The sequence below is a fragment of the Bartonella sp. AC158YNML genome (assembly GCF_042196725.1).
In the GTDB taxonomy this organism is placed as follows: Bacteria; Pseudomonadota; Alphaproteobacteria; order Rhizobiales; family Rhizobiaceae; genus Bartonella.
Window position 1 is genome coordinate 67,849 of sequence record NZ_JBHIQU010000005.1, and the last position, 41,057, is coordinate 108,905.

The 41,057-nt window shown below is 41.0% G+C and carries 43 protein-coding genes, 1 tRNA gene, 1 other RNA gene and 1 pseudogene; 30 read left to right on the plus strand and 16 right to left on the minus strand.

The window, feature by feature from the left end; all coding sequences use genetic code 11:
* Positions 1 to 2,179 precede the first annotated feature (2,179 nt).
* Positions 2,180 to 2,749, minus strand: coding sequence for a hypothetical protein (locus ACFIM1_RS04205; protein WP_375609327.1), 570 nt, complete (start codon positions 2,747 to 2,749; stop codon positions 2,180 to 2,182).
* A 141-nt stretch (positions 2,750 to 2,890) separates the two neighbouring features.
* On the opposite strand from ACFIM1_RS04205, the gene ACFIM1_RS04210 reads away from it, so the two are divergent.
* The 6 genes from ACFIM1_RS04210 (at position 2,891) to ACFIM1_RS04235 (ending at position 5,911) form a co-directional block, all read left to right on the plus strand.
* Positions 2,891 to 3,118 carry a hypothetical protein gene (locus ACFIM1_RS04210; RefSeq protein WP_375609328.1) on the plus strand — a complete coding sequence of 76 codons (228 nt, stop codon included), beginning with the start codon at positions 2,891 to 2,893 and terminating at the stop codon, positions 3,116 to 3,118.
* Positions 3,119 to 3,177: 59 nt separating this feature from the next.
* The gene (locus tag ACFIM1_RS04215; RefSeq protein ID WP_375607069.1) at positions 3,178 to 3,339 is read left to right on the plus strand and encodes a hypothetical protein; all 162 of its coding nucleotides are present in this window, start codon (positions 3,178 to 3,180) and stop codon (positions 3,337 to 3,339) included.
* A 99-nt stretch (positions 3,340 to 3,438) separates the two neighbouring features.
* Complete coding sequence (locus ACFIM1_RS04220) at positions 3,439 to 3,843, plus strand: hypothetical protein (protein ID WP_375609329.1); 405 nt, start codon at positions 3,439 to 3,441, stop codon at positions 3,841 to 3,843.
* Between the two features lie 161 nt (positions 3,844 to 4,004).
* A complete protein-coding gene (locus ACFIM1_RS04225; RefSeq protein ID WP_375609330.1) occupies positions 4,005 to 4,559 on the plus strand; it encodes a hypothetical protein in 555 nt (184 codons plus the stop codon).
* A 24-nt stretch (positions 4,560 to 4,583) separates the two neighbouring features.
* Complete coding sequence (locus tag ACFIM1_RS04230; protein WP_375609331.1) at positions 4,584 to 5,285, plus strand: hypothetical protein; 702 nt, start codon at positions 4,584 to 4,586, stop codon at positions 5,283 to 5,285.
* A gap of 164 nt (positions 5,286 to 5,449) precedes the next feature.
* Complete coding sequence (locus ACFIM1_RS04235) at positions 5,450 to 5,911, plus strand: hypothetical protein (RefSeq protein ID WP_375609332.1); 462 nt, start codon at positions 5,450 to 5,452, stop codon at positions 5,909 to 5,911.
* Here ACFIM1_RS04235 and ACFIM1_RS04240 read toward each other — a convergent pair.
* On the minus strand, positions 5,888 to 8,155 hold the full coding sequence (locus ACFIM1_RS04240; RefSeq protein ID WP_375694486.1) for a toprim domain-containing protein: 2,268 nt from the start codon (positions 8,153 to 8,155) through the stop codon (positions 5,888 to 5,890). The genes ACFIM1_RS04235 and ACFIM1_RS04240 overlap by 24 nt on opposite strands.
* On the opposite strand from ACFIM1_RS04240, the gene ACFIM1_RS04245 reads away from it, so the two are divergent.
* Entirely contained in the window at positions 8,154 to 8,633 is a 480-nt protein-coding gene (locus ACFIM1_RS04245) for a hypothetical protein (protein ID WP_375609334.1), read from the plus strand. The genes ACFIM1_RS04240 and ACFIM1_RS04245 overlap by 2 nt on opposite strands.
* Before the next feature lie 49 nt (positions 8,634 to 8,682).
* Here ACFIM1_RS04245 and ACFIM1_RS04250 read toward each other — a convergent pair whose 3' ends face one another.
* Positions 8,683 to 9,753, minus strand: a complete 1,071-nt coding sequence (locus ACFIM1_RS04250) for a YdaU family protein (RefSeq protein ID WP_375609335.1) — start codon at positions 9,751 to 9,753, stop codon at positions 8,683 to 8,685.
* A gap of 413 nt (positions 9,754 to 10,166) precedes the next feature.
* Between ACFIM1_RS04250 and ACFIM1_RS04255 the strand changes: the two genes are divergently transcribed.
* From ACFIM1_RS04255 to ACFIM1_RS04270, 4 genes are all read left to right on the plus strand, one after another.
* Entirely contained in the window at positions 10,167 to 10,484 is a 318-nt protein-coding gene (locus ACFIM1_RS04255) for an XRE family transcriptional regulator (protein WP_375607060.1), read from the plus strand.
* Positions 10,485 to 10,796: 312 nt separating this feature from the next.
* Positions 10,797 to 11,186 carry a hypothetical protein gene (locus tag ACFIM1_RS04260; protein WP_375607059.1) on the plus strand — a complete coding sequence of 130 codons (390 nt, stop codon included), beginning with the start codon at positions 10,797 to 10,799 and terminating at the stop codon, positions 11,184 to 11,186.
* 2 nt (positions 11,187 to 11,188) lie between these two features.
* Complete coding sequence (locus tag ACFIM1_RS04265) at positions 11,189 to 11,377, plus strand: hypothetical protein (RefSeq protein ID WP_375609336.1); 189 nt, start codon at positions 11,189 to 11,191, stop codon at positions 11,375 to 11,377.
* A 313-nt stretch (positions 11,378 to 11,690) separates the two neighbouring features.
* Positions 11,691 to 12,461, plus strand: a complete 771-nt coding sequence (locus ACFIM1_RS04270; RefSeq protein ID WP_375607057.1) for a lambda exonuclease family protein — start codon at positions 11,691 to 11,693, stop codon at positions 12,459 to 12,461.
* Between the two features lie 1,840 nt (positions 12,462 to 14,301).
* On the opposite strand, the gene ACFIM1_RS04275 is transcribed toward ACFIM1_RS04270, so the two are convergent.
* Positions 14,302 to 14,376 (minus strand) — tRNA-Thr (locus ACFIM1_RS04275).
* Positions 14,377 to 14,552: 176 nt separating this feature from the next.
* On the opposite strand from ACFIM1_RS04275, the gene ACFIM1_RS04280 reads away from it, so the two are divergent.
* From ACFIM1_RS04280 to ACFIM1_RS04290, 3 genes and pseudogenes are all read left to right on the plus strand, one after another.
* Entirely contained in the window at positions 14,553 to 14,705 is a 153-nt protein-coding gene (locus ACFIM1_RS04280; RefSeq protein ID WP_375608168.1) for a hypothetical protein, read from the plus strand.
* A 159-nt stretch (positions 14,706 to 14,864) separates the two neighbouring features.
* Entirely contained in the window at positions 14,865 to 16,160 is a 1,296-nt protein-coding gene (gene murA / locus ACFIM1_RS04285) for a UDP-N-acetylglucosamine 1-carboxyvinyltransferase (RefSeq protein WP_375608169.1), read from the plus strand.
* 303 nt (positions 16,161 to 16,463) lie between these two features.
* A pseudogene (locus tag ACFIM1_RS04290) lies at positions 16,464 to 16,748 on the plus strand (UDP-N-acetylglucosamine 1-carboxyvinyltransferase); the annotation flags it as partial.
* 172 nt (positions 16,749 to 16,920) lie between these two features.
* Here ACFIM1_RS04290 and ACFIM1_RS04295 read toward each other — a convergent pair.
* The 3 genes from ACFIM1_RS04295 to ssrS all read right to left on the minus strand — a co-directional run bounded on the left by ACFIM1_RS04295 (position 16,921) and on the right by ssrS (position 18,814).
* Positions 16,921 to 17,742, minus strand: a complete 822-nt coding sequence (locus tag ACFIM1_RS04295) for a TIGR00282 family metallophosphoesterase (RefSeq protein ID WP_375608170.1) — start codon at positions 17,740 to 17,742, stop codon at positions 16,921 to 16,923.
* A gap of 18 nt (positions 17,743 to 17,760) precedes the next feature.
* Positions 17,761 to 18,366, minus strand: coding sequence for a 5-formyltetrahydrofolate cyclo-ligase (locus ACFIM1_RS04300; protein WP_375608207.1), 606 nt, complete (start codon positions 18,364 to 18,366; stop codon positions 17,761 to 17,763).
* Positions 18,367 to 18,653: 287 nt separating this feature from the next.
* A non-coding RNA gene (gene ssrS, locus ACFIM1_RS04305) (6S RNA) lies at positions 18,654 to 18,814 on the minus strand.
* 197 nt (positions 18,815 to 19,011) lie between these two features.
* Here ssrS and ACFIM1_RS04310 point away from each other — a divergent pair.
* Positions 19,012 to 19,587 (plus strand): hypothetical protein, encoded by a 576-nt coding sequence (locus ACFIM1_RS04310; RefSeq protein ID WP_375609337.1) that lies wholly within the window; start codon positions 19,012 to 19,014, stop codon positions 19,585 to 19,587.
* 6 nt (positions 19,588 to 19,593) lie between these two features.
* Here ACFIM1_RS04310 and ACFIM1_RS04315 read toward each other — a convergent pair whose 3' ends face one another.
* The 6 genes from ACFIM1_RS04315 to purE form a co-directional block, all read right to left on the minus strand.
* Entirely contained in the window at positions 19,594 to 20,373 is a 780-nt protein-coding gene (locus ACFIM1_RS04315; protein WP_375608172.1) for a tetratricopeptide repeat protein, read from the minus strand.
* Between the two features lie 130 nt (positions 20,374 to 20,503).
* Positions 20,504 to 20,629, minus strand: coding sequence for a type B 50S ribosomal protein L36 (ykgO, locus tag ACFIM1_RS04320; protein WP_013545486.1), 126 nt, complete (start codon positions 20,627 to 20,629; stop codon positions 20,504 to 20,506).
* 755 nt (positions 20,630 to 21,384) lie between these two features.
* The gene (locus ACFIM1_RS04325; RefSeq protein WP_375608173.1) at positions 21,385 to 21,558 is read right to left on the minus strand and encodes a hypothetical protein; all 174 of its coding nucleotides are present in this window, start codon (positions 21,556 to 21,558) and stop codon (positions 21,385 to 21,387) included.
* Positions 21,555 to 21,926: a hypothetical protein gene (locus ACFIM1_RS04330; RefSeq protein WP_375608174.1), complete on the minus strand. Its 372-nt coding sequence runs from the start codon at positions 21,924 to 21,926 to the stop codon at positions 21,555 to 21,557. Before ACFIM1_RS04330 ends, ACFIM1_RS04325 begins: the two co-directional genes overlap by 4 nt.
* Before the next feature lie 1,016 nt (positions 21,927 to 22,942).
* A complete protein-coding gene (locus ACFIM1_RS04335) occupies positions 22,943 to 24,127 on the minus strand; it encodes a 5-(carboxyamino)imidazole ribonucleotide synthase (RefSeq protein WP_375609338.1) in 1,185 nt (394 codons plus the stop codon).
* Between the two features lies 1 nt (position 24,128).
* Positions 24,129 to 24,626, minus strand: coding sequence for a 5-(carboxyamino)imidazole ribonucleotide mutase (gene purE / locus ACFIM1_RS04340; protein WP_375608176.1), 498 nt, complete (start codon positions 24,624 to 24,626; stop codon positions 24,129 to 24,131).
* A gap of 759 nt (positions 24,627 to 25,385) precedes the next feature.
* Between purE and ACFIM1_RS04345 the strand changes: the two genes are divergently transcribed.
* The 12 genes from ACFIM1_RS04345 (at position 25,386) to ACFIM1_RS04400 (ending at position 32,831) form a co-directional block, all read left to right on the plus strand.
* Positions 25,386 to 25,538 carry a DUF5993 family protein gene (locus tag ACFIM1_RS04345; RefSeq protein WP_166428907.1) on the plus strand — a complete coding sequence of 51 codons (153 nt, stop codon included), beginning with the start codon at positions 25,386 to 25,388 and terminating at the stop codon, positions 25,536 to 25,538.
* Between the two features lie 10 nt (positions 25,539 to 25,548).
* Positions 25,549 to 26,130, plus strand: a complete 582-nt coding sequence (locus ACFIM1_RS04350; protein WP_375608177.1) for a disulfide bond formation protein B — start codon at positions 25,549 to 25,551, stop codon at positions 26,128 to 26,130.
* 2,410 nt (positions 26,131 to 28,540) lie between these two features.
* Positions 28,541 to 28,759: a translation initiation factor IF-1 gene (gene infA / locus ACFIM1_RS04355; protein ID WP_007346335.1), complete on the plus strand. Its 219-nt coding sequence runs from the start codon at positions 28,541 to 28,543 to the stop codon at positions 28,757 to 28,759.
* Positions 28,760 to 28,959: 200 nt separating this feature from the next.
* On the plus strand, positions 28,960 to 29,673 hold the full coding sequence (locus ACFIM1_RS04360; RefSeq protein WP_375608179.1) for a Maf family nucleotide pyrophosphatase: 714 nt from the start codon (positions 28,960 to 28,962) through the stop codon (positions 29,671 to 29,673).
* Between the two features lie 21 nt (positions 29,674 to 29,694).
* A complete protein-coding gene (yacG, locus tag ACFIM1_RS04365) occupies positions 29,695 to 29,979 on the plus strand; it encodes a DNA gyrase inhibitor YacG (RefSeq protein WP_375608180.1) in 285 nt (94 codons plus the stop codon).
* Between the two features lie 249 nt (positions 29,980 to 30,228).
* On the plus strand, positions 30,229 to 30,585 hold the full coding sequence (locus ACFIM1_RS04370; protein ID WP_375608181.1) for a hypothetical protein: 357 nt from the start codon (positions 30,229 to 30,231) through the stop codon (positions 30,583 to 30,585).
* 5 nt (positions 30,586 to 30,590) lie between these two features.
* A complete protein-coding gene (locus ACFIM1_RS04375) occupies positions 30,591 to 30,911 on the plus strand; it encodes an MFS transporter (RefSeq protein ID WP_375608208.1) in 321 nt (106 codons plus the stop codon).
* Between the two features lie 38 nt (positions 30,912 to 30,949).
* Positions 30,950 to 31,393: a hypothetical protein gene (locus ACFIM1_RS04380; protein WP_375609339.1), complete on the plus strand. Its 444-nt coding sequence runs from the start codon at positions 30,950 to 30,952 to the stop codon at positions 31,391 to 31,393.
* Complete coding sequence (locus ACFIM1_RS04385) at positions 31,384 to 31,557, plus strand: hypothetical protein (RefSeq protein WP_375608183.1); 174 nt, start codon at positions 31,384 to 31,386, stop codon at positions 31,555 to 31,557. Before ACFIM1_RS04380 ends, ACFIM1_RS04385 begins: the two co-directional genes overlap by 10 nt.
* A 271-nt stretch (positions 31,558 to 31,828) precedes the next feature.
* Positions 31,829 to 32,116 carry a helix-turn-helix domain-containing protein gene (locus tag ACFIM1_RS04390; RefSeq protein ID WP_375608184.1) on the plus strand — a complete coding sequence of 96 codons (288 nt, stop codon included), beginning with the start codon at positions 31,829 to 31,831 and terminating at the stop codon, positions 32,114 to 32,116.
* 368 nt (positions 32,117 to 32,484) lie between these two features.
* Entirely contained in the window at positions 32,485 to 32,661 is a 177-nt protein-coding gene (locus ACFIM1_RS04395; RefSeq protein WP_375608185.1) for a hypothetical protein, read from the plus strand.
* A gap of 35 nt (positions 32,662 to 32,696) precedes the next feature.
* On the plus strand, positions 32,697 to 32,831 hold the full coding sequence (locus tag ACFIM1_RS04400; protein ID WP_375608186.1) for a hypothetical protein: 135 nt from the start codon (positions 32,697 to 32,699) through the stop codon (positions 32,829 to 32,831).
* Positions 32,832 to 33,060: 229 nt separating this feature from the next.
* Here the strand turns inward: ACFIM1_RS04400 and ACFIM1_RS04405 are convergent, their stop codons facing one another.
* Positions 33,061 to 33,432: a helix-turn-helix domain-containing protein gene (locus ACFIM1_RS04405; RefSeq protein WP_375608187.1), complete on the minus strand. Its 372-nt coding sequence runs from the start codon at positions 33,430 to 33,432 to the stop codon at positions 33,061 to 33,063.
* A gap of 1,101 nt (positions 33,433 to 34,533) precedes the next feature.
* Here ACFIM1_RS04405 and ACFIM1_RS04410 point away from each other — a divergent pair.
* On the plus strand, positions 34,534 to 34,677 hold the full coding sequence (locus tag ACFIM1_RS04410; protein ID WP_375609340.1) for a hypothetical protein: 144 nt from the start codon (positions 34,534 to 34,536) through the stop codon (positions 34,675 to 34,677).
* A 144-nt stretch (positions 34,678 to 34,821) separates the two neighbouring features.
* Here ACFIM1_RS04410 and ACFIM1_RS04415 read toward each other — a convergent pair whose 3' ends face one another.
* On the minus strand, positions 34,822 to 35,853 hold the full coding sequence (locus ACFIM1_RS04415) for a DUF3472 domain-containing protein (RefSeq protein WP_375609341.1): 1,032 nt from the start codon (positions 35,851 to 35,853) through the stop codon (positions 34,822 to 34,824).
* Between the two features lie 460 nt (positions 35,854 to 36,313).
* Between ACFIM1_RS04415 and clpB the strand changes: the two genes are divergently transcribed.
* Positions 36,314 to 38,893 carry an ATP-dependent chaperone ClpB gene (clpB, locus tag ACFIM1_RS04420; protein ID WP_375609342.1) on the plus strand — a complete coding sequence of 860 codons (2,580 nt, stop codon included), beginning with the start codon at positions 36,314 to 36,316 and terminating at the stop codon, positions 38,891 to 38,893.
* 759 nt (positions 38,894 to 39,652) lie between these two features.
* Positions 39,653 to 40,045, plus strand: coding sequence for a hypothetical protein (locus tag ACFIM1_RS04425; protein WP_375608189.1), 393 nt, complete (start codon positions 39,653 to 39,655; stop codon positions 40,043 to 40,045).
* 779 nt (positions 40,046 to 40,824) lie between these two features.
* Here ACFIM1_RS04425 and ACFIM1_RS04430 read toward each other — a convergent pair.
* Positions 40,825 to 41,057, minus strand: a 233-nt coding sequence (locus tag ACFIM1_RS04430; protein ID WP_375609343.1) for a hypothetical protein, incomplete at its 5' end; no start/stop codon positions are given.

The window sequence follows — 41,057 nt, forward strand, 5'->3', positions numbered from 1 at the left end:
TATCCCTTGAGGGGAAGGATGCACTCTTTTTGAGGGCTAGAGTGCATCCTCATAGATTGGATGCCTCCTTTGAGGGTTTGGCGGTATCCCTTGAGGGGAAGGATGCACTCTTTTTGAGGGCTAGAGTGCATCCATAGGGGAAGGCATATTCCATAAAGATATAGAGACAGCCAAGAAATTTATTCTCTTATCTTATACTGATCGGTTGTTGCGCTTGCTATGGATATTCCCTTTGATATCCTCAGCATTTGAGACCATTGTATGATAAGACTCGCTCGTCAGTATAATGATAAAAGATACTAACGCTTCTATGATAATTAAGATATTTTTGTGCTTTTTTTTTGATTTTTTTTTGATTTTTTTTCACACGAGATCTGTAAGGTATTTTCCTACAGTTTGTCTTTTTGTTTAACTAATGGCGTTGGAAAAACACTTCAATTATTTTAACTGCTTCAACACTGTCCTCAACGAACAGTGTTTTATGATACAACAGAATAAGCCATATCAACTTTTGGATTCTTTGAGGATGTTAGAAGGGGGGCACTAGAAAGGAAGGATGTTGTATATATTGGGGGTATCTCTAAAAGAAAGAAGATTAATGCCTGTGGGAAGAATTTAAAGGGCTAAGCCTTTCTCCATCTTTCCTGTCTATTTTTTATTTGGTTTGATGGTTAAAGAGCAATATTTGAATGGAAAGTGCGCATTACCTTACATTTTAGGGCTTTTTTAAAATGAGTTTACGCTCTTACCGTAAAACCGAATGTTCCAAACAGAATAGACTTGTGTTGCATATTTACGGACTTCTTTTAAAGAAATATAGAGTGATTTTCATATTACAATAATGTTGGTGAATGAATTAACGGAGAAAGTCCTTATGAAGTGGATAATCTCTTCTATGAAATCTAATAAGAGAGCGGTTCGCACTATCTACTATTTTCGCTCTTAATGGGATGACAGCTCTTGGAACTTGAGAGTGTTTAGAAGAGGTCTTTTGATTTTTTTTATCTTTGAAGTATTTTATTCCATCTGTCTCTCCCGATTGTAACGCGCAAGGAAATGGTGTTGATTGATTCAACATAAATAAGAGAATCTTGCGATATTCTGCTCTCTTAATTTTAATCTGAAGAACAATTGATTGTGATTATACATCAGCCTATTGGTGTGATATGATAAAGAATATCATCAAATATTAGTCATTCTATTATGGTGTAAAACAGCTTATACCGTAAAACACTATCCTTTAAGGTTTGGTGATATGAAGCAAGCTTTTTGGGATATGTTTTAAGTGTTTTTTAGGGGCGTGGTGAATCTTTGAGACAGAGCAATCTTCTGTTGCGCCTTGAGTTTAGCGGAAAACCCTGAATAGAAGCCAAGAGGGAAGTGTATCCAAGCTGTTTGTAAATCAGATTGAGTTAAGAATCTTTGTTCTTTAAGAATGGAACGCAAGTCAATTTGACAAAAGAATGATCTATTTTGCGGGTAGACCTTATAGAGGAATATCACAAAGTTAACAGGAGATTGATTGAAGATAATACAGTTATAAAAAAAGCCTCCTTTGCAATCAGAGGACTTAAAAAACAGGAGAATTTCTAACATTAGGTTGTAGAAAATATCAAAAAAATGAATTTAAAAAACTATTGTGCATTAAAATTTCATGAATACTTTTTTCAACTGAGTGCTTATTCTAAGTTCGACATCCATTGAACTGTTTTTAAAGATGTGTTGATGCATGCAACAATTTTGAACAAAATGTACTCTAAAAAACGAATACATTTAAAAGCCTCTCATGATGATAGACTACTGTAGATTGAGGCTCTTTGTTTTTAAGGGGATGCGTATTTGAGTGTGGGGTTTTAGGGTTTTGTGCAGTTTTGTCTTTTGAGGGTTAGGGCTTGAGGGGATTGAAGCGTTTGCAAGGGGCGCTGTGGCTGGAGTGTTGAGCTTGTGGGATTTAAGAATTCTCTTTGGTTTTTGGTTATGAAGGAGTGTGGCTATCCCATGGGGTGTGTTCTTAAGGGCGATGTTTTTGGTTGTTCCTTATGAAGGAGGGGGCGTATGATGGTTGTGCGGAGCGTGATTTTGAAGGCGGGGGTATTTTGCGGCATTATTGCTGTTTTCCTTTGTTTTGCTTATAGAGGGAGCGGGAAGGATGGGAGGCCGCTTAAAATGGCGAGGGAGATTATTCAAAATGTTTATGGTTTGCATATCCCCAATGAAATGCGAGCAAGTCTAAACAATCTCGTAAATGATCGGCAAGGGAGTTTTGTTTGCGTTTTGAAGAACTTAATTCTTTGATCGCTTGTCCGTGGCCTATAACCCGCTCAAGAAGAGAATAGCCAAGAATACCAAGTTGAACTTTAATGGTTTTTAATTGATTGGAGGCTGCTATTTGACGTTCAATGGGCTGTGTGTACCCTTGGCTACAGGCAACCTTTTCACGGGTGTAGTCAAGGCTCATGTGGAGATCGGCTTGGCTTTGACGCCAGTAAAAATAAAAACGTTCTGCCGCTTTATATTGGGCTTTGCTGAGATGTCCTTTGGCATATAAAAGGGCAATGGGATGGCTTTGTGCATTGGCAATGGCTTTAATCGTGCGCGGGTTACTGGAACTTTCTGGATGATTGGGTTTAAAATAAGGATTACGCGTTTCTACAGGGATTTCTTGCGTCTTTAAATGACCAATGTGCTTTCCTTGATTTTGATGATCAAGCGGGCAGGTTTGCATGTTTTTTTTCTCTTGATGGCTCATAACATCTCCTTAAAAATTTTAATTTTGATTCTTTCATGTTTATGCAAAGAAACGGGATTGTGCTGTTGTATGCTTGTTGAGGAATAGGTTTTTATATCTGCTTGTTGCGTGAGGGGACGTTTTTCAAAAGGGTGTGGGGTGGTGGTTTTCTTTTGCTGCTGTCATTTGTTTGTACGAGAGATTTATACGGGGGCGGGGATTTTGCGGGGGCTGTGCGAGGGATTTTGTGGGAGTGGTGTGTGTTGTTCTCTTTGTGGTTCTGGCTTCTTTAAAGGATGGGCGTTTTGTTGCATGATGGGCATTCTTTCTGATTTTATTGCTGTGGGGGGAGGGTTGATGTCGCAGGATTTGGTTTTTTGCCATGGTTGATGTTTTTCTGCCTCTTGGGAGCTTTATTTCTATTTATGTGGGGAGGTATTTGAGGGATCATGAAAGGCAGAAATTTTTTTAAGAGGATGGGGTTTGGGGGGCGTTATTGGCGGGGATCTCATGTTGTTTATACGGTTGCTGAACGCATGGGGTGGCGCTGGCTTTGGTTCTTAATTCCGTGGGGGTATCCTTTTGGGTTTTGTCATTGGGCTGATTTATAGAGGTGTAAAGCATCTTGTTATGATTTGGCTCTTGAAAAGAGAGGGGTTTTGTCGCATGGTGGATATTTTTCTTGAGTGACTTGATGGGGGAGGTGAGTGATGGCGCGCGGGCTTTTGTCTTTGAAGGGATTGGTGTTTAGCTGTATTGTGGCCTATGTCTCTGTGGCTGTTTATGTGGAAATGAAGGCTCTTGGGATGACGTGGGGCATATTTTTACGAGCTGTGGCGTTTTATGGCATTCCCGGTATTTTCCTTATGTTGGGTTATGAAGTAATGCAGCGGCGTGGTGTAACGAAGGGGTTGTTCCTCAAGATGGTGTTGTTGAGCTTCATTTTGGCTGCTGTCTCTGATTTTGTTTATGCGCAAGCCGAGCATTTGGGTTTGACTCAGGTGTGGTTCTTAAACAAGTGGGTGTTTTATGTCCTTTTGGGCTTTGTCCTTGCTCTTATTTATAGACGGGCAAGGCGTCTTGGGTTTAGGATTTCATTCTTTGAAAAGGATTGATCTTTTGCGGCATTTTGGGCATGATCTTTGGTTTTTATTGATGAAGGAGCGGGGCGTATGGTGGTTGCGCGGGACATATTTTTTAAGGGACTGGCGTTTTGCTGCATTTTTGGCTTGGTTCTTGGCTTTGCTTATGAGGATGCGGGGCGACCGGCTATTCCGTGGGAGGTGTTTTGGCAGGGGGGGTGATTTCTTGCATTGTTGCAACTGTCCTTTGTTTTATTTTGGTGGGAGCAGACCGTAGGACTGTATCGTGGGGTGTGTTTTTGAAGGCGGGGGTGTTTTGCACCATTGCTGCAGTGGTTCTTGGCTTTGCTTATAAGGGAGCGAAGCATTTTGATATATCGTGGGAATTTTTAGTGATGGGAGCGGTATTTGTTGCATTGTTGGCGCTGTCCTTGGTTTTACTTATGAGGGTGCGGGGTAAATGGATATCGCGTGGGGTATTTTTATTGAAGTTTCTGGTGTTTGGCGGCGTTGTTGGCACTGTTGTTGGGTTGGCACATGTGGGAGCCAAGCATATGGGCTGGAGCACGCTTTGGTTCTTGAACGATAGGGGGTTCTTGAACAATGGGGGGTTCTTGAACGATGGGGTGTTTGTGAGCAGTGTTGGATTTGTTCCTTTTTTTGCTCTGGAGGGGGGTATGGTGTGTGCGTGTACTGTTGGGGGGCTTAAAAAAATGAGCATTTTTCTTTTCCACCGGCGTGATTTTTGATGTTCTTTCTGTGAGGGGTATTTGATGTCGAACAATGTGATGTTTTTGCTGTTGCCTTGGTTTTTCTGCTTTTTTGGGTTTTTCTGCTTTTTTGCTGTTGCCTTGATTTTTATTTATAAGATTGCCAAGCGTCGCTCTGTTACAGGGTGGATGTTTTGGAGATGGGTGGTGCTTTATGGCGCTCTTGCCACCTACCTTGGTTTTATTTATGTGGGCGTGGGCCGTCGTGCTGTTGACGGAGAGCTGCTCTTGAAGGGGGCGGTATTTTCTTGCATTTTTGCAACTGTCCTTGGTTTGGTGCATCTGGGCGTCAAGAGTATGCCTGTTGCTTGGCAAGTTTTCTTGAAGGCGGTTATGTTTTGTTGCATGATGGGCTTTATCCTGTGGTTTGCTGCTGTGGGCGTCAGGGATATGGATAGCATAAGGGCGGTATTCTTAAAGGTTTTGCTCTTGTCTGTATTGTTGAAAGTGCTCTTGGGGTTCTTTATACGCGAGCAAAGTGATACGGTTTTACAGAGGTTGTTGCGTGCTTTGAATTTTGTGCTGTTTTTCTGCATTTTGGCACCAATCCTTTGTTTTACCCGTCTGGGAGCAGAGAATCTAGGGTTGAGCTGGCTTTGGTTCTCGGATGAGAGGGTGTTGCCCTTTATTGTTGGATTTTTTTCTCCTTTGATTTATCAGGGTGTAAGGCGTGCGCGTGTTCTAGGGGCTTGGTTCTTAAAGTAGGGGGTGTTTTTCTTCTCCATGGGTGTGATCTTTAATGTGCTTGCTGTGAGGGGTATGTAATGTCGAACGATTTGTTTTTTTTTGCTGTTGTTGGTGTTTTTCTACCTTTTTATTGTTGTCGTTATGTGTACTTATAAGGTTTCCAAGCGCTTCGATATTCCGTGGTGGCGGGTGGCGTTTTATTGTATTTTTGGTCTTTCCCTCCTTTTGAAGGAAGTGCTGTTTTACGGCATTTTAGGAGTCGTCCTTTTTTAGCTCTTGTGGGGATGGAGAATGTGGACATACCATGGGGACTATTGTCCTTGATGGGGCTGGTATTTGCTGCACTGTTGGAGTGGTTTTTGATTTTGCATATGAGGGGGTGGCGAGATGGGGTGGTGACGCGTTGTTTGTGGTTATTGAAGGGGGGGCGCCGTTGTTGGAGCGAGCTTTTTTTGTTTGCATTTGGGAGTAGAGAATCTAGGGTTGAGCTGGCTTTGGTTCGCGAAGGATTGGGTGTTTTTCATCATTTGTGGATTGATCCTTCCTGTTGTTTCTATGGGAGCAGGGCGTGCGCGTGTGAAGGCGGTGGCGTTTTTAAAGAGAGTGGGGTTTGTGGGGTATTACAGATAACGTCGAGGGAATGATTGTTCAAAAGAACAGCGATAGCGGTAGGTTTGGGGATCAAACCAAAGCCCTATTTTGCCTTCAAAATCACCAGAACGTTGTTTGGCAATATTCATAATAACGCCGGGGCGTTTGGCTAAATCTGCTTTTTCTTGTGCGAGAGAGGCGGCAAAGATTTTGTCTTCTAACGGTCGATTGCGCCAAATGGTGATGATGTTAAAGGCATTGGCGCCAATCTCTGAGGCGCCTTTAATGTCTTCTGTGCTGGGGATATCTTTATCCAGACCGCTTTTGCGGGCATGGGCGACAAGGTGAATGTGCACACTGTTTAAAACAGCCCAATCAACCATTTTATAAACGGCTTGTTCTTGTCTTGCATAATCATCAGAGGCAATGCCAAGCCGCATCAAACTGTCGATGATAAATTGATCGCAGCCATAGCGCGCACGGCAATAGTCAAAGACATCAAGCAAGGTGTCAACGCTTGATTTGCCAACATGCTCATAAAGAATAAGCCCTTCATCTAAAAAATGAAGAATCCGTTCAATTGTCTCTTTTGTAGGCTGTTCTAAGCCGCCCGTTTGTTTGGTTAAACGGCGGAGCGATTGTTCTCCTTTCATCTCCAGAGACGCTAAGCAAAGCCGACTGTTTTGCGCAATCCAATGGGGAATACAGTCTGATAACAATTGGCTTTTACCTGCTCCACTGGCACCGCTCCATAGCGTTAATTCTGCTGGGCGGAAATGCACTTTATCCTTCAGTTTAGGATAGGGAACCGTATAACCAAGATGTTTTTCAGGCTCTGGCCAAAACAGTCCGATGACTTTGTCTTTATAGTCTGAGGCGCGCCGTAAACCTTCTGGTGCAAAGCTTTTTGCTGAGGAAAAGGCTGCTTTTATGGTGGCTCTATCAATCCCTGCGGTTAAACAGTCATTGGCATCTTTGAGGGGTAAACGGACACGGTAGCAACGGTGGCGTCCAAGCCTGCTGGCAATCTCACGGGCTGCTTCTTCACCAGGCTTATCCATATCGGTGGCTAAAAAAATTGTTTCAAAAGCTTCTAAATGATCAAATTCATTTTCAATCCAATTGTGCTTTCCTCCACTGCCTCCTCCAAAGGGGACAGAGACCGCCGGATATCCATAGGCGGCTAAGGAAAGTGCATCAATTTCTCCTTCAGTGATGACAATGGTACGGTTTGTTGAAGAAAAAAGGGGAAACGGTGCGCGCTCCATTAAGGGGGACTGCTGAAGCGCGTTTGTGGTGGTGGGGGTTGATGAGGGTGCGTGTTGAGGCGCCTGCGTGGCGGCTGGAGTTGATGAGGGGGCGTGTTGAGGCGCCTGCGTGGTGGCTTGGGTTGATGAGGGTGCGTGTTGAGGCGCCTGCGTGGCGGCTGGGTTGGTTGAGGGTGCGTGTTGAGGCGCCTGCGTGGCGGCTGGGGTTGATGAGGGTGCGTGTGGAGCGGCGGGGTTGGTTGAGGGTGCGTGTTGAGGCGCCTGCGTGGCGGTTGGGTTGGTTGAGGGTGTGTGTTGAGGCGCCTGTGGGGCGGTTGGGGTTGATGAGGGTGCGTGTTGAGGCGCCTGCGGGGCGGCTGGGTTGGTTGAGGGTGCGTGTTGAGGCGCCTGTGGGGCGGCTGGGTTGGTTGAGAGTGCGTGTTGAGGCGCCTGCGGGGCGGTTGGGTTTGAAGGGCAAAGGGCTTGCCAGCCAAACAAAATCGGTTCACAGTGTGCTGCTGTAGGTTTTGTTTTTGCTCCTGCTTGCGCAAGCCGTTCTTTAACTAAAGCAAGGGTGCCATCGGGTTTATAAAAGGGAAAAATGATTTTTTCGCCATCTTCTCCTATGCGGTAACGCTTTATAATCTCTAAAGGAATGTGGCGTTCTTTGTGGAGATAGGTTTTTACAAGATTTTGCGGGGGGCGCCCTGTAGGGACCGGTGGACGGCGATAGGAACGATGGGGTGCCATAAAGGGTTTGGGGCGTGTCAGATTGAGAGCCGCGCGTGCTTCTTCTAAGGCTTGAGAGAGACTAATGCCTTTGACTTCACACCAAAGGTCTAAAAGATCTCCTCCAATGCCTTCTGCAAAATCATACCAAAGCCCTGCTTTGCTGCCGCTTAGGCAAATCGATAAACTTTGACCTGCCTCACCACGTGTGTTGCCTACAATCCAATTGTTGCCTCGTTTGTGCCCTTGGGGAAGAAGCATTTCTGCTATTCTATCTGCTTGTGAGATAAGTTTTTGTTTGATTTCAAAAATTGTGCTCATGGTCATTCGTCTGGTGAATATATTGTTGTTTTTTTCAGATGTGAGAGGTGAGAATTCTGTTTTACTGTTCTCGTTGTTCGATCACATGGTGAAAGGTTTTGTGCTATGCTGTCCTTTTTTGTGCGGGACTTGCTCTATCCTGAAAGTTTTTGAAATGGCTGTGTTGGTATCTGTTTGCCAAGGGTTTAGGAAGGTGGTGCCCTTTGAGAGGGGCGCGTTGGAAGCAGGTAGGGTGGATGATGCAAGAAGGTGGGGGGGGATGTCTGAGAGGGTGGTGCATTTTGGAGTCCTGTTTTGGGATACCTTGTTGGGGCATGTGTTGGGATGCCTGTGTGGGGCTTTTGCATGGGGAAAACGCTTTTGTGATGAGAGAAAAATGGTCGATGTTGACGCGTTTTACGGTGTGAAGAGCTTATTTCATTGTTGTTTTGCCGCCCTTTGTTTTGTGTTATTTTGTCCGATGCTATTGTGGTTTTGAAACGTTTTTATCCCTGCGCGTGCTTGAAAAATACGTTGTTTTTGTGATGTCAAAAATTGTCGCTATAGTTGATCAAACTGCGGTAAAGCGTGTCGTTGTTCTCAGAGGTAAAAGATGAGGAGCTTCCCTGTTTTTGCTGTTCTTGCCGTTCGATCTCACGGCGAAACCAGTTGCGCCATGTGGCTTGCCAGTCTACTTTGAGAGCTTCTTTGCCGCTCTTGGCTTTCCAATAGTCGCGAAATTTTTTGGCTTGCCAAAGAGCTTGGCTTTCACTCAAGCCTTCTGAAACTGCCGCCTTGATGTCTGCTTGCCAATGCTCAGGAAGACGGTACCCTTTGGCAACTGAGGCTGTGGTTTTTTTGTTGGAAGAAGGAGGAATGGAGGAAGGAAGATTGCTGAGGGGAAGAGTGGTGGCGGATTTTGTCTTTTCCCCCGTGACAATTTGCGCGATAGGGGCGGGAGTGAACTCCGCTTGGGGAGCGTTTAAAGGGGAGGCGTTTTTTTGCTCCGCTTCTTCTTGTGGAGGAGAAGGGAGAGGTGAATCAAGAGCCGATAAGGGTGATGGATGATCGCTTTGTTCAAAACTCTCTTCGCAGGAAAAACAAGGTTCTGTCTCATCAAACAAAATTTTCTTTTCTAAAACACCGTAAGGTGTTTCCTTTTCTTCTGCCTTTTGAGCTTTTGAGCTTTGTGCAACATCTTTTGTACTTTCGTTAAGCAGTTGTTGCATCTCTACATTGATTTTCTTGCGTTTTTTTGCCGAAGAACGACCCGCAAAGGATTTTTGTTCAAGCAATTTTTCACGCTCTTGAAAAACATTTTCGCAACGCTTATTCCATAATCCATTGGCTAAATTTAAAATCTTACCCTCTTGGATGAGCATCTCTAAAACATTAACAAAAGTTCGCTTGTCACAACCACAAAGACGCGCTAAACGTTCTTTCGATATTTCTAAAGGTCGGCCACGGGCATACATTTCATTGAGAAGAATCGTATAGATTCCAATTTCGTGTGCGCGCATCCCACGTACACCTCCTAGAAAGTCATTTTGATACCAACAAACATATGGAAGCCTAGACGATTCATAATGAGGAGTTTCTTGTTGATTAGCGTGTTTCATACTGCAATCTACTTTCTTCTTTTTTATACATTTTTATTGATGATAAAAGCTCAAATAAGGATTTAACTTGTGTTGCTTTTGGCTCTGTTCGATGATGACGAGAGGCTTCTTTACGATGCTTATAAATGATTGGCTGTGCTTGAAGCGCATGCAAACTTACGATTTAAGATTGCGGTGATGGAAAAAATAAAGAATACCACACATTCTCAACGTACTTTCTTTTGGGCAGAAGCTTTGGAGGTGGTCTTTTATATCCGGTAGGGTGGTTAAAGTGTTTTTATGAGCTAAAAATAGAAAATTCCCCCTAAAAAGTAAAATTTGTTTCCTTAATTTTATCCTTTTTAGAGGATAATGCAAGCCCGTTTTATAAAAAGGACGTGTTTTTTTAAAAAGACGCGCTATATGGTGAAATTATGAATATCGATGGTTGGCGTCAAAGATTAAAGACCGCTTTGGAAAAAAGTGGGCGGTCAAAAAGATCTATCTCTCTCTCTGCCGGTAAAGGCGCGGGGTACCTTCATTCTATTCTTTCTGAAGGAAAAGAACCAACAATCGAATCTCTCTCGCGAATTTGTCACGAAATTAATATCAGTATGAATTATATTCTTTACGGAAAAGGGGCTAGCCCTGAAGATAAAGAATTTATAGAGCTTATTTCGAAACTCTCTCCGCAAGAGAGACAGGCGATTTTGACTCTTTTGCGGCGGCCAATTGACGAAGCTTCAAAATAACTTCCTTCTGTGCTTTTGTGTCAAGGCGACTCCAGTATTTTATTAATATTATGTCACTCATTTTATCTCTCCTGTGTGTTTATAATTGCAATTTTGTAAGAACAAATAGAGAACAACAAAGGGGCATGAGAGGAACAAAGAATAATAGATTTTTCTTTACATATGTCATTTGAACCCCGTAGATATTTAAAATATATCTTTTATGAAGGATAAAATGATTGACATCTCTCCTATAGAGGATATAAGACTAACGCTATATTTAGTCTTGTCAAGACAAGGCTATGCTTTATCAACTATCTAAAGGGGGAAATCATGAAAAATATTTCATTCGTTAAAGAGGATGAAATCATTGTCGTTTTATGCGAAGAGGAAAATCCTTGTACTTATGAAGGACCAATCGACGAAATCGAAGAGGTGCTCGAACTGATTGAAGAATATGAAACTGTTTATAGAGTTTTACGACTCGATCTGACAACTTCTTATGCTGAAGATGTTACGGAACAAATCGCTGATTTTTATGTCGAAAATCATGAAATAAATGAAGAAAATACACAATTGCAGCCCTTCATTTTGAATAGTGAAGCGTATCATGCTTTTTTAAATGAAAGAGCGGCGTGCGATTATGAAGATAATCTCTATGGCTCTTATGAAAAACAGCATCGTTTACGCCCATGTGATGTCTTGACAGATTATTGGTGGTAAACATGACAAGTTATCTCAAGACTTCTTATCGAGGGATTCCACTTTATTATGCTGGAAATATGCGAAATTTAATCAGACTCGAACCACGAAAACACGACGCTCTTCTTTTTATCTCGCAAGAAGCGGCGCTGTCTATGGCAAAAAAATTGGCGGAAGAATATCTCCGCTATGATTTTTCCGTCGTGCAATAGCAGGGTTGAAAAAAGAAGCCGCAATGATGGGCCAAAGTGCTTTTTCATTGCGGTGACAATGGTGCGCGTTATGCTTTCGTCTAGGGAGGCCGCTGCTTGGGAGGGACTTAGCTGATATGGAAAAGGAGGGGATGAGAAACTTGTGGGGAGGAGGGATGTTGGGGGGGCGTTTCCAACAGCTTTTGTGATTTCAGCAGCACAATATTTAAGGATGCTGTCATTCTTAGTGGGGAATGCATCTTAAAAGATATGAATATTTCAAAGAGAATATGTTGCAAAAAAAAGCACTTTAAAGATTAAGGAGAGAAATACCATGCCAATCATTATCGATTGTATTCAAGGAACAGAGGAATGGCAGCAAGTGCGTAATGGTTTGATTACGGCTTCGTTGTTTGAGATGGTGATGGCACGAACAAAACAAGGGCAAAAAACGTCACGCTATCAGAGTGTGATGATGAAATTGGCGGGAGAAAGAATTACAGGAAAAACCGTTGATGAAGGGACAACACTTTCTCAGCGACGTGGGACTGAATTAGAACCAAGCGCGCGACAGCTTTATGGGAAACTGACACATACAGAACCTAAATGTATTGGCTTTGTTTTGGCTGATGATCGCGGACAAGGATTTTCTCCCGATGCTTTTGTGGGAAAAAATGGATTGTTGGAAATTAAAACAAAAAAACCTGAAATTTTAATTCCTCATTTCATGCAAAAGGGCTTTCCAGCAGAACATAAAGCACAATGTCAAGGAGGGTTATGGATTTCTCAACGCGAATGGGTGGATTTAATGCTCTATTGGCCAAATATGCCACCTTTGATTAAACGGGCTTATCGTGATGAAGCCTATATTTGCAAGCTTGAAAATGAAATTAGCCGTTTTAATGAGGCGTTGGAGAAGATGGTACAGCAAATTAAATCGGTTGAGACAGGTTTTCATATAAGAACAGAAATTGCTTTGAAGGAGGGAGAAAGCGGGGAGCTTGGAGCGCATGCAAGGCGTATGCTGGAGGGCAAAGCAAGAATGAGACGCAAGAGGGGAAGAAAGGGATCTTGTGTAGCGTTGAGGAGAGGCAAAGTTCTATAAAAAAGAAATTCAGAGGGAAAAGAGCAAAGCATATGTTGGAAGAGGGTGCCAAACAAGGGGGCGCAGGGAAGCAGGGAGCACAAAGAGCTTGGCTATGAATGTGAAAGCATATTGGGACAATGGGGGAAGATCTCATATGATATTGGAAATAACGGTGCTGTAAGAAAACAGGTTTGCTCCCTTATAAAAGGGGGCAGGGATGAGGGAACAGATTTCCGCCTCTTTTGTTTTTTTGAATTCATGACAAGTCATGGTTAATATTCTTTAGATTTTTCAAAAAATAATGTGATTGTTCAGAGTTCTGTGAGGATGAGCACTGCGCCAATGAAAAAGATCGTAATTTAAGCAAACATGCCGATGTTTTAAATTTGAAACGCCATAATAAGCTGATTGGAATAGACATTACCGAGATCATTATGAGTACTACCATGGTCAACTCTAATATCTGAACTTTATAAAAATGATTTTTCATACTTGTTCTCGGAAATATGGCGTATAACTCCTTATAGCAGCACCAAAGTCTGAGAACTCTTCCTCTTTTGACATGCTATAGTCATTTTGCAAGTGATTATATGTTTTTACGTAATCATTTCCTTGTTGTTCACTCGTGGCGTGATGAGAAAATAAAAGAGTTCCTTATTATGATAGCGAAGAAAATAAAGCGTTTAAACATGAAATATCTATTTTTTGTTGTTTCTAAATCGTTTTTAGAACCAAGCCATTTTGAATGGATCCCCGTATGTTATTTTTATGGCAAAAATGTGAAGTAAATCACCCTTTAATGCAAAATGTGAGAAGGGGGGATCCTGTCTCTAAATGAGGGTGTGTACAGTCAAAAAAATCGCATATGCAGGGTTTTTATTCCTCGGTAGGGAGCTTTATGGGCAGCAAAAAATATAGAGTAAGCTCTGTAGCCTAAAAAATAGGATACCACTGAGGGGAAATAAGGAAAGGGAGAGGAATAGAGGGAGGGGTACCGGGCAAAATAATGCGTATTGTGAAGGAGGGAGCTGTGCGCTGCGTAGATTGTTGGTCGTGAAATTGGCAATGAGGAATCTTCTTTAAAAAAGTAAGCTAATTGTCTCGCGGCTTATTTGAAGCTTATTGGGTGCTTGTTTTATCGCTGTTTTTTGTTTTCCCTTTGCCAAGGGGTGGGGGAGGTTGACAACGCCATTGAATTGAGAAGACGTGTGAAATTGCTGTTTTTTAATGGATGACAAGGATGACAGATGAAGATTATTTTAAAGCTTCTCTTTCGATTTTTCTAAGAAATGCTTGTGTTGCGTGCTGCTTGGGATGGGTAGAGGGGCTCACAAAATAAGATTATTTGTTTTGCGAGCCGCTTTAAAAGGTTATCAATTGGGTATGTTCAAGAAATTGATTTATAATAATACCATTATTCCTTTAAGTAAAAAACAAGAGCGTGAGAGGTTATCTCAGCCTCTGTTCTATTGATATCAATTAAAAGCATTTTTTATACGATACGGTATAAAGTAAATGTGTAGGCAAAAAATATTCAAAAAATAAAAATGCCTCTTTAATTATGAATCATTTCAAGAGCCAAGAGCTGTCGTAACATTGAGGCTTAGCAAAGTGGAGGATACGGCATATCTTCATGAAGGAAAGATAGTGCACGTAATGGGAGGGACCTATTCTTTGGGCGCACGCGCTCTGCCTCAGTTTTAAATTTGCTCCCAGAGGGCTCTTTTTTAAGGAAATAAAGCGCGCCATTGAAGATATTGAAGCCCATATTTTAAAGGATGGAGGCTTTGATGGAGGCAATTGATGCTTGGTGAAAAGAAAAGAGGGGCAAAAGAAGAAAAATAAAGGAAAAATAAAATGGTGCTGCGAGAGAGGATTGAACTCTCGACCTCTCCCTTACCAAGGGAGTGCTCTACCACTGAGCTACCGCAGCCGTTTTCAATCTTTGCGCTGTCTTGTGCCATATTGTTAGAAAATAGGCAAGAGAACATTTGTATATTCTTGCAAGAAAACGTATCTTATGTCATGACATATATTTCTTATATTCTTAAATATTTAAGATCATGAGTTGCTTGGATAGAAGCTCAACATTGTTCAAAAGGTTGCGCAATGACACAAATGTATCAAAAACAAAAGCACGATGAAATCAATCATCAAGATGAAAAAGAAAAACGTCGTCAAGAAAGATTGGCGCAACAATTGCGTCAGAACCTGAAACGTCGAAAAGAGCAAAGTCGAAAAAGAGCGCAATCAGATCTTTAAAAAGAAAAAAATGTTTTTTTAGTAAATTTTTGCAACCAAACGTCTCAATAATTTGTTTTCATATTTAGAATGCGTTCTAAAACGATTAATAAAGCATAACTTCCCGAAGGGGGACAATCCTTTGGAAGGGCAAGCACAAAGGAAAAGAGGGAAAACACGATGGATTCTATTCAAATTGTTGGGGGAGAAAAACTTAAAGGAACAATTCCTATATCAGGAGCAAAAAATGCTGCATTGCCTCTTATGATTGCAGCGCTGCTTACTGAAGAAACGCTCACTTTAGAAAATATTCCTCATCTTGCCGATGTCGAATTGCTTATTCGTATCCTTAATAATCATGGGGTTGGATATGCTGTTGATGGGCAAGAGTTTAACGATGATTGTGTCAATGCAAGGACAATCCATTTTACTGCGCAAAAAATAATCACAACGCGGGCACCATACGAACTGGTGAAAAAAATGCGTGCAAGCTTTTGGGTTATCGGACCACTGCTTGCACGATGCGCAGAGGCTTATGTATCCCTGCCTGGAGGATGTGCTATCGGGACAAGGCCCGTCGATTTTATCCTTGAGGGACTTAAAACTTTAGGCGCACAGATTGCTATCGAAAATGGATATGTTCATGCAAAAGCGCCAAGGGGGTTAAAAGGTGCTCACTATCGCTTCCCTAAAGTCACTGTTGGTGGAACCCATGTGCTGCTGATGGCGACGACAATGGCAAAGGGAACAACCGTTCTTGAAAATGCGGCTTGTGAACCAGAAGTGACAAACCTTATTCGAACCCTCAATGCTATGGGGGCTCAAATAACCGGTGAAGGAACAACAACACTTACAATTGAAGGGGTTAAAAAACTCAACGGTGCTAGAGTACGCGTTATTGCTGATCGAATCGAAGCGGGAACATATGCAATGGCTGTTGCTATGACGGGAGGAGATGTCTTTCTTAAAAATGCAAATCCTAATCATCTCACAAAAGTGCTTAAGGTGCTCCAAAAAACAGGACTCGAGATTCACATAGAACCTCAAGGAATTCATGTTAAGCGAAATCCAAAGAACACCAAAATTATGCCCGTTGATATTAAAACAGGACCTTATCCTGCTTTTCCAACCGATCTCCAAGCGCAATTCATGGCGCTCATGACACGGGCTGAAGGAATCGCGCATATTACAGAGACAGTTTTCGAAAATCGTTTTATGCATGTTCAAGAACTCAATCGCTTAGGAGCACAGATAAAGCTTGATGGGCAGACGGCAACCGTTTATGGAACAGAGAATTTGCAAGGGGCTCCCGTTATGGCGACGGATTTGCGCGCTTCTGTTTCTCTTGTAATTGCAGCATTGGCGGCAAAGGGAGAAACAATCGTCAATCGTGTTTATCATCTTGATCGTGGATTTGAGAGATTGGAAGAAAAATTAGCTCGTTGTGGTGCCAAAATTCAACGCATTACAGTTTAAATCTGTTAAAGAGAGTCGATATTTAGGGAAGTTTGGAGGAGATTGTTTAGAGGAAGTTGCTTTTGAGTGGCATATTTTACGGTTGCGCTTTGGGGGAGAATAATGCTTAGCTCGAGAGCTCTTTTCAATGGGGCGTTTTCTTTTGTGGAGAATTTGGGGCAGAGAATGACTTTCTAGAGCGCTCTTCAAGTTCCAAGGGCATGGCTTTTGTGGCTGTTTTTTCCTTTTCGGAATGGTTTTTCTTTGTGTAAAGTTTTGCTTCTCTAACTTTTGAGGAGACTTGAGATTATTGTCTAAGTTTCGTTCATGGCGCTTATGATACGGGCTGAAGGAACCGCGCGGATTACAGAGATGATTTTTGAAAATCGTTTTATGTATGTCCAGGGACTTAATCGTTTAGGGGCAGAGATAAAGCTTGATGGGCAGACAGCAACTGTCTATGGAACAGAGCATTTGTAAGGGACTCCCGTCATGGCGATTGATTTGCGCGCTTCTATTTCTCTTGTGATTGCAGCATTGGTGGCAAAGGGAGAAACAATCGTCAATCGTGTTTATCATCTTGATCGTGAATTTGAGAGGTTGGAATAAAAATGAACCCGATATGGCGCCAAAATTCAACAATTAACGGGAAAAAGTTTTGCAAGAGGCGTGAAAAATCATTTTGCTAAAAAGATTTTCCAAAAGAAAATCGTGAAAAGCACCCCTTAAAGGGCGCTTTAGAAAAAGAAGACGACTATTAAAGGGAGCGTTATAAAAAAGGCTACCAAAAATCCGGAACTTCAGGCTTTAAATGAGGACCAATCCGTACTGCCGAGACCTTTTCTGCTAATCCTGTACGATCTGAAATCTCAACCGCTAAACCACAAAGGGTGGCTTCTCCACACGCCGGTTCAAAACGATCTCGCTTATTCTTGTAAAGAAAACGGTATAAGGGTTCTTCTTTTTCCATTCCAAGTGATGAGTTGTAATCTCCACACATGCCTGCATCCGATAAATAAGCGCTTCCACCTTCTAAAATCTGTGCATCAGCAGTGGGAATATGCGTATGGGTGCCAACGATAACACTTACACGACCATCAAGAAAATGTCCAAAACATTGCTTCTCGCTTGTCGTTTCTGCGTGAAAGTCAAAAATAATCGCATCGGCTTGCTCCATCAAGGAACAGGCTAAGAGAATATCTTCCGCTGTTTCAAATGGATCTTCTACTTTGCACGGCATAAAAACACTGCCCAACAGATTCGCAACAAGAACACGGGCATCATTTTTCGCTGTAAAAACACCAACTCCTCTTCCGGGAGTCTCTTGCGAGAAATTGGCAGGACGTAAAAAACGATCACTCTCATGCGCATACTGCAATGCTTCTGTGTGAGAAAAAGCATGATTACCCGTGGTGACAACATCAACTCCGGCCATCAAAAGATCTTGATACGTCTCTTGTGTGAGGCCAAAACCACCAGAGGCATTCTCACCATTCACCACAACAAAATCAAGATGCCATTTCTCAATGAGTTGAGGAAGATGCTCAAAAACAGCTTTACAGCCTGTATTGCCAACAATGTCACCTAAAAATAAAAAACGCATAGGCGTTTTAATCACATTTTAACATTTTAAGAAACCTTTTTCTGTAAAAATTCTCTGCACCTGTAAATCATGTTCTGTTGGAGGAATGGAACAAACCTCCTGACACGAGAAACCCATGCCCCATAATGTCATTGAATGTCCTTGTTTTTTAAGAGATTCAACTGCACGATCATAATATCCTCCTCCATAGCCAAGACGGTGACAGTGACGATCAAACGCAGAAAGCGGAACAATAATAATATTGGGAAAAACAACAGCATTGTCTGCTCCTGGGCCAAAAGTACCAAAACGCATGGGCTTGAGAGTCGTGCTGGGTGAAAATGCACGAAAAATCATGGTGGTGGAATCAAGCACTGCCGGTAAGGCTAGACGTCCACCGCGTGACGCTATAACATCAAGTAAAGGTCGCGGGTCAATTTCCGATTTGATGGGCCAATAGCCTGCTAAAATGAGGCGTGAAAAATCGGTTCCTTTTTTTTCAAGAGACTCAATAACGTGACAACAAGCACGTTGTGAAAAGAGTTCGCGCTCTTGCGTTGAAAGAGCATCACGACGCGATAAACCGCTTTGGCGGTGCTGCGTGCGAAGAGATAAAGTTGTGTCGCAGGGGTTATTGGAGGTCATTTTCTTCGTCAATTTTTTTATCATCTGCTGGTATTTTATCCCTTGTTTGCATTTTGTAAATCGTAGTGAGAACAGAGCCGTGCTGTAAAAAGAGTGCGTGCTTCTTTTGTTGAAAGAGCATCTTGATGCGATAAATCGCTTTGGCGGTGCTTTGTTGCGAAGAGATAAAGTAGGAGGTAGATAAAGCTTACCGTTATCTCTTGAAAAGAGAGTATTGGTCTTCTGGAAAAGGACATCTTCAATTTTTTGGGGAAAAATTTTATTTGTGCAAAAAAGTTATGTAAAAAAGGTGATCCACAACAGCCGATGGAAAAAGCTGACCCCAAGAACCTAAACAAATAGGTGGGCGCCATATGAAAAAGCCCACGAGCTTTATCAGGGACAGCTCCCTTGGAGATCACTAAGGTCTCAGGAATACGTTATTTCCTGTCGAGAAGCGCAGAACACCCCTCTTAATATAAAACAATTTCAGAATTTCTGCTAGAGATAAAATAACTTACCTCTCTTGTTTTTCATAAAGTTTTTTCAAGAGGGTAATGTTGCTGGTGGTTTTGGGAAATGGCTGCATGATGTATGGCGTGCTTATTCAAGGTAAAAAAGAAAAAAACATCAGTGGGAGGAGTGAAGCACCATGGTTTAGTGAGAATGCTTGATTTGATGTTTCGGGAGAATGCTTGGGGGAGGTTTTTGAAGGGGGAATATTTTATGCAAGAAGGTTTGTTAAATCGATGTTGTGTCTTTGAAGCTTTCGCATTTGTGGGTCATATTTCAGTGCTGTTTTTAGTTTTAGGGTGGGGGGAGACGATACGGTATGGGCTGCTGATGGTTGAAGCTCATAAAAATACAGACTTTGACAGTTTATCAGAGGCGCTAAGCGATGTTTGGAGCTTTTTTCAAAAAATATTTTTTGAGGCTCGTATTTTACAAATTGTTTTATCCATGATGAAAGGTATGAAAAGAGGCGGTATGAAAAGAGGCGGCGTGAAGAATTTGTCTACTTCGAGAAAAAATTCTGTAGGCGAAATATGGGGGAAAGTGTTTAGACGTTGTCTTAAATACAAAAAAGAACTAAATTCAAAAAAAGGCACTATAATTGCGCGGCTCAAGCTCAAGAGCATGGTTGAGATCAAGCAGAGCAAGTTTGAAATCGTTCAGTGGGATGTGAATTCAAGCGCGTCTTGTCTAAGCTTGAATGCATCATACGGTCTCGCTCGTGAATGACACCGTTTAAAGAGCTTGGGGCGATTGTTCGTCTAACAGAGCTTGCACGCGCTTTTGAATCCTCCGCATTTGTGGATAATAGTCTAAAGCTGTTTCATAAGCTTTAAGAGCAAGTTTTGGACGCTCTGTCGCTTCCATGGTAACGCCAAGTTCAAAAAAGGCACTATAATTGCGCGGCTCAAGCTCAAGAGCATGGTTGAGATCAAGCAGGGCAAGTTTGAAATCGTTCAGTTGAATGTGAATCCAAGCGCGTCTTGTCCAAGCTTCAGCGTAAGTAGGTAAAAGCGCAAGAACATTATCAATATAATCAAGCGCAAGTCCATAATCGTCGTTGTTAAGTGCATTTTCAGCCCATGACATCAAAAGATCAATCGTTTCACTCCCCGATTGGGACCACAAATGTTGAAGTTGTTGACTGATCTTTTTCGCGTTAGCAACATCCGCACAATATTTCAATTCTTTGAGTAAACGTGAAATTTCTGCTTCTTTGCGTTGCTTAATTCTATCAACAGGCGAAAGTTGATCTGAGTCAAAATCTTCAAGAATAATCGCAGATGAATCAGAGGGCGTGGAGGAAGGCGCAGGAGAATTGGGGATGAGATCTTCTAACGGTAAAAGCGATTGTGGAGAAGGCCGATCTTCAGGAAGAGAAGGAGGGTTTTGCCCATAACAAGAAGAAATAAAACAAAAAATGCCAACAAAAGAAAGCAAAAAAATGCGCTGGAAAATACAGAAAAAAACCAGCTGAAAAAAACAAAAAGCTTTTAAAAAAATAGAAAAATCCATAAAAACAAGCCCCCAAAAGATAAATTACCACACATTATCAAACAATGGACTTGCAACCCCAAAAAATCTCAAGAAAAAATCTTTCATGCCTACAATTAAGGTAGGCATAAAAACATTAGCTCTGAAAGAATTAGCCCTGACGTGCTCTAAAACGCGGGTTCGTTTTATTGAGGATATAAATACGACCTTTACGACGCACCAAACGATTGTTACGGTGGCGCTCCTTTAGTGCTTTAAGCGAATTTTTAATTTTCATCATATTCACCGTTTAAACAGTTTACTTAACACAATACTATAATACAATATTAAAACACGAAAACACAATATTACAACCCCAATAGACTGCTTACTCTATGAGCATTGCATTACGATATCGTACTTGCATCATAATATCACACGATACACTTTTTCACTGTGATCACAAAAAGAAAAGCGCACTCTTAAAGTACGCATTAAAACACTTTATCAGCACAATGAATAAGTGAAAATTGCAAAAAAGTAAGAGAAATCTAACAAGAAGTCTTATTCTTGTCAAGGGTATATTACAAATTCCTTAGGGTGTGTTAATGGTTTCTTTGAAGGTAAAAATATTGAGTAAAAAGCAAAATGAAGTACTAAAAGACAAAGAGTGTAAACAAGCTAAAAACTTTTCGGCTTTGAACAAATAAGCCCTGTCAGGGGTGGGATGTTGAAGGGGGGTGTCTTTGAGGAGAGGCGAGGGGTTCTTCTTAAAATTGCGGGGCTTGTGTGTGTGTCTCGTGAAGCTCTGTTAGGTGCGTGTGCCGGCTGAAATGCTTGAAGTAGGGGAAATCGAGGGAGGGAGCCGTTGGAATTGTTCCTTGTATTTGCTATACGCACATAATATCATGCCTATAGTTTCAAACGCTCCCTTACGAAAAGTCTCATACCCCCAATATGCCCCCTCAATGACTGGTAATCATATTAAATACATCTAAAAATATGAAAACAAGAACTATGGTATTCTTAATACCACGTTTTTCACGATTTTTTTTATTTATTAATTCCTTTATTACATTTTTGATTTGCTAAGTTTAGTCCTGTAAGCGCTTTACGGTACAGTTTTCGATATTTAATGGTAGAATAAACCAACCAAACGGATAATGTTATTATTGCACAACCGACAATGATTCCTAGAATGCGCCCTAATATTATAGCTTCAATCATTTTTCTCTCCTTATTATATTTTGATTAGCAACCGCTTCGTCTAGTTGTTTCATTACTTTTTTCAGTTTCTTCTTTACTATGATCCGTAGCACCAAAGAGATTGGTATCGAACCGTACAGAATTAATCCGCATATCAGCCCGATTAAACTTGCAGCATCCATTTGAGGTTTATCCGCATGGCCTAATATTGAGAGGAAAATGTATAAACAAACGCTTATAAAGATTATGAATATAAATTCTCCCAGTGAAACAACACCAGCCTTTATTGTTTCCTTAACTTCTTTTTGGATATCAAGGACTAAATCCCATTGAGGATATCTATCATTTTGTTCTTTTGACGATGCATTTGATAGGTTTGTTTTTGGCATGTTGATATTCGTTTGTTTCTTGAATGTTTTGTCTTTTGATAAAGTGAATAACTCAGTTTCTCAGATATGAGATGAAAAGAAGATTTCTGTACTTGTTATAATTATAATACGAATGATCTGCTACCTCTGTAGTATATCTTCCCTTTTATTATTATGAAACATGTACAATTCTCCGTGCCGCTGTGTAAACGATTCGTTTTGTGAGTACAATTATGTTTTATGGCTAAACTATAGGCGAAGAGGCATTTAATATGAAGTGTTCATGTCGGCTAGAATTTACTTAAAAAGATCCTGATTGTTGGCAGATTTGAATAATGTAACTTGATAGGGGAAAGAAAGAAGGCGATAGACATACGAAGGTGACAAATATTACAAATGTTAAAGTGAGTGATATTTTAAATGGCTGGTGTTTTTGAGCGTAAGATAAATTTACGGTTTTCTTTCAGTGTGGAGATGTATTTACATCTGCTCTTTTAAGCTTTATCGCGAAATGAAACAAGGAGAGACGCTTCAAGCCCTAGAAAATACGACACAGGTAATATCGTCTTGTGAGAGGAGAGAGGAGGTTTCTATGATGGATGAGCTTAGTACTGTAACTATATCTTTGACGTGGAGGTCAGGAGTGGTGCGGGGTGCGCGCTTGGCACTTTTGTAAAAGAATGAACACCGGAGACTAGAGGCAATGAGAACACATTGTTAGAGTGGTCTCTATAGCTGTAAGAGGAAAGTTCATCCCCTAACGGTCGGAATTAAAGGGGAAGTGAAGAGGACGACCTATGCCCTATAGTATTGGGGGGGAATGAAGCAATGGAAGGTGGAGATGAGTGGGGCTGGTGAATTGCTTTTAGTCGTGAAGAGATAGCTGCGATGGGATGTTTTTGAAAAGAGGAGGAGATGTTGGATTGTTGATGGGGGGATGAAGCTTTTTTGAGGGTGGATTAGATATTCATGTAGGTTAAGCGGTTTGGAAAGGGAGAAGTTGTTTTTTCTGTCTTCACTTGTGTGGAAAAGCATTTTTATATGTGTATGTTAGATTTGCTGGCAGGCCCTGTTAATTGGATGACATGCCCCATTTTGCGGTGGGGATGGGAAGAGCTTTTGCCATATAAATGGATTGATGTATGCTCTTGTGTGAGAAAATATTTTAAATTGCTGAGATTGTTCCCAAGGAGATTTGTCATTTGGCAATCGCTATGGCGGTAGGTGCTGCCCAAAGAAAGTCCGCAAATAGCACGGATATGTTGTTCAAATTGTGAAGTTATGCACGCCTTTTGTGTCCAATGACCAGAATTATGCACACGCGGCGCTAATTCATTCACTAACAGATTACCATCCATTAAGACAAAAAATTCAATGCAAAGAATACCAACATAATTGAGGGCATCCATAACTGTTAAGCTGATTTCTTGTGCTGCTTTTTGCACCTCAGGTGGAATATGTGATGGAACAAAGGATTTATGAAGAATACCATTTTTGTGTTGATTTTCAGGGCAATCATAAAAAATATGTTCCCCTTGTTTTGTACGTGCCGAAAGAACCGAAATTTCCGATAAAAAAGGAACTATTTCTTCCAAAATACAAGGCTGTTCCTGAAAAGTCCTTAAGGCTTCGTCAAGGGTTTGTTCATCTGGGTGATCAAGCTTGATCTGGTTTTTTCCGTCATAACCAAAACGACGCGTCTTTAAAAGACCACGCCCGCCCAATGCATCAAGACCGGAAAGAAGAGAAGAAGAATTGTCAACAGCATGCCATGACGCGGTGCCGATTCCTTGATCATGCAAAAATTGTTTCTCAAAAAGTCGATCTTGCGTGATCTCTAAAGCTTTCGAAGAGGGATAAACAGGCTTGCTCTTCTCTATATATTGAACCGTTTGAAGCGAAAGATTTTCAAATTCATAGCTGACAACATCACACTGAGAAATAAAATGATTTAAGGCTGATATATTATCATAGGAGGAAATAATATGGTTGTTTGCTGTTTGGGCCGCTGGGCAATCTGCTTCGGGGCAAAAAATAACGGTTCGAAATCCTAATTCTGCTGCCGCTATGGCTAACATGCGTGCCAATTGTCCGCCACCGATTAAACCAATAACGCTGTTTGGAGGTAACATGTTGGATGAGTGGGATGTGTTGGATGGGTGGGATGTGTTGGATGAGGGGGGCGTGTTGGATGAGGGGGTAGTATTGGAGAACGCTGCCATTTTAAACCTCTGTTACCGGTGTTTGTGCGACATTGGCTGTTTGTTGTTGACGCCAATCTTGTAATCGTTGTGCGAGATCATGATCGTAAATGGCCATAACGGCTGCGGCTAAAAGAGCTGCATTAATTGCGCCTGCTTTACCAATGGCTAATGTGCCAACGGGTATTCCTGCTGGCATTTGCACGATTGAAAGTAAGGAATCTTGACCCGAAAGAGAGTGTGAGTGCACTGGAACGCCAAAAACAGGAAGGGGAGTGAGTGCTGCTAACATGCCAGGAAGATGGGCTGCTCCCCCTGCACCGGCAATTAAAATTTTAAAACCTGCCGTTTTTGCTTCTTTTGCAAATTGGTAAAGGCGTTCAGGGGTTCGGTGGGCTGAAATAATATGCGAACTATGAGAAATATCAAGATTCGTCAAAATATCGGCGCTATGACACATCGTTTGCCAATCCGATTGGCTCCCCATTAAAATCGCGACATCACATGATTTTTTTGTCATTCTCCATCCTTCTCAAATGTTCAATGCGATTCTTTCTCATCATTTTTTAAGAGTTTTATATTCTTTTTGCAAAGCCAATTGATGACAGAAAATAGTTATTTTTCAAATAAGATTGAAAGATAAAAATTTAAAGAGGATACGAGAGATGAAAAATGAGAATATTAAGACGCATAAAGCACTGTTCTTTGAGATGCGGTGTTCAAAATATTGGACCGTGAAGCTGTTAGGTTGCCGGATTGTCATTTTGTCATTTCCTCAGGAAAGAGGGAAAATACATTGCCAGAAAGCCATTGATGGTAAGGTTTTCAAAAAATATTCTCATTTTTTATTTGCTAAAATAAGTACTGTTTCCATATTATGTAATGTGTCGTGCAATTTAAAATATTGTTTATGATGAAAAAGAGATTTTTATGGCAAAAGTGTGTTACAAATAAGTATATTCTTTTGAGAAAAAAGAGAGATCTTTCTCTCTCAATTTCAAAGGTTGATTATTTTGCTGTTTAGGTAATTCTTTTATGGGAGAAAATATGCTCTATCATTGCTGATGTAAGGGAAACCAATAAGCAACGCTTTGGTTGAGAGGTGTTTTTAGGGGATTATATATTTTATCATTTCTTCATAAAAATGTTATGACAATGAAAGTGAATGATGAATTGTGAATAATAAATTCATTGTCTCTTTTTTGCCCAATTTTGTAATATGGTGAATACTCGGCAATAAGATTAAACCCTCAATGTTAAGAAAGGAGATTTAAAAGCTATGTTTTTTCCGTTTTTAATCGCTCTAGGTACTGCAGTAACCACTGTATATGGCAAAAAAAATATAAGTTATGTGTTGTGGGCCATTTTATTCGTTGTCATTCTTCTCACTTTTAATCATCACGCAACTTCTACTTTAAATCTATCTTTTTGAGAGAATAGCCATGGAACATGTTGAACAAAAAAACCCTCATTTCGTTATATTTATGAATACGCTAGGACTCATCGGATTATCCGTTGTTTTGGTGGTGGCCTTTTATTATCAATTGGTAAAGTTTGAGTTGCCTTGTCCCCTTTGTTTGCTGCAGCGCGTTGGATTGATGCTTGCAGGATGCGGGTTCTTGCTCAATATTCACCATAAGGTGAAAAATACCCATTATGGCATGGTTATCCTCGGTTGTATGGTAACCAGTATCATTGCGGCACGGCAGGTGTTTTTGCATATTACACCAGATGATTTGGGATATGGTTCAACGTTTTTTGGATTACATTTTTATACTTGGGCTTTTATTATTTCTGTTCTTTGTATCTTTGCTGTATCGTTCGTCATGATTTTAAGTGAGTTGGCACACAAGTTTAAAGAATTTTCTCCTTTTCCAATATTGAGTAAAACAGCAAGTTTCTTATTTGTATTTTTAATTGCGGCAAATTTGATTTCTACTATACTGGAATGTGGTGGGGGACAATGCGCTGATGATCCTGTAAGGTATGAATTGTTATCAAATTGGTTTTCTTCAGAGTCTTGAAATTTTTAAATAATCTCTTATCGTAATTTTATTGTTTAAAGAAGCGGAAATGTTCAAAAGTCCGCTTTTTTTGTCTTATTATGCCGTAAACAGCGTTGTTTAGAGCGATGGTATATGGCATGACAAGCTTTACATTAAGTGTTTTTAGATATCGTGATCAAGTCTTCAAGGTAGGGCTTTGTCTATCGCGCCTATGAAGTGAACCGCCTCTACCCCCTCGCTTCTATGTGTGGTCAGTAATAGAAACCCGCCGAGAGAAGCTGGATTTGACGGACCAGTGACTGGTAGAAATTTCCTTCCTTTGAAGTGTGGGGAGGGGGCAATGGAAAGACAGTGCATCAAGATTTTAGATAATCAAAAACGGTCTTTTATGGAGACGCTGGACTTTATAAGCGTTTGCGTTTGATCTTTTTTAAATAAGATTTTCTTGTTGGGTTTTGTGAAGATGCGTCAGTATAGAAGTGTTGAAGGGGTTGATCTTGGGTGCTGTCGAGCAGCCAAATTGTACACAAGTCATGGAGATTTATTTTTTAGGAGAGAATTAACTATAAAAATTTTTTTTCTTGATTTTTTTTTACATTATATTAAATAGATCTTTGTATTCATTTTGGTGCTTCTGAAGTATTTTTAGTGCTTTTAGAGGTGAGATTTTGAAAGTTATTTGAATAATTTTCTATAAAGGTTTGTTTTTAGAGACAAACCTTTTTTTTTATTTCATTTTTAGATGTTTCCTTTCAATTTCAGTGTGAAGCTTTTGTTTTAGAAACAAGCGTTTGGATGATTCTTCTTCTTACGTTTTACTGATGATTCTTTCTTAAAAAAAACATTGACTTATACGGACAATTTATCGTTGTGAATGTTAAATGAGACAATCGAAGAAGTTTTTCGATTGCAAACTTTTTTAGAGTGAATCGATAAAATATACTCTTGTATGCCATAAAAAAATTACCGCATGTGGATAAAAGTTCTTTAAAGAGTCGTAAAACGCTTCTTATGGCCCCTCTTAAGAGCTAAAATTTGTTAAAATTTTATGCTGGTCAATAAAATAACAGGGTGGTTTGTATCTATAATTTAAGTGAAAATACTGGTGTTCGAGATTTTAAAGGTGGTTGTTTAAAATGTCGTCATCGAATGAATTTTGTACAGATTTTCTTATTTCTGTAAAAGTGTAAAACGTGGAACCGTGAAAAAGGAAGCTGCGATTTTATGCGTGGTGTATGCTTTTGTCATGGCATGGAATAGAGGGGAGAAAATGGGGAGTGGGGGGCGGATGAAGAGTCTGGGAATGGAGAGGTTGGGATGAAAAGGCGGCGTGTTGATGGGAGTGTGTGAGAAATGGAGGATGGAGAGAGAGGGGAGAAGAGTTTGCGGATGGAATGGAAAGCCCGAGATGAAGAGGAGGGAAGGCGTTGGCTCGAGAAGAGAGGGAATGGGGGAGAGTATTAACAGGTTAGGATGGTGTGTCCAAGAGGTGGTGGTGGGATGAAGGGATGAAGATGACGTAAGGATGTAGGACTTGCTTATCGTGCCTGATGAAACAGCGTTGTTTGGAGGAGGGATGATCTGAAGTTTGTAAGGGGGATGGGTAAGAAGCTGGGGTGTAGAGCGGTGTTGATAGAGCAGCGTGGAGGGGTGAGCGTTTCATTGGGCTTTGTTCTGTAAAGGCGTAAAGGCGTAAAAATGTGGAACCGTGAAAAAGGAAGCTGTGATTTTATGCGTGGTGTATGCTTTTATTATGGCATGGAATAGAGGGGAGTGGGTGGGCGGATGAAGCGTCTGGGAATGGAGAAGTTGGGATGAAGAGGCGGCGTGTGGATGGGAGTATTTGAGAAATGGGGGGGAGAACAATATAAATGGAGAGTGACTTAGATAAAGTGTATTGGGAGAGAAAATAAAAAAATGGGTGCAGGATGGAAGGGGTGCGTAAAGGATAGAGTGAGGGGGTGGAACATGTTGTGAATGGGTGTGTGAAGAATGGAGGATGTTTTGAGAAAAGGAGAGAAGGTTCTTATCGGGTATGGAGGAGGTGCTTTTATCTGTTTGAGCGGACAATCTTTCGGTTGTGGAAGGCGAAGGAGAGAGAATGTTGGAGGGCTCTTGGATTGCTTTTAAGTCGTGGAGGATGTTCAAAGGCATTAAAAAAAAGGTTGATGGAGGCGAATATTGAGCGGAATTTCTCGTTACTCTATACGAGATTATTATAAAAATTGGAGAAAAGTGGTGGGTAAAATTTGAGAGGATAAAGTTTTGTTTTTCCAAAGTGTGGCGTGACATTTTTGGGAAACGTGAAAGAAAAACCTTTTCCTTCTTGTTGAATTTTTATTCACAAACTTAAGAAAATAGGGTATGAACGCTGAAAAATAACGCGCAGCTTAACAAAATATGCGCACTGTAAAGGAAATGATTGTTTATGTCAAAAGAAGAAGTTTTAGAATTTTCTGGTATCGTTACTGAACTCTTACCCAATGCGATGTTTCGTGTAAAACTGGAAAATGATCATGAAATTATTGCTCATACCGCTGGAAGAATGCGAAAAAATCGTATTCGGGTGTTAGTGGGGGATAAAATCATGGTGGAAATGACACCTTATGATTTGACAAAAGGACGCATTACGTACCGTTATAAGTAATGGACGGCTTGCGCTTTTTTGTAAAAGTCATAATATTATTTTTATATTTTTTAACATCTCTTTGAAGTTGCTTTTTATGTGTGAAAAAGGTGAGCGTTTAAAGGACATTGAAAAATTGTAAAATCAACGCGGAAAAAGGATAAGGAGATCCATGGCGCTTAAAATGGGGTAAGAGCAAAGCCGATTGTGAAGGGGTGGAAATGAAAAACATAAAAGAGTGGGGGAAAAAGCATTTGGCAGAAACTCTTGCGCAAGAAATTTATTTGGTGCTTGCCTCCGCTTCGCCACGGCGTTTGGCGCTCTTGGCGCAAATAGGGATTGATCCCCAGCAGGTTTATGCAAGCGATATTGATGAAACGCCAAAATTAAAAGAACATCCTGCAAACCTTGCCAAACGTTTGGCAAAAGAAAAAGCGCTGAAAGCCCAAAAAATTTTGCGCTGGTACAGTCAGAATGGTCAAGACGAGTTGCAGAATGTTCCCCAAAAATTGTCTGCGCAGAAAATGATTATCTTGGCGGCTGATACGGTGGTGGCTGTTGGCCGGACCATTCTCCCCAAACCAGAAAGCGAGGATGAGGCTTATGAATGTTTACGATTCCTTTCTGGACGGGCGCATAAGGTCTATGGTGCCATTTGTGCGCTCAATGAACGTGGAAAAATAACCGTAAAATTGGTTGAAAGTCGTGTTCGTTTTAGACGCTTAACCTCTGCTATGATGAAGGCTTACCTTGCTTCAGGAGAATGGCAAGGGAAAGCGGGGGGCTACGCTATCCAAGGAAAAGCAGGGGCTTTTGTTGTTCATATCACGGGTTCTTATTCTAATGTTGTGGGATTGCCTTTGGCTGAAACAACCGATCTCTTGACCGCTTATCACTATCCACTTTTTACTCACTGGGCTGAACAAACGCATTAGAAAAACTTTAAGGTAAGATCAATGCAAGGTGAAAAGCAACAAAAAGAGAAAAGCAAAAATGAAAAAAAAGCAATAGAAGAAAAGTTAATGAAGAAGTCAATGACAAAGGTGTGTCAAGAACAAAAAGAGCTAAATTTACAAAAAGAGACCCGTCCTCCGCATCCTTGTCCTATTTGTGGTCAGATGTCACAAAAATCTTCTTATCCTTTTTGTTCCACACGCTGTCGAGCTATTGATCTTAATCGTTGGCTTTCAGGCGCTTATATCTTACCACCCCCACCACAAGTAAGTGATGAAGAAGAATAAAAGGGGTATTCCTCTTGAGAAAAGAACGCTAAAGCGTTTTTGTGTGGGAACTGAAGGGGAGGCGCGCGCGATTATCCTATATCAATGTATTTAAGGGCTGGATTAACGGCTTGCTTATTATCGTCATTCGCAAAGACGCAGATTAAGTTCAATCAACGATGGATGTTTTAATACATATCTAAGACTTATTTCCAGAGGTTTTGTTTACCATGGATAATTATAAATTGCTTTGTTGCAGGAAGGTTGTTGGTGCCTTTAGGGTGTGAGGGAAAAATTGATAGTCCAATCAGTATTGCTAAGGAAAAAAGAGGGGCGCGTGTTTTGGTGCAAAGAGATGGGGCAATAAAAAATCGCTTGTTGGTGCTTTTGCTGGGTAATGGCTTAGTGTCCTTTGGGGGGTGGATTGATTATATCGTGATTTTGACCGTATCTGTGTTCACGTGGAAAGCTGATCAATATAACATCCCTTTGATTGGAGCGGCAACATTATTCCCTGGTATCATTCTGTCTACGCCAATTGGAATGTTGATAAATCATCGTTCTATAATCCATTGGTTGTGTGGGCGTTACTGCTGTTACGGGCACTCTGTACTGTCATTTTATTAATGGCGATGAGTCTGCAAGGATTTATTATATTGGCAGTCATTCGAGCAACATTCAATAGTATCACTATTCCAGCAATTTCTGTTCTCAGTGCAAATTCTGTTCCTGAAAAAGAACGGAACCATTATGATTCTGTGCTTAACATGATCAATAGCGCAGCAAAGATGATAGGACTTGCTTTGGGGAGTGCTCTGTCTGTCCTTTTATCAGATACCTATACTTTATTGTTTTCGGGATTTTTGACATTCCTAGGCTTTATGGTATTTTGTTGTCTTGGTGCACAACCTGTCTCGTCACTCATGATAAAAAAGCAATCCAAAGAACGTTGAGCTATATCCTAAATCATCAGGTGTGAATAGCAAATACCATGAAATTACAGCAGAGACTTTATGGGACAGCTTGGTATGCTTATGTGGGGGTGATATTCATTTATTTTGCCATGGTCTTTATGGTGAATAATCAGTTGCTCGTTATTCTCAGCACAATGAAAATGAATCAACAAGCTCTTGGGATGCTGGTATCCGCTTCAGCGATTGGTAATTTTCTCTATGGGTTTTGGAGTCTGAAAAAATCAAAGCATAACCCCCTTACAGGAAAAATATCGGAGTTGTTAATGCCAGCCATGTCAACAATGGTTTGTTTTGCCGTGATTTCGGTGTGCTTTTTTTACTTTGATTTACTCCATATTGAGACTTTGTTGCTTTGTTTTTTCCTCATTGGAATGGTCAGTGCTCGCTTTTTCATATCTTCTAACATTTATCTGGTAACCCATTTCAATGAACAAATTGGGATCGCTTCCGGATGGGTGTAGTCTGTACAAAATTTAGCTATGTTGGTGGCGCTCTTTGTTGGAGCATTTGTTTTAGGTCATACTTCGGCTGGAAAATTGTTCCTTCTTTCTGGATGGATTGGATTATGCTGTTTATTGGGGATCAGGATGTTGGTGAGCAGTTTGTCGTCCGTTGTTTGTACTGAATGATTGGCTCGTCAACTCAGTTAAGTGTTTTAACTCATTTTTCCTAGCTTCAAGGAGTATGAAGGTAACACAACATAAGGGTGAATCAGTTTTTTAATGCTATAGCGTTAAATTTAACTCATTATGTGGGGGGAATAAGATTCTGGGAGTTTTTGTTATGTTTAAGTGCTTCTCAGCTCTAAAAGCAAAAAGCTAACTATAATTCAGTACTTTTAGACTCCCGGAATACCAATGCGAGAGGGGGGGGCGCACTCAGTTGGGGAGGTAAACGTGCGAGATAAAAATCCGCATTCTCATGATATTTTTATAAGAAAAAAATTTGTTGTAGCAGAAACTTCATGGGAAATTCTCAAGAACAATTGGGGAAAAAAATTAGGCGTAAGCTTCCAACAAATCCAAAAATATGAAAAAGGTATAAACCGTGTAGAAGTTGGACGTTTGCTGGAAATCGCCAATATATTCGATGTTCATATCTCCTTTTTATCCTATGCTATAACACACCGTTGTTTGAGGGCGGCGATATCAGGCATGGGAAACTTTAGGTGGGGGATGGATTGATAACTGATGGGGCTCCTTTGCTTCAGTAAAGGTGGATGATGTGCAAAACGCACTGCTTTGCCATTTTTTTAGATGATGAGCGTTTTTCTGTTTTAGAATTTTTTGAATAGCTTTTTTAAAGCAGTTCGTGTTGGTCGCATTTTTGTCGATGGATAATGGATAAGGTAGTGGCGCGTGATCACTTCAATATATTTCACTTACCTTATTATGCCGTAAACACTGTTCGTTTGAGGAGAGGCTCTGAAGTTTGTAAGGGGGGCTGGGTAAGAAGCTGGGGTGTAGAGCGTTGTTGATAGAGCAGCGTGGAAGGGTGGGCGTTTCATTGGGCTTTGTTCTGTAAAGACGTAAAGGCGTAAAAACGTGGAACCGTGAAAAAGGAAGCTGCGGTTTTATGCGTGGTGTATGCTTTTGTCATGGCATGGAATGGGGAGAGAAGGTTGGGGGGCGTGGATGAAGAGTTTATTAAGGGGGGAAATTGGGATGAAGAGGCGGCGTGTGGATGGGAGTATTTGAGAAATGGGGGGAACAATATAAATGGAGAGTGACTTAGATAAAGTGTATTGGGAGAGGAAATAAAAAAATGGGTGCAGAATGGAAGGGGTGCGTAAAGGATAGAAGTGAGGGGGTGGAGCATGTTGTGAATGGGTGTGTAAAGAATGGAGGATGGAGAGAGAGGGGAGAAGAGTTTGCGGATGGAATGAAAAGCCCGAGATGAAGAGGAGGGAAGGCGTTGGTTTGAGAAGAGAGGGAATGGAGGAGAGTATGAACAGGTTAGGATGGTGTGTCCAAGAGGTGGTGGGATGAAGGGATGAAGATGACGTGAGGAGGTAGGATTTGCTTATCGTGCCTGATGAAACAGCGTTGTTTGGAGGAGGGATGATCTGAAGCTTATACTTTAGGGTATTGGCTCTATTGGTGAATAATGTTGGTGCCTGCGTTTTTGCTTAATCAGAAATCAACCACAAGATTGCCTTCTGTTTTTTTGGTTTGAGCTCTCTAAAGTTTTTCAAAAGAGTGTGTTCTTTTTCGCTATAGGTGTATTGGTCGTGGTGTAAGAGAGTTTCTTTTGTGGGAAGATCTTCTTTTGTGGCAATGTCTGCATAAAAAAAGCTTATAGGGATATCCAGTTTTTGGGCGATTTTGAGTAAACACCCTACGCTTACACGATTTAAGCCTTTTTCGTATTTTTGGATTTGTTGAAAACTGACACCTAAATGGCTTCCTAATGCTTTTTGGGAAAGTCCTATTGAAATGCGTCTGTGACGGATTCTTTTGCCTATCAAAATGTCGATAAAATGTGGATTTTTAGTTGGCACTTCAAGCCCCCCCTCCGGTTGCGAGCGCCCTCGCATTGGTATTCCGGGAGTAACAAGTACTGAGTCCGAGTCAGCATTTTGCTTTTAGTGCTTGTGGCACTTGGACATAGCAAAATCTCCCGGAATCCCGGGATACCCACAAAAGTAGGTTCAATTGTACGCTCGGACTTAGGGCTTGTCTTCCCTCTTGATCGCTGCGTAGACGACCAAAATTACACTTTAAGTGATAAAGTAATTTCAGAAGATTGGCAAGAAAAATGAAAAATTTTCTATTCTGTTATACCGTAAAACGGCGCTATTTGAAGGGGGAGTGAAGAGCTTGAATATTCATGATAGGGCTTTGATTTGTTGAGCCTGATGAAGTGCTGTCGTTTGAGGAGGGTAGTCTGAAGACTGTAAGGGGACTAGGCAAAAAGCTGGATTCATTTTCAGAGCAGTGTTTACAAAGCGGTGTGGGGTGGTGATGTGGAAATTTTATTTGTCTGATTTCTGTGAATATGTAAAAGCTTTAAAACGTATATCCGTAAAATAATGCGGAGGATTTGTACTGTGTGTATGCTTTTATCATGGCGTGGAATATGGTCAGAGAACTATAGGGGGACGCATTTGTGAATGGAGCGGGGAAGCTGGGATGAAAAGGGGTGTTAAGTGCGTTTTCTGGAGAAGAGTATGTGGAGAATATTGGGAGGAAGGGCTTATTTGTCTTGTTTGATAACGCCTCTTTTGAGGGGTGGTGATAATTATATGAAGTGATCAGTAGTCCTTCCCTGGATAAGAAGCTGGATTGTTTACGGACCAGTGTTTATCGAGCGGTGTGGGGTGGTGAATCTTTCGTTGGCTGTTTTCTGTGAATGTGTAAAAGCGTAAAAATGTGAATCTGTAAAAGTGAAGTGGAGGATTTATGGATTTATGCATTGTGCGTGTTTTGGGGTTACGTTGGGCTTTTGTCTGGCATGGATGGGGTGAAATAAATGGGGGGGTGAAGAGACTGTGAATTGAGGAGGGAAGCTGGAATGAAGAGTGCTGTAAGTTGTAAGTGTGTGACGGGAAAGAAAAAGGGGGGCGTGGAATGGAGAGAGTGCCTATGGACAAAGGGAGGGCGTGGATAAGAGGCGGGGTGGTGTAAAGGATGCGGTAAAGGATGGTGTGAGGGTGATAGAAGAGGGAGGTGAGGAGATAGAGAGGAAAGGGTGTGGGGTTTTGAGAGAAGGTGAAGGTGGAGAAAATGCCCTGAAAGTATGGTGATGAGGTGAGCTAAAGGGGACGATGGGATGAGAGCAGGGCTCGAAAAAATAACTGGGAAAGGGAGCCGTGGTGGGGAAATGAAAAAAACTTCCTCCCCCCATTTATTTTTAAAGGGGAGTGAGGGGCTTATCAAGAAGAAAAAAGTTAGTTTTTTTTCATAATTTTCCAAGTTTTTCCATCAGACATATACATAATCTTTTGGCCTGTGGTTATCTTTTGTGTGCCGTGAGTGGTGTGAAGCGTAGAACTAGAAGCCGCTAGATGATCTATAAAGATTGATTTCCACTTAAATGAAGCAGGAGATGGAAAAGAGATATTGGGTGCCCAAGAACGATCTTTTGAACGAATAACGACAAGCTCTTTTTGTTTCAAGATGTTAGAAATTGTTTCTGCAGACAGATCTTTCCCATTGGAAATGGGGACTTCTGGTTTAGCTGTAGGCGAGGCTAAACCTCCAAAGTCGCTTATACTTGTCATACAAAAAGTGAACGTACATGATGTTTGGATGAGGTCAGAATCTCGACACTTTCCTTGATTAGAAACTTTCAGAGTCCCTTCGTATAGCTTGTTTTGTTTTAAGCCATTAGGATCAAAAAAAATCGAACTTTGCGGACTTAAATCATAACAGGAGGAAAGATGTCTCTTCCAACGAGAATGGTCTTCAACAAAACTTGAAGATTTACGGAGTTTGCCAAATGTATTTGGTACTTCTATGGTCCCAATATTCACTTTTTTACCCGTTGTAAAATCGACTACTTTCGCTGTAACTAGATTCTCATTTTTTTCAACATATAATCGATATCTGCGTCCCATTTCCCATGGAAACTTGATTTCACATCGTACTCCTGAACCTTCCTGAGTAAAATGCTTACATGTATTACCCTTCCATCCCGTTGCATTCCAGATAGAAAAATGAATGGTACGGCCGCTCCTGTTGAAAAAACCAATTTGTCCACTTTTTCCGTTTTGGAATTCAAATTTATTTCCCCAGAAATAGATGGAGTTAGGCCCACCATCGTAGTTTACTTGCTGGGTGAAAACAAATAGATCAAATAATGCATTCTCAGGCCATTCATGCTCTATTGTAATAACTTTGCCGGCAAAGATGGCATAGCTTGGTTTACTTATCAGAAGGAATAAAAGTATTAAAAGAATCTTTTTTGCAATATGGTACATACTCAAACTCCTTTATTTTGATAAAGACAGTATAAGTTTATAAATATTAAAGCTTATACTCAATGTTTTGTTAAGTAAAAAGAGAAAAAGTAATTTTGACTTTTACTCTAAACTATATGCTGTAAAGACTGCTTTGTTTTAAATGTTTTTGCGTGCTCCTTTTCTGCTGTTCAAATTTAAGTTTTAATGGTGGAGTTTGTGGGTGAGAGTTTAAAAAGGGGAGTGATGATGTGGGGTATAAGAAAAGTTGCGGTTTTTATTTAAAATGATAGCGTATTTTTTTTCTCCCTCTTGCTATGAGGCTTGTAGAAACCCATATTCTTTTTAGCACTACGGTTCTTCTTCATGCTGCTTTTTCCGCGGTGTTTTTTAGAGGCTGGATAATCCTTTCTGGATGTTTCTTTTGTGGAATATTGGAGAGGTTAAAGTGTGGTGATGGCTTGAGGTTTAAGGAAAAAAAATGAACTTGGAAAAATATAGCGAACGCGTACAGGGTTTTTTACAATCAGCACAAAATAGCGCTCTTGCTTCTGATCATCAGCAGTTTATGCCGGAGCATTTCCTGAAAGTGTTGTTAGACGATTCTCAAGGATTGGCTGCATCGCTTATCCAAAACGCTGGTGGTGATCTTACTCTTATTCAAAAGGCGCTAAAAGAAGCACTTGATGCTTTGCCTAAAGTGCAAGGGGGAAATGGACAGCTCTATCTTTCGCAGCCATTGGCAAAAGTTTTCGCGCTGGCTGAGGATATTGCGAAAAAAGCCGGTGATCAGTTTGTGACCGTGGAGCGCATGTTGCAAGCGCTGATCATGGAAAAGACCGCAAAAACAGCCGATATTTTAACAAGTGGAGGATTGACCCCGCAAGCGCTTAATCGGGCAATTAATGCGCTGCGGAAAGGAAAAACAGCAACAAGCCCCCATGCCGAAGGACAATATAATGCCTTGCAAAAATATGCCCGGGATCTCACAAAAGATGCACGCGAAGGAAAACTCGACCCTGTTATTGGACGAGAAGAAGAAATTCGACGCACTATTCAGGTGCTCTCACGGCGGACGAAAAATAATCCCGTGTTGATTGGTGAGCCTGGGGTGGGGAAAACAGCTATTGTGGAAGGGTTAGCTCTGCGCATTATCAATGGCGATGTCCCTGAAACTTTGCGGGATAAACAACTCTATGCGCTCGATATGGGAGCGCTTATCGCTGGTGCAAAATATCGTGGAGAATTCGAAGAACGTCTCAAAGCAGTGCTGGCAGAGGTGCAAGCCGAAAATGGACAAATTATCCTCTTTATTGATGAATTGCACAATCTTGTTGGAGCAGGAAAATCTGATGGTCCTATGGATGCGTCTAACTTGTTAAAGCCTGCTCTTGCACGCGGAGAACTCCATTGTGTGGGTGCTACTACGCTCGATGAATATCGAAAATATGTCGAAAAAGATGCTGCTTTGGCACGCCGCTTCCAGCCTGTCTTTGTACCTGAACCCTCTTTGGAAGATACTATTTCTATCTTGCGCGGTATTAAGGAAAAATATGAACAACATCACAAAGTGCGCTTGGCTGATAGTGCTTTAATTGCGGCCGCGCGTTTGTCTAACCGCTATATTACGGATCGCTTCTTGCCGGATAAAGCTATTGATCTTATCGATGAAGCGGCGGCACGTTTGCGTATGCAGGTCGATTCAAAGCCGGAAGAACTCGATGCTGTTGATCGGCGTATTTTACAGTTGAAGATCGAACGGGAAGCTTTGAAAACAGATGTCGAGCCAACAGCAAAAGAACGGTTGAAAAATGTGCAGGAGGAACTGAAAACATTGGAACAACAGTCCGCTGAGATGACAAGTGCTTGGCAGGCTGAGAAACAAAAATTAGGGCATGCTGCTGATTTGAAAAAACAACTCGAAGAAGCCCGTAATGCTTTGGCTATTGCACAGCGTGATGGACAATTCCAACGCGCTGGAGAACTGGCTTATAGTGTCATTCCTGAACTCGAAAAACAATTGAGTATCGCGGAAAATGATGACCAACAAAATCATCTCGTTGAAGAAACGGTTACAGCTGAACATGTGGCGCGGATTGTTTCGCGCTGGACCGGTATTCCTGTTGATCGAATGCTGGAGGCAGAACGGGAGGCGCTGTTGCGGATGGAAGATGAAATTAGCAAACGTGTGATTGGGCAGGGAGAGGCTGTTCAAGCTGTTTCTCGTGCTGTACGGCGTGCGCGTGCGGGGCTGCAAGATCCTAACCGTCCGCTGGGGTCTTTCATGTTCTTGGGACCTACGGGGGTGGGAAAAACCGAGTTAACCAAAGCTCTGGCCGCTTTTCTCTTTCAAGACCCAAATGCCATGTTGCGTATTGATATGTCGGAATATATGGAAAAGCATGCTGGGGCGCGGCTGATTGGGGCACCTCCTGGATATGTTGGATATGAAGAAGGGGGCGTGCTGACGGAGGCTGTACGTAGAAGACCTTACCAGGTCATTCTGTTTGACGAAATTGAAAAAGCACACCCTGATATTTTTAATCTCTTGTTGCAAGTGTTGGATGAGGGACGCTTGACGGATAGTCAAGGACGTACCGTTGACTTTCGAAATACCTTGCTGATTATGACTTCTAATCTTGGTGCTGAGTTTTTAACTGCTTTGCCTGAAGGGCAAGCAACAGATCAGGCAAAAAATGATGTTATGAATGTCGTCAAAGCCGCTTTCCGTCCTGAATTTTTAAACCGTATTGATGAGATTATTCTCTTTCAAAGGCTGCAACGTCACGATATGGAGGCTATCGTTGATATTCAGATACAACATTTGCAAAATCTACTCAATGAACGCAAAATAACTTTGCAAATCGAGCCAGAGGTGAGAAAATTTCTTGCCGATAAGGGCTATGATCCGCTCTATGGTGCTCGTCCGCTTAAACGGATTATTCAAAAGGAAATTCAAGACCCTCTCGCAGAGAAAATCTTGTTTGGAGAAATTCACGACGAGACGGTGGTGACAATTGAAAAGCAAGGTGATCGGTTGGCGTTTTTACCTGAAACATAAATTTGGGAAAATTTACGGTATAAAGCGCAGTGATAATCTTATTATACCGTGCCTTCTTTTGAGGAAAGGAGACTGATCTGCATGCGTGGTTGGTAAGGGGAGCTTGCTGCAAGCCATTAGGCTTGTTTTCAGCGCATTGTTTGCAAATCGATGCGGGATGGAAGCGGTGCTGGGTGGGGTGCTTTGGTCTTTGAGAGGGAGTTATTTTTGAGAACTGGACGTGGGATTGTGGAGCGGTGGTCGGTGTCTTAATATATGTTTTATGTTGCTGAAGAAAATTGCCAAATACAGATCACTTTTACATGGGTAGACTTACATGGGGGGTAGATTGGCGGTTACAGTAATAATACAGATCTTGTTGGTGTTTTGAATATATTGTCACGTAATACTCACTAGAACGCTCTGCGTATTCTTAAGCAGGACTTGTCTGTCGCGCCTTTTAAAGTAAACTGTTATGAGTCTGAAGCCAAGAAGAACCCGCCCAAGAGAAGCCGAATTGTGCACAGAATGGTGTTGGGTGCTCCCCCGTTCTTTGAGGTGTAAGGAGGTGGTCAAGTCCTTTTAATATATATTTTTTTGTATGTTAAGTATAAACTTTGAGAGTGCTTGGAGATGGTGTCATTTTTTTTATTCCTGAAAAATTGATTACTTATCGCTTGATTGCAAACCAATAGGTTGTTAATACTTTTATTGATAAGCAAGGTTGCTCTTATTTCTGGTGTAAGAGCTTTGTCGAGAGAGAATGCGAGGGGAGTTAAGATGTCAAAATATTTATTACCGTTACCGCTTGTGTTGGTGGCGGGGTGCGCATCTATCAATAATTATTCATCAAGTTATGTTGTTCAAAATATTACGAAGGACGATATAAAATTAATTGCTAACGATTTTGTTCACAATCTTAAAAAACCTTTGCCGCCCGCTAAAACAACACTTATTGTGAAAAAAAGTAACACAGAAGACAACTTTACTCCTGTATTTATTGATCTGTTGCGACGGAATGGATATACCGTGATCTATACAGATCAACCAAAACAGCAAAACGGTGTCATTTTGACTTATAGAATAACGCGAATAGAGATAGGTATATTGTCTTTTGTTTCTTATGATTCAGATGGCGCAACACATTATTATATACGTACGTATAATAGATGATCCCCCCTTTGCCAGTGTGTCCAAAAAGCGTAGATCATCATGATGAGATGTTGGGGGAAACGGTGGGATTGAATTAACCTGTAAAAACTTACAGATGTAAAATTACATTATGCAGTCAATAAGGATCATTTGTCCAGCTTATAATTTCAAAGTTATGGGGACAAAAGATATTAATTTTTACTGCTCGCCATTCCTCATATTTTGTCTCAATCATAGAGTTTTTACCCTTTCTTTTATAGGAAATGACTTTTTGTCATGTAGTTTTGTATACTAATCTAAGGGTTAAATCTGATCGATAAAATTCCTATGGATTCTTTACAGAAATCTATTGTTGGAGATGCGGTTTGTTTTTATCAAATCGTTGTGTGGAGGGGGGACGTTTCATTTGGTTTTGTTCTGTAAAGACGTAAAAGCGTAAAAGTGTGGAGCCGTGAAAAAGAAGTGCAAGTATCATTCGCTTCTTGTCGGAACTTTCGCTCTTTGAGGTGTGGGGAGATTAGAAAATTCTTATGAGAAGATTATCGCAATATTGGTAATATGCTGGTTCTGGCGTGCTTCTTTTATGTAAGTGTAAAGAAGCTAAAACAAGGGATGACCATTTATTGGCGAATTTCCCATTATTATATCATGAGTGATTATATAATGAATACGCGCTTTCATGAAATGGGGAAAGCTGTAAGAGATATTTTTACAACTGTGCAAATAGAAACACAATGATGTTTTTTTTGGGCATCCTGTTTGCATAAGAGACAGAAATATGATAAAAAATGACAAAAATATTAAAAGAAAAATATAAAAACTTGACAAGGTAAATCTAAAAAGGTATCATAATGATACAATCGGAATTGTGCGTTTAAACCGGGTAAAGTCCATAGGTAAGATGATCTGGTGAGAATGGGAGATCTGATTTCTTTGTTGTTTGGATCTGATTTCTCTGTTGTTTGGATCTGATTTCTCTGTTGTTTGGATCTGATTTCTCTGTTGTTTGGATCTGATTTCTCTGTTGTTTGGA

What these genes read in the sequence shown, in the direction of transcription:
- ACFIM1_RS04310 (WP_375609337.1), top strand. Translation starts at nt 19,012, where the DNA reads ATGCTTGATTTGATGTTTCGGGAGAATGCTTGGGGGAGGTTTTTGAAG.
- ACFIM1_RS04330 (WP_375608174.1), bottom strand. Translation starts at nt 21,926, where the DNA reads ATGCCAAAAACAAACCTATCAAATGCATCGTCAAAAGAACAAAATGAT.
- ACFIM1_RS04415 (WP_375609341.1), bottom strand. Translation starts at nt 35,853, where the DNA reads ATGTACCATATTGCAAAAAAGATTCTTTTAATACTTTTATTCCTTCTG.
- ACFIM1_RS04350 (WP_375608177.1), top strand. Translation starts at nt 25,549, where the DNA reads ATGGAACATGTTGAACAAAAAAACCCTCATTTCGTTATATTTATGAAT.
- ACFIM1_RS04220 (WP_375609329.1), top strand. Translation starts at nt 3,439, where the DNA reads ATGGCGCGCGGGCTTTTGTCTTTGAAGGGATTGGTGTTTAGCTGTATT.
- ACFIM1_RS04205 (WP_375609327.1), bottom strand. Translation starts at nt 2,749, where the DNA reads ATGAGCCATCAAGAGAAAAAAAACATGCAAACCTGCCCGCTTGATCAT.
- ACFIM1_RS04315 (WP_375608172.1), bottom strand. Translation starts at nt 20,373, where the DNA reads ATGGATTTTTCTATTTTTTTAAAAGCTTTTTGTTTTTTTCAGCTGGTT.
- ACFIM1_RS04425 (WP_375608189.1), top strand. Translation starts at nt 39,653, where the DNA reads ATGTCAAAATATTTATTACCGTTACCGCTTGTGTTGGTGGCGGGGTGC.
- ACFIM1_RS04265 (WP_375609336.1), top strand. Translation starts at nt 11,189, where the DNA reads ATGACAAGTTATCTCAAGACTTCTTATCGAGGGATTCCACTTTATTAT.
- ykgO (WP_013545486.1), bottom strand. Translation starts at nt 20,629, where the DNA reads ATGAAAATTAAAAATTCGCTTAAAGCACTAAAGGAGCGCCACCGTAAC.
- ACFIM1_RS04230 (WP_375609331.1), top strand. Translation starts at nt 4,584, where the DNA reads ATGTCGAACAATGTGATGTTTTTGCTGTTGCCTTGGTTTTTCTGCTTT.
- ACFIM1_RS04345 (WP_166428907.1), top strand. Translation starts at nt 25,386, where the DNA reads ATGTTTTTTCCGTTTTTAATCGCTCTAGGTACTGCAGTAACCACTGTA.
- clpB (WP_375609342.1), top strand. Translation starts at nt 36,314, where the DNA reads ATGAACTTGGAAAAATATAGCGAACGCGTACAGGGTTTTTTACAATCA.
- ACFIM1_RS04250 (WP_375609335.1), bottom strand. Translation starts at nt 9,753, where the DNA reads ATGAAACACGCTAATCAACAAGAAACTCCTCATTATGAATCGTCTAGG.
- ACFIM1_RS04335 (WP_375609338.1), bottom strand. Translation starts at nt 24,127, where the DNA reads ATGGCAGCGTTCTCCAATACTACCCCCTCATCCAACACGCCCCCCTCA.
- ACFIM1_RS04400 (WP_375608186.1), top strand. Translation starts at nt 32,697, where the DNA reads ATGGGTGCAGAATGGAAGGGGTGCGTAAAGGATAGAAGTGAGGGGGTG.
- yacG (WP_375608180.1), top strand. Translation starts at nt 29,695, where the DNA reads ATGCAAGGTGAAAAGCAACAAAAAGAGAAAAGCAAAAATGAAAAAAAA.
- ACFIM1_RS04270 (WP_375607057.1), top strand. Translation starts at nt 11,691, where the DNA reads ATGCCAATCATTATCGATTGTATTCAAGGAACAGAGGAATGGCAGCAA.
- ACFIM1_RS04295 (WP_375608170.1), bottom strand. Translation starts at nt 17,742, where the DNA reads ATGCGTTTTTTATTTTTAGGTGACATTGTTGGCAATACAGGCTGTAAA.
- ACFIM1_RS04385 (WP_375608183.1), top strand. Translation starts at nt 31,384, where the DNA reads ATGGGTGTAGTCTGTACAAAATTTAGCTATGTTGGTGGCGCTCTTTGT.
- ACFIM1_RS04240 (WP_375694486.1), bottom strand. Translation starts at nt 8,155, where the DNA reads ATGAGCACAATTTTTGAAATCAAACAAAAACTTATCTCACAAGCAGAT.
- murA (WP_375608169.1), top strand. Translation starts at nt 14,865, where the DNA reads ATGGATTCTATTCAAATTGTTGGGGGAGAAAAACTTAAAGGAACAATT.
- ACFIM1_RS04325 (WP_375608173.1), bottom strand. Translation starts at nt 21,558, where the DNA reads ATGATTGAAGCTATAATATTAGGGCGCATTCTAGGAATCATTGTCGGT.
- ACFIM1_RS04255 (WP_375607060.1), top strand. Translation starts at nt 10,167, where the DNA reads ATGAATATCGATGGTTGGCGTCAAAGATTAAAGACCGCTTTGGAAAAA.
- ACFIM1_RS04215 (WP_375607069.1), top strand. Translation starts at nt 3,178, where the DNA reads ATGAAAGGCAGAAATTTTTTTAAGAGGATGGGGTTTGGGGGGCGTTAT.
- ACFIM1_RS04280 (WP_375608168.1), top strand. Translation starts at nt 14,553, where the DNA reads ATGACACAAATGTATCAAAAACAAAAGCACGATGAAATCAATCATCAA.
- ACFIM1_RS04245 (WP_375609334.1), top strand. Translation starts at nt 8,154, where the DNA reads ATGGTCATTCGTCTGGTGAATATATTGTTGTTTTTTTCAGATGTGAGA.
- ACFIM1_RS04375 (WP_375608208.1), top strand. Translation starts at nt 30,591, where the DNA reads ATGAGTCTGCAAGGATTTATTATATTGGCAGTCATTCGAGCAACATTC.
- purE (WP_375608176.1), bottom strand. Translation starts at nt 24,626, where the DNA reads ATGACAAAAAAATCATGTGATGTCGCGATTTTAATGGGGAGCCAATCG.
- ACFIM1_RS04300 (WP_375608207.1), bottom strand. Translation starts at nt 18,366, where the DNA reads ATGACCTCCAATAACCCCTGCGACACAACTTTATCTCTTCGCACGCAG.
- ACFIM1_RS04380 (WP_375609339.1), top strand. Translation starts at nt 30,950, where the DNA reads ATGAAATTACAGCAGAGACTTTATGGGACAGCTTGGTATGCTTATGTG.
- ACFIM1_RS04260 (WP_375607059.1), top strand. Translation starts at nt 10,797, where the DNA reads ATGAAAAATATTTCATTCGTTAAAGAGGATGAAATCATTGTCGTTTTA.
- infA (WP_007346335.1), top strand. Translation starts at nt 28,541, where the DNA reads ATGTCAAAAGAAGAAGTTTTAGAATTTTCTGGTATCGTTACTGAACTC.
- ACFIM1_RS04360 (WP_375608179.1), top strand. Translation starts at nt 28,960, where the DNA reads ATGAAAAACATAAAAGAGTGGGGGAAAAAGCATTTGGCAGAAACTCTT.